The 57,671-nt window shown below is 39.6% G+C and carries 47 protein-coding genes (1 of these 47 only partly in view); 19 read left to right on the forward strand and 28 right to left on the reverse strand.

All coding sequences use genetic code 11. From position 1 onward, the window contains the following. Nucleotides 1-30 precede the first annotated feature (30 nt). The 6 genes from WJR50_RS18170 to WJR50_RS18195 all read right to left on the reverse strand — a co-directional run bounded on the left by WJR50_RS18170 (nucleotide 31) and on the right by WJR50_RS18195 (nucleotide 5,668). Nucleotides 31-792, reverse strand: a complete 762-nt coding sequence (locus WJR50_RS18170) for a pentapeptide repeat-containing protein (protein ID WP_341294731.1) — start codon at nucleotides 790-792, stop codon at nucleotides 31-33. Between the two features lie 192 nt (nucleotides 793-984). Beyond that, the gene (locus WJR50_RS18175) at nucleotides 985-2,316 is read right to left on the reverse strand and encodes a Gfo/Idh/MocA family protein (protein ID WP_341294732.1); all 1,332 of its coding nucleotides are present in this window, start codon (nucleotides 2,314-2,316) and stop codon (nucleotides 985-987) included. Nucleotides 2,317-2,343: 27 nt separating this feature from the next. Beyond that, nucleotides 2,344-3,435, reverse strand: a complete 1,092-nt coding sequence (locus tag WJR50_RS18180) for a formylglycine-generating enzyme family protein (protein WP_341294733.1) — start codon at nucleotides 3,433-3,435, stop codon at nucleotides 2,344-2,346. 96 nt (nucleotides 3,436-3,531) lie between these two features. Beyond that, the gene (locus tag WJR50_RS18185; protein WP_341294734.1) at nucleotides 3,532-3,945 is read right to left on the reverse strand and encodes a DUF2141 domain-containing protein; all 414 of its coding nucleotides are present in this window, start codon (nucleotides 3,943-3,945) and stop codon (nucleotides 3,532-3,534) included. Between the two features lie 69 nt (nucleotides 3,946-4,014). Then, nucleotides 4,015-5,079, reverse strand: a complete 1,065-nt coding sequence (locus WJR50_RS18190; RefSeq protein WP_341294735.1) for a Gfo/Idh/MocA family oxidoreductase — start codon at nucleotides 5,077-5,079, stop codon at nucleotides 4,015-4,017. Between the two features lie 121 nt (nucleotides 5,080-5,200). Beyond that, nucleotides 5,201-5,668: a nuclear transport factor 2 family protein gene (locus tag WJR50_RS18195; RefSeq protein ID WP_341294736.1), complete on the reverse strand. Its 468-nt coding sequence runs from the start codon at nucleotides 5,666-5,668 to the stop codon at nucleotides 5,201-5,203. Between the two features lie 48 nt (nucleotides 5,669-5,716). Here WJR50_RS18195 and WJR50_RS18200 point away from each other — a divergent pair, with 48 nt between their 5' ends. From WJR50_RS18200 to WJR50_RS18210, 3 genes are all read left to right on the forward strand, one after another. Continuing rightward, nucleotides 5,717-6,298, forward strand: a complete 582-nt coding sequence (locus WJR50_RS18200; protein ID WP_341294737.1) for an LOG family protein — start codon at nucleotides 5,717-5,719, stop codon at nucleotides 6,296-6,298. 574 nt (nucleotides 6,299-6,872) lie between these two features. Continuing rightward, nucleotides 6,873-7,076: a Sec-independent protein translocase subunit TatA/TatB gene (locus WJR50_RS18205; protein WP_277479773.1), complete on the forward strand. Its 204-nt coding sequence runs from the start codon at nucleotides 6,873-6,875 to the stop codon at nucleotides 7,074-7,076. 317 nt (nucleotides 7,077-7,393) lie between these two features. Beyond that, nucleotides 7,394-8,842, forward strand: a complete 1,449-nt coding sequence (locus WJR50_RS18210; RefSeq protein ID WP_341294738.1) for a M48 family metalloprotease — start codon at nucleotides 7,394-7,396, stop codon at nucleotides 8,840-8,842. 13 nt (nucleotides 8,843-8,855) lie between these two features. Here the strand turns inward: WJR50_RS18210 and WJR50_RS18215 are convergent, their stop codons facing one another. Genes WJR50_RS18215 through WJR50_RS18225 form a run of 3 tightly spaced genes read right to left on the reverse strand, consistent with a single transcriptional unit; the run spans nucleotide 8,856 to nucleotide 12,135 of the window. Next, the gene (locus WJR50_RS18215; RefSeq protein ID WP_341294739.1) at nucleotides 8,856-9,707 is read right to left on the reverse strand and encodes a transglutaminase-like domain-containing protein; all 852 of its coding nucleotides are present in this window, start codon (nucleotides 9,705-9,707) and stop codon (nucleotides 8,856-8,858) included. Further along, nucleotides 9,708-10,658: an alpha-E domain-containing protein gene (locus WJR50_RS18220; RefSeq protein WP_341294740.1), complete on the reverse strand. Its 951-nt coding sequence runs from the start codon at nucleotides 10,656-10,658 to the stop codon at nucleotides 9,708-9,710. It abuts the gene before it with no gap. A gap of 4 nt (nucleotides 10,659-10,662) precedes the next feature. Next, the gene (locus tag WJR50_RS18225) at nucleotides 10,663-12,135 is read right to left on the reverse strand and encodes a circularly permuted type 2 ATP-grasp protein (RefSeq protein ID WP_341294741.1); all 1,473 of its coding nucleotides are present in this window, start codon (nucleotides 12,133-12,135) and stop codon (nucleotides 10,663-10,665) included. Between the two features lie 310 nt (nucleotides 12,136-12,445). Between WJR50_RS18225 and WJR50_RS18230 the strand changes: the two genes are divergently transcribed. Continuing rightward, nucleotides 12,446-12,709 carry a hypothetical protein gene (locus WJR50_RS18230; RefSeq protein WP_341294742.1) on the forward strand — a complete coding sequence of 88 codons (264 nt, stop codon included), beginning with the start codon at nucleotides 12,446-12,448 and terminating at the stop codon, nucleotides 12,707-12,709. 44 nt (nucleotides 12,710-12,753) lie between these two features. Here the strand turns inward: WJR50_RS18230 and WJR50_RS18235 are convergent, their stop codons facing one another. Together WJR50_RS18235 and WJR50_RS18240 are read right to left on the reverse strand one after the other, a co-directional pair. Next, nucleotides 12,754-15,204: an ABC transporter permease gene (locus tag WJR50_RS18235; RefSeq protein WP_341294743.1), complete on the reverse strand. Its 2,451-nt coding sequence runs from the start codon at nucleotides 15,202-15,204 to the stop codon at nucleotides 12,754-12,756. Nucleotides 15,205-15,263: 59 nt separating this feature from the next. Continuing rightward, on the reverse strand, nucleotides 15,264-17,735 hold the full coding sequence (locus WJR50_RS18240) for an ABC transporter permease (RefSeq protein WP_341294744.1): 2,472 nt from the start codon (nucleotides 17,733-17,735) through the stop codon (nucleotides 15,264-15,266). 349 nt (nucleotides 17,736-18,084) lie between these two features. On the opposite strand from WJR50_RS18240, the gene WJR50_RS18245 reads away from it, so the two are divergent. Both WJR50_RS18245 and WJR50_RS18250 read left to right on the forward strand, forming a co-directional pair. After that, nucleotides 18,085-18,402, forward strand: a complete 318-nt coding sequence (locus tag WJR50_RS18245) for a hypothetical protein (RefSeq protein WP_341294745.1) — start codon at nucleotides 18,085-18,087, stop codon at nucleotides 18,400-18,402. A gap of 270 nt (nucleotides 18,403-18,672) precedes the next feature. Then, nucleotides 18,673-19,611 (forward strand): endonuclease/exonuclease/phosphatase family protein, encoded by a 939-nt coding sequence (locus tag WJR50_RS18250; RefSeq protein ID WP_341294746.1) that lies wholly within the window; start codon nucleotides 18,673-18,675, stop codon nucleotides 19,609-19,611. Here WJR50_RS18250 and WJR50_RS18255 read toward each other — a convergent pair. Beyond that, nucleotides 19,608-21,332, reverse strand: a complete 1,725-nt coding sequence (locus WJR50_RS18255; RefSeq protein WP_341294747.1) for an amidohydrolase — start codon at nucleotides 21,330-21,332, stop codon at nucleotides 19,608-19,610. The two genes, WJR50_RS18250 and WJR50_RS18255, sit on opposite strands and share 4 nt — an antisense overlap. Nucleotides 21,333-21,617: 285 nt before the next feature. Between WJR50_RS18255 and WJR50_RS18260 the strand changes: the two genes are divergently transcribed. Continuing rightward, nucleotides 21,618-22,514: a LytR/AlgR family response regulator transcription factor gene (locus tag WJR50_RS18260; RefSeq protein WP_341294748.1), complete on the forward strand. Its 897-nt coding sequence runs from the start codon at nucleotides 21,618-21,620 to the stop codon at nucleotides 22,512-22,514. Here WJR50_RS18260 and WJR50_RS18265 read toward each other — a convergent pair. The 6 genes from WJR50_RS18265 to WJR50_RS18290 form a co-directional block, all read right to left on the reverse strand. Beyond that, entirely contained in the window at nucleotides 22,511-23,179 is a 669-nt protein-coding gene (locus tag WJR50_RS18265; RefSeq protein ID WP_341294749.1) for a gluconate 2-dehydrogenase subunit 3 family protein, read from the reverse strand. The genes WJR50_RS18260 and WJR50_RS18265 overlap by 4 nt on opposite strands. Before the next feature lie 12 nt (nucleotides 23,180-23,191). After that, nucleotides 23,192-24,925 (reverse strand): GMC oxidoreductase, encoded by a 1,734-nt coding sequence (locus WJR50_RS18270; RefSeq protein WP_341294750.1) that lies wholly within the window; start codon nucleotides 24,923-24,925, stop codon nucleotides 23,192-23,194. A gap of 279 nt (nucleotides 24,926-25,204) precedes the next feature. Beyond that, nucleotides 25,205-27,646: a TonB-dependent receptor gene (locus WJR50_RS18275; protein WP_341294751.1), complete on the reverse strand. Its 2,442-nt coding sequence runs from the start codon at nucleotides 27,644-27,646 to the stop codon at nucleotides 25,205-25,207. Beyond that, the gene (locus WJR50_RS18280) at nucleotides 27,643-28,119 is read right to left on the reverse strand and encodes a Fur family transcriptional regulator (RefSeq protein ID WP_341294752.1); all 477 of its coding nucleotides are present in this window, start codon (nucleotides 28,117-28,119) and stop codon (nucleotides 27,643-27,645) included. The genes WJR50_RS18275 and WJR50_RS18280 overlap by 4 nt, the downstream gene beginning before the upstream one ends. A 132-nt stretch (nucleotides 28,120-28,251) precedes the next feature. Next, on the reverse strand, nucleotides 28,252-29,796 hold the full coding sequence (locus WJR50_RS18285; protein WP_341294753.1) for a sulfatase family protein: 1,545 nt from the start codon (nucleotides 29,794-29,796) through the stop codon (nucleotides 28,252-28,254). Nucleotides 29,797-29,869: 73 nt separating this feature from the next. Then, nucleotides 29,870-31,042, reverse strand: coding sequence for an aminotransferase class V-fold PLP-dependent enzyme (locus WJR50_RS18290; protein WP_341294754.1), 1,173 nt, complete (start codon nucleotides 31,040-31,042; stop codon nucleotides 29,870-29,872). 420 nt (nucleotides 31,043-31,462) lie between these two features. On the opposite strand from WJR50_RS18290, the gene WJR50_RS18295 reads away from it, so the two are divergent. From WJR50_RS18295 to WJR50_RS18325, 7 genes are all read left to right on the forward strand, one after another. Next, nucleotides 31,463-32,968 (forward strand): TolB family protein, encoded by a 1,506-nt coding sequence (locus WJR50_RS18295; protein WP_341294755.1) that lies wholly within the window; start codon nucleotides 31,463-31,465, stop codon nucleotides 32,966-32,968. Nucleotides 32,969-33,200: 232 nt separating this feature from the next. After that, nucleotides 33,201-33,902: a response regulator transcription factor gene (locus WJR50_RS18300; protein ID WP_341294756.1), complete on the forward strand. Its 702-nt coding sequence runs from the start codon at nucleotides 33,201-33,203 to the stop codon at nucleotides 33,900-33,902. Between the two features lies 1 nt (nucleotide 33,903). Continuing rightward, a complete protein-coding gene (locus WJR50_RS18305) occupies nucleotides 33,904-35,394 on the forward strand; it encodes a sensor histidine kinase (protein WP_341294757.1) in 1,491 nt (496 codons plus the stop codon). 152 nt (nucleotides 35,395-35,546) lie between these two features. Beyond that, on the forward strand, nucleotides 35,547-35,996 hold the full coding sequence (locus WJR50_RS18310) for a DM13 domain-containing protein (RefSeq protein ID WP_341294758.1): 450 nt from the start codon (nucleotides 35,547-35,549) through the stop codon (nucleotides 35,994-35,996). Beyond that, complete coding sequence (locus tag WJR50_RS18315; protein WP_341294759.1) at nucleotides 35,980-36,912, forward strand: transporter family protein; 933 nt, start codon at nucleotides 35,980-35,982, stop codon at nucleotides 36,910-36,912. Before WJR50_RS18310 ends, WJR50_RS18315 begins: the two co-directional genes overlap by 17 nt. A gap of 23 nt (nucleotides 36,913-36,935) precedes the next feature. Next, a complete protein-coding gene (locus tag WJR50_RS18320) occupies nucleotides 36,936-37,610 on the forward strand; it encodes a Crp/Fnr family transcriptional regulator (protein ID WP_341294760.1) in 675 nt (224 codons plus the stop codon). Between the two features lie 223 nt (nucleotides 37,611-37,833). Continuing rightward, nucleotides 37,834-38,193 carry a hypothetical protein gene (locus WJR50_RS18325; protein ID WP_341294761.1) on the forward strand — a complete coding sequence of 120 codons (360 nt, stop codon included), beginning with the start codon at nucleotides 37,834-37,836 and terminating at the stop codon, nucleotides 38,191-38,193. Between the two features lie 71 nt (nucleotides 38,194-38,264). Here WJR50_RS18325 and WJR50_RS18330 read toward each other — a convergent pair whose 3' ends face one another. Continuing rightward, nucleotides 38,265-41,699 carry a DUF7133 domain-containing protein gene (locus WJR50_RS18330; RefSeq protein ID WP_341294762.1) on the reverse strand — a complete coding sequence of 1,145 codons (3,435 nt, stop codon included), beginning with the start codon at nucleotides 41,697-41,699 and terminating at the stop codon, nucleotides 38,265-38,267. A 311-nt stretch (nucleotides 41,700-42,010) separates the two neighbouring features. Here WJR50_RS18330 and WJR50_RS18335 point away from each other — a divergent pair, with 311 nt between their 5' ends. Both WJR50_RS18335 and WJR50_RS18340 read left to right on the forward strand, forming a co-directional pair. Beyond that, nucleotides 42,011-44,056: an alginate lyase family protein gene (locus WJR50_RS18335; RefSeq protein ID WP_341294763.1), complete on the forward strand. Its 2,046-nt coding sequence runs from the start codon at nucleotides 42,011-42,013 to the stop codon at nucleotides 44,054-44,056. A 547-nt stretch (nucleotides 44,057-44,603) separates the two neighbouring features. After that, nucleotides 44,604-45,467: a 3-keto-disaccharide hydrolase gene (locus WJR50_RS18340; protein WP_341294764.1), complete on the forward strand. Its 864-nt coding sequence runs from the start codon at nucleotides 44,604-44,606 to the stop codon at nucleotides 45,465-45,467. Nucleotides 45,468-45,495: 28 nt separating this feature from the next. Here WJR50_RS18340 and WJR50_RS18345 read toward each other — a convergent pair whose 3' ends face one another. Then, the gene (locus tag WJR50_RS18345) at nucleotides 45,496-45,762 is read right to left on the reverse strand and encodes a hypothetical protein (RefSeq protein ID WP_341294765.1); all 267 of its coding nucleotides are present in this window, start codon (nucleotides 45,760-45,762) and stop codon (nucleotides 45,496-45,498) included. Between the two features lie 67 nt (nucleotides 45,763-45,829). Next, nucleotides 45,830-46,186: a SpoIIAA family protein gene (locus tag WJR50_RS18350; protein ID WP_341294766.1), complete on the reverse strand. Its 357-nt coding sequence runs from the start codon at nucleotides 46,184-46,186 to the stop codon at nucleotides 45,830-45,832. Nucleotides 46,187-46,761: 575 nt separating this feature from the next. Here WJR50_RS18350 and WJR50_RS18355 point away from each other — a divergent pair. Further along, complete coding sequence (locus tag WJR50_RS18355; protein ID WP_341294767.1) at nucleotides 46,762-47,166, forward strand: DUF6265 family protein; 405 nt, start codon at nucleotides 46,762-46,764, stop codon at nucleotides 47,164-47,166. A 54-nt stretch (nucleotides 47,167-47,220) separates the two neighbouring features. Here WJR50_RS18355 and WJR50_RS18360 read toward each other — a convergent pair whose 3' ends face one another. Beyond that, nucleotides 47,221-48,510, reverse strand: coding sequence for an Nramp family divalent metal transporter (locus WJR50_RS18360; RefSeq protein WP_341294768.1), 1,290 nt, complete (start codon nucleotides 48,508-48,510; stop codon nucleotides 47,221-47,223). A gap of 3 nt (nucleotides 48,511-48,513) precedes the next feature. After that, on the reverse strand, nucleotides 48,514-49,497 hold the full coding sequence (locus WJR50_RS18365) for a sugar phosphate isomerase/epimerase family protein (RefSeq protein ID WP_341294769.1): 984 nt from the start codon (nucleotides 49,495-49,497) through the stop codon (nucleotides 48,514-48,516). A gap of 202 nt (nucleotides 49,498-49,699) precedes the next feature. Between WJR50_RS18365 and WJR50_RS18370 the strand changes: the two genes are divergently transcribed. Then, nucleotides 49,700-51,409: an FAD-dependent oxidoreductase gene (locus WJR50_RS18370; protein ID WP_341294770.1), complete on the forward strand. Its 1,710-nt coding sequence runs from the start codon at nucleotides 49,700-49,702 to the stop codon at nucleotides 51,407-51,409. Here WJR50_RS18370 and WJR50_RS18375 read toward each other — a convergent pair whose 3' ends face one another. The 4 genes from WJR50_RS18375 to WJR50_RS18390 form a co-directional block, all read right to left on the reverse strand. Beyond that, nucleotides 51,410-52,072 carry a response regulator gene (locus tag WJR50_RS18375; protein ID WP_341294771.1) on the reverse strand — a complete coding sequence of 221 codons (663 nt, stop codon included), beginning with the start codon at nucleotides 52,070-52,072 and terminating at the stop codon, nucleotides 51,410-51,412. It lies immediately after the preceding gene. After that, nucleotides 52,053-52,850, reverse strand: a complete 798-nt coding sequence (locus tag WJR50_RS18380) for a sensor histidine kinase (protein WP_341294772.1) — start codon at nucleotides 52,848-52,850, stop codon at nucleotides 52,053-52,055. The genes WJR50_RS18375 and WJR50_RS18380 overlap by 20 nt, the downstream gene beginning before the upstream one ends. A 653-nt stretch (nucleotides 52,851-53,503) precedes the next feature. Beyond that, nucleotides 53,504-53,731 (reverse strand): hypothetical protein, encoded by a 228-nt coding sequence (locus tag WJR50_RS18385; protein WP_341294773.1) that lies wholly within the window; start codon nucleotides 53,729-53,731, stop codon nucleotides 53,504-53,506. A 441-nt stretch (nucleotides 53,732-54,172) separates the two neighbouring features. Continuing rightward, on the reverse strand, nucleotides 54,173-54,847 hold the full coding sequence (locus WJR50_RS18390) for a GDSL-type esterase/lipase family protein (RefSeq protein ID WP_341294774.1): 675 nt from the start codon (nucleotides 54,845-54,847) through the stop codon (nucleotides 54,173-54,175). A gap of 130 nt (nucleotides 54,848-54,977) precedes the next feature. On the opposite strand from WJR50_RS18390, the gene WJR50_RS18395 reads away from it, so the two are divergent. Next, a complete protein-coding gene (locus WJR50_RS18395) occupies nucleotides 54,978-56,288 on the forward strand; it encodes an enolase C-terminal domain-like protein (RefSeq protein WP_341294775.1) in 1,311 nt (436 codons plus the stop codon). 53 nt (nucleotides 56,289-56,341) lie between these two features. Here the strand turns inward: WJR50_RS18395 and WJR50_RS18400 are convergent, their stop codons facing one another. Continuing rightward, nucleotides 56,342-57,671: the 3' portion of a SulP family inorganic anion transporter gene (locus tag WJR50_RS18400; RefSeq protein ID WP_341294776.1), read on the reverse strand. The gene runs 272 nt beyond the window's last position; only the last 1,330 of its 1,602 coding nucleotides appear in the window; its start codon lies off the right edge, out of view — the gene reads right to left on this strand; it ends in the stop codon at nucleotides 56,342-56,344.

Below are 57,671 nucleotides of genomic sequence, written 5' to 3' on the forward strand. Positions count from 1 at the left end.
GTGGGTTGTTACTTGATTAGGAATATATTTTTAACGGGTTTTGATCAAATAGCTGGTGAAGTCTTTCCCATCTATCTCGGTATATTTAAAATCTTCATCTCCATTGAAAGAGACATTGTCCAGATTTAATGGAGAGGAGAATTTTGTGTATTTGAAGTTAGCCAGGTCATTAAAAACTGCGCTTTGGAAAGAAACCCCATCGGGAAATTTAGCATATTTGAAATTAGCTTCTTCTTCAAACAACACGTTGGTATACCGTGGCTGGTCTGAAAAGTCAGCGTATTTAAAATTAGCGTCATCATCAAAAACACAGGCGCTGAAGTCTGGTCCATCAGAGAATTTTGCATATTTAAAGTTGGCTTCTTCTTCAAAAACTGTATGGGCAAAACTGGCCTTTTCCTCAAATTCTGAATATTTAAACTCACTGGCCCTTTCAAAAACACATTTTTCAAAGATCACATCTTCTTCAAAATGGGCGATATAGGTGTCATCATCTTCATTGTAATAAGCTATCACATCATCCAAAAAAGCACAATTGGTAAAGCTGATGCTGCCTTCTACAGTGCTTTCGTATTGTCTGTTATTACCAAACCAGCTATCCCCTTTCTTTTTTGAAGTGCGATTATCCAGGTTAGTTAGGTCCAGTACGCCGCTGATTTTTACATTATTGTAGTTCACATCCTCACCGCGATTGATTTGTGAGAGAATCTCTTCTGCCGGTATCGTACGCTGAGCAAAAGTATTGGCTGCAAAAAATAAGCAGAAGCTAAGTGTAAGTAATGTAGTTCTCATGGTTAGTCGGTTTAGGTAAGAGAATTACTTTATTTTTTTCAATACACATGCCAGAATGAAAATATCCCTTCAATGCTCTCAATGGACATTTTATAAGATTGATGATGTTCATTATCGTCCGCTTTTGTTCGTTTTCGCACAAAAAAAAGCCTTATCTATACGATAAGGCCTTTTGATAAATTTCATGATAACTTATATGACTTTGGTTTTTCCTGGTACAGGTACAGGGTATTTACCATCGGCTCCGGGTACTACTGGAGGAGTAGCATCAAAGCTATAAGTTTGTGGCATCAGGCTGATATTAGAGTTAAGTGCCTCTTCCCAGGTAACCACTTTGCCAGAGTAGGTAGCCATTCTACCGAGCAATGCTGTCATGGTACTTTTAGCACCATTCTCTGCATCAGCAAGGAGTTCTCCACCATTTACGATAGTTGAGAATAGTCTGTCATGTTCAACCTGATACGGATTAGGATCATTTTTACCTCTGTGTTCCCAAAGCTTTTTCCCCTTAACGTCAGTAATCATAGTTGTACCATCGGTAGTAGCTCTACCTTTAGTACCCACAAAACTTTCGGATACTTTGTTCATACAACCTTCAATATGACGGCACTGGCTGTTGATCATGGTGCCATCATCGTAATGAAATTCTACAAAGTGGTGGTCAAAAATTTCTCCATGATCAGGGCCGGTACGCACTTCGCGACCACCCATACCTTGCGCCATCACAGGATAAGATTGTTTTGCCCAGTTGGCTACGTCAATATTGTGGATATGCTGCTCCATGATATGGTCACCACATAACCAAGTGAAGTAGTACCAGTTGCGCATCTGATATTCCATTTCAGTCTGTTGCGGCTGGCGCTCACGTACCCAAACCCCGCTACTGTTCCAGTATACCTGACCGCCTACAATATCTCCGATTTCTCCATTGTGCAGGCGTTTCATCAACTCCAGGTAGCTATCCTGATAGTGACGCTGTAAACCTACCACAACATTAAGCTTGTTTTGCTTGGCTTTTTGCGCTACCTCCAACACTTTACGTACTCCGGGAGCATCGGTGGCTACCGGCTTCTCCATAAATACATGCTTACCCTGATTAACCGCTTCTTCAAAATGCATAGGACGGAAGCCAGGAGGTGTAGCTAAAAGTACCACATCAGCCAATGCAATAGCATTTTTGTAAGCATCAAAACCGACGAATTTATGCTCATCAGGAACATCAACTCTACCTGATTGGCCATGCTTTTTCATGATGTTGTCATAACTTTCATCTAAGCGGTCTTTGAAGGCATCAGCCATTGCGACAAGCTTTACATCTTCTTTGACGCTGAGTGCTTGTACTGCTGCACCGGTTCCTCTACCACCACAGCCAATCACTGCTACGCGTAGGGTTTCATTTCCACCAACATAAGCGCTGGCAGCAACTGGGAGCTGACTTAAAAAGACACTACCAGCAGCGGCGGCAGCTGAGCTTTTTACGAACTTACGGCGATTGATACCTTTATTAAATTCAAAGTTTTTCATGAGATTATAGGTTTGTTGTAAAATTGGTTAAAGATCTTCTATGGGTTGGGGCCAGAAAGCCTCAATTTGTTCTTCTGAGGGTGGATTTAATGGCCTGATCACTCTGAAGCCTACAAAACGAGCATCTGTATGCCACCAGTCGCTCTTTGGGATTTGAGGGTCCTGCTGCTTCCAGCGGGGGGTGGAAGGTATCCGTGATGCTGATCGGAGCACTTCCGGATCATCATCCCATGATCCACCTCTTACAGTACGAGGATATAGTTCGGTAGGAGGATTGTAGGGCACTGCCACGCCATCTTCCAAAGAGGCATAAAATTCAGGATCATATTGGTCTAAGGTCCACTCGGATACATTACCGTGCATATCATAAAGGCCCCATGGGTTTGGTTTTTTCGTACCTATCTTTTCATACCCACCATTGGTATTTCCATAGTGCCAGCCATATTCATCAAGCTGAGCTGCGTCATCCCCAAAGGAGTAAGCAGTAGTAGTACCTGCACGACATGCATATTCCCATTCGGCCTCAGTAGGCAGCCGGTAAAACAAACCTGTTTTAGCGCTGAGCCACTTACAAAACATCTGAGCAGAATACTGTGTCATGCATATGGCAGGATATCCATACTTTCCCATACCAAAGCTCATATCCAGGTAGGGAGGAGTAGGGCGAGATACTGCGTCTACTGAAGGAATATTTGCGCTTTCCAGACCTCCACTTTCCATGGCTAGTCTTTTTTCCTGTTCCTGAAATACAAAAATTTCGTACATATCCCAGGTGGTCTCAGTACTGGCCATCCAGAATGGATCAATTTTTACATTTATTTGAGGTCCTTCATCATCCTTATGATTAGGGTCACTTTCTGCGCTCCCCATAAGATATTCTCCCCCTTCAATAGGAATCATTTCAAAGGAGACTTCACTACCGGGAATGGTTTCGGTATAAGCTTCAAAATCAGCTTTTTGCTGAGCACTATTCCATAATGATTTGATTTGATGAGAAGGCAATACAATTGCACATAAGAATAACAAAGTAATGACTTTGTTGAACAGGTTGATTTGGGAATAAAGAGGTTTTAAATATTGTACAAAAGCTAATTGAGCTTTATTTAAATAGTTTCTCATTCAATTGATAATCTTTAAAAACTGTTAATAATGTGAAGTGATGTGTGCATAATTTGCAAAATTTAACGAAATCCTTTAGTTAGGGCAAACAATTTATTAGAATTCCTCTACAGTAATATTCAGTTTTACCTGTGCCTGATTGATTTTCACTTTGGCTGATTCATAATCAGGACCGGAGAATTTGGGCCTGTGGTCATTTGAAAAACCATAAGCTTCTTTGGGAATACCCATAAAGTTGGTGTCCAACTCATCGTTGGTATTTGTATCATGATAAACGGCGACTGCATAATCTCCGTAAGGGATATTTTCAAAAATTAACTCTACCGAAGCGCTGTTATCAGCGGATATTGCTTGGGCCTTAAATGGTTTTCCATTGGGAAAAGACTTAGCATTTTCAAAAATGGCAACCCTTACATTTCCCTCATTACTTTCCAGCCCATCTACTATGATTGTAAGGGAGGCAGTATTTCCTGACTGATAAATACCATTGGAACCAATAGGATTCAGCATTATCAAGCAGGATATAAGTTTGAATAAGTATATCATGCAGTAATAACCAGAAATCAACTTTATTGATTATTATAAATTTATGGTTTTTCCTGTTTTGAAAGACTTGTCTGCAGCAAGAACGATTTTCATACTATTGATGGCATCCTGGTGGTGTTGTGATAAGTCCAGATCTTCCCTGATCGCTTTTAAAAACAGCTCCTGCTCAAGATCACACAGCCCCTGATGATCAGGTTCGTCAGCCGTGCTTACAATTTCATCAGGAATAGTAAATTTACCATTGCTGTCACGGTCAGCTTTGTGAACTTTCAGCGCATTGGTTTTGGAGTGGGCGTCTACATCATCAGAGGCACTTTGAGAATCCATAATATTAACACATCCTTTAGGCCCAACTACGTCTTTAACAAAGAATGCCGTTTCACTCATCATGGGTCCCCAGCCAGCTTCATACCAACCTACTGATCCATCATCAAAAGTAACCTGAAGCTGTCCGTAGTTATACATTCCCTCTTGTATCTCGTCTGTCAAGCGAGCTCCAATAGCACTTACGCGTACAGGCTTAGCTTCTGTCATCAGGCACATCACATCTACATAATGTACGCCACAATCCACAATAGGAGACATAGACTTCATGAGGTTTTTGTGCGTTTCCCAAGTAGTACCGCTACTCTGCTGATTCAGATTCATACGCATTACCAGGGGTTTACCTAAAGTTTTGGCAATCTCAATAAACTTTTTCCATGCAGGATGTACTCTCACAATATATCCTATCAGCAATTTTTTATTGTACTCCTTAGCAGCATTTGCAATTTGCTCACACTTTTCTACTGTCTCAGCCAATGGTTTTTCTACGAATACATGCGCGCCAGCTTTAAAGCTTTTCAATACATATTCATAGTGAGTATCAGGATAAGTATTGATAGATACTGCATCAGGTTTTGTGGATTCCAGGGCTGTATCTATATTATCAAAAAGTGCTATATCTCCACCCAACTCTTCTGCAAGTTTTTCCCGACTGGCTGCTCCACGGCTTACCAGTCCAACAATATTAAATTCAGGCATTTTGTGATAGGCTTTTGCATGAGATGCGCCCATATTTCCACATCCTACAACTAATACATTGATAGGGGTGCTCATAATAAAAAAGGTTTTGTAGTGTTAAAAATCTGTTGTGAATTGTAATATTAATAATTTTTCCTGCTCAAGCATTGGTTATGCAGGCATTTAAATGTGAGCAGACATTCTTTTTTAAAATAATTCAGGGACAATTCTCAAGACGTCGCGTGTCAGTAATTACCAGTATTTTCCATCCTTCCTCATCTTTGTATAACTGAAATGCATTCACCCCGCAATGGCTGAAGTTTTTTCCCAGGTAAAATTCGTAGGGAGTCCATGCCGAAGCCAGACGGTCATCAATTTTGATTTCATAAGAGGTGATTCTCTCATCCCATATTTCTTCGTGTGGGCTAGCTACAGCCGCCATAAATCTATCCAGCGAAACTTCCTGTAAGCTCACCTCGTCCGCTTTCTCTATGACAGTCAGTAGCTGGGCATTGGGTGCAAATAAATCCTCTAGCAGCAAGGTGTCACCTTCTCTCATGCCTTCAAAAAGTTGCTCAATGGTACTTATCACCTCTTTTTCTTCTGTGCTTTGTGCTATTAAGGGCAGAGAGCATAACTGAACGAGTAAAAACAGAATTATGCAAAATATATTTTTCTTGTACATAAGATAAGTTGTAGCTTCGCAGTGAAAAGAATTTAGAAACACTAATTAATGAAAAGTATTGCAGTTTTTTGTGCTTCCCGGATAGGAAATAAGCAGATTTATCATGAAACAGCGGTGGAGGTAGGCCGAATGCTGGCTCAGAAAAATATCAAAATCATCTACGGAGGGGGTAAAGTAGGTCTGATGGGGGCTTTAGCAGATGCTGCACTAGAAGCAGGAGGGGAGGTCGTTGGCGTGATTCCCTATTTTTTAGATGAAAAAGAAGTAGGACATAAAGGTTTGACTCAATTGATCAAAGTTGAATCCATGCATGAGCGTAAAATGAAAATGTCAGAACTTTCAGAAGGTGTCATTACCCTTTCCGGAGGATTTGGTACGCTGGAGGAACTTACTGAGATGCTGACCTGGTCACAATTAGGATTACATCAGAAGCCCATAGGTATTCTAAACACAGAAGGATACTATGATTTCATGGAAAAACTATTTGATCAGATGCTGGATGAAGGATTTCTGGCAGAAGAAACAAGAAAAATCGCTATTTTTGACAGCAATCCAGCGCATTTATTCAATAAAATGTGCAGCTTTGTACCAGAACATTTATCACAATGGCTAGATAGGGATAAAACATAAAAAAAGCTCAAGAACACTTGCTCCTGAGCTTTCTGCTAAACTAACCAAACCAAACTATGCTATGTATAAATTTGTTCAAGCTTATTTATAATTGAAGGGGTAGTCTTTACTATTCCTTCAATTAATTTTTTTCTATTTCTTAATTAGATAACACCTTTTCTTCTATAGAACGTTTCAAAACTTTTTAATTTTATTTAAAATCACTTGATTTTTTCAAGTAATTTTTGTTGAAGCGTCTAATCAAATATGTAACGCACTCAAAAAATAAATAGTGCCTTATCCGAAAAAAAATTTAAAGCTTAATATATTGACATTCAGAATCTTATGAGTGTTAATTATCAGCGTTCGTAGAACGATTTTCTCTCCTAAATAATTGTAAAGTGTTTAAAAATATGATTCTGGATAATCATCAATAAAGCTGACAGGTAAAAATTTGAGCTGATAAATCAGTTATCAATATTGTCATTAAAAATAATTTGCACTTAGCACTTTATTTTATTGAAAAAGGTTACATTAGAATATTATTTGTGATTGAATAACTCTGAGACACACAATTTAATTAACAGATACAATTATGTTAGCAACGTTATTATTCATCGGTGGATTGGGAGGATGGGAAATCATGGTCATTCTCCTTGTTGTTCTCGTATTTTTCGGTGCCAATAAAATTCCTGAAATCGCAAGAGGAATGGGTAGAGGTATTCGTGAATTTAAGGATGCAACCAAAGAAATTAAGAATGAGGTTGAAAATGGTATTAAGCTAGACGAGAAGAAATGAAAAAACTATCTTGCTTGCTTTTCAAGATTTAAAGCTGCCATAGGCAGCTTTTTTTTGTATAAGCTAAAATTATTGATTTTTAAATTTTTCTGGCTACGTCCATATTTTTCCTTTAGATAAACGGTAATTTGTATCTCCCTATCATACCTGAAGAAAGATTAACTATCTGCTGAGTTACGGTGATTTGTAGAACAAGCTCTACACTGCTCCCCAAATATGTCATTTATTTGCGTTCAATAATGCTCATTACCGGTCTGTTCAGCCTTTGCATTGATTTTGGACATCAAAAATAGGCAAAATCACAAAATTCAAAGATCATGAAAATGCAAAGGATACTCTTCACTGGTATAATAGTAATCATGCTATTGATTTTAGAGAGTTGTGCAACCAATCCAGTTACAGGTAAAAAAGAGTTGATGCTATTGTCTAAAAGTCAAGAAATTGCGATGGGTAAGCAATCTGATCCTGAAATCGTCAATTTTTTTGGCTTATATGATGACCCAGAAATGCAAAAGTTTATTCAGGAGCGTGGAGAAGAAATGGTGAAAGTATCTCATCGGGATGAATTGGATTATGAATTTAAAATTGTTGATTCACCGGTTATCAATGCATTTGCGGTGCCAGGAGGGTATGTGTATTTTACACGAGGCATCATGGCTCATTTTAATAATGAAGCGGAGTTTGCAGGTGTACTTGGCCACGAAATAGGACACATCACTGCCCGACATTCGGCCAAACAATACAGTAATTCTATGATTGCTCAGGTAGGATTAGCTGCGGGCATGGTGATATCGCCCGAATTTGCCCAGTTTGCAGATATCGCGCAGCAGGGTATAGGCTTACTTTTTCTTCAATTCAGTCGTAATCATGAAAGGCAGTCGGATAAATTGGGTGTAGAATACTCCTCCAAAATTGGTTACGATGCAAATAAAATGGCAGGTTTCTTTCAGACATTAGACAATCTAAGGCAGACAAGTGGAGGGGAAGCCACTCCTACATTTTTATCTACTCACCCTGACCCACAGGATAGAGAACAAAGAGTAATAAAACTTGCAGAAAAATGGAAAGAAAAACTTCCCGAATCTGATTTTAAGGTAGAGAGAAATGATTACCTGAAAATGATTGATGGTATGGTCTATGGAGAAGATCCGAAACAGGGTTTTGTACAAAGGGGCTCATTTTTTCATCCGGTTCTAAAGTTCAGGTTTCCTATACCCCAACAATGGACCATACAAAATACGCCTCAACAACTTCAAATGGCTGAAAAAGATGGCAATGCTTTGATGATTCTAAGGTTAGCCCAGGGTAGTGCATTAGATGAAGCCGGAAGGGCAGTATTAGAACAAAATCAACTTGAACTAATTGAGTCCAAGGAGCTTAATGTCAATGGATTACCTGCAATCGCTATGCTTGCAGATCAAAAGCAGCAAGTAGGTAAAATCAGAACTTTAACATATCTGATCAAGTATGATGGAAATATATATAATCTCATGGGAATCAGTAGAGCTGAAAGTTTTAACAGATACAGCGACATATTCCTAAAAAGCATGAGAAACTTTAGTGAACTAAAAGATCCTGAGATGTTAAATGTTGAAGCAGAAAGGATCATTATTCGTGAAGCACCTGAAAATGGAACTTTGTCCAGTGTTTTGAAGGCATTAGATGTAGATCAAAGCAGGTTAGGCGAACTGGCTATGCTGAATGGTATGAATCTAGATGATAGGGTAGAGCAAGGGACCTTAATCAAAACAATTGGTATGGAGTAGAAACAATGTAGAGTTATTGATCTACCACGCTGACAGAATATTCAGTGTAATTTATTGTACCTGGTTTGATAAAGCCGTTGATTGCACGACAATCTTCATAATCCTGACCGTCAGCAATTTTGATATAATGATGGTCAGCGAAAAGGTTGTTAGTAGGATCAAAACCTACCCATCCGTACTTGGGAAAAAGTACTTCTACCCAGGCATGCATCTGAGCTGAGCCTAGTATATCCTGTCCCTGATGCAGATAACCAGAAACATAACGGCAGGGAATATGCTGACTCCTTAATATTCCTAACATAAAGTGTGCATAATCCTGACAAACACCTTTCTGGGATACTAATGTTTCTCTGGCATTGGTAAAGGTGGTAGAACTATTAGGCGTATATCTTAAGTAGTTATGAATACTTTGGTTGAGGTGATTGATATACTCCAAAAGCGCTTGATTTTGCTTTTTTAGCATATATTCGGGAAGCTCAATTACAGAAATATCAGTCAGGTATGATTGGTTGAGAAAAGGATAGGCATCAACCTGAAATGATTCAGAATCAAGTATCTGCTGTTCTTCTTCCAGTGCCAGCATATCAAATTGGGTAGGAAAAACAGTATCTTTTTCTTTCTGCAGCAAACATTCATAACGAAAGTTGAATTTTCTGAATGGCTTCGCTAACCTCAGGCAAAGTTTGTAATAGCCAAACACATTTTGAGCATAAAAGCGAGTTCCTTCAACAGAATGAGTAATTTTATCTTTGACGATACTTTGTCCACTTGTCTCGTCAGGAGCAACCAGAAACTCAAAAAATGCTTCTAAAACTTCTTCTTCGTAGCGATTAGAACTTTCATAAGTAATTTGATATAGAATCATCTAGTATTGCAGATATTGTTTCTCTAAAGTATTCCCGATTTGGATTAACTGATTCTCAAGCTGGAATAGAAATTCTGCACCATCATCTACAATATCATCTACGGTAAGATAATCCATATAGGCAATAAGCTTGCCTGTCAGAAACTCTGCTGTATCGGGAGTAACTGCCTGATGATCACCTATGATGGTTAGGTTCTGCTGCAATTCCTTGAGATTAAAAAGCACAGACTTTGGAAACTTCTTGTTCAGGATCAAAAACTCAACTCCTCTTTCCCGATTAGGCGATTCATGATAATAATGACGGCTCATATCAAAACCTCCTGCACTGCGGAGCAATGATGCCCAATGATATCCAACAACAGCAGGGCTTAAGTCCTCAGAATCCAGTTTATTGATATCCTCTAGTTTGGTTATCAGGATTTTACATATTTGCAGCGTTCTCTCCAGGTTGATACCAGCCCTTATCAATGACCATGACTGGTTTCTGAGCAAAGTATTGTCAGCAACCCCTTTGATAATGTTCACATGATTGAGAATGTGCTTGCAGTAGTCATAAGGTCCTTTCCTCTGAAATGTTTCAACTGTGTACTTTGCCGAAGAATGATAAAAACGGTTAATGGTTTCCCATACCTCAGTGGATAAATTGTCTCTCAATCCTCGGGAATTTTCTCTCACCAGGGAGAGATAATTCTTCATAGAAAAGTGGTATTCATCATCTATTGTGAGGAAAAGGATCACCTTATCGTCTTCAATCTGTGGGTATCTCTCGTAGTATGCGTCTGTAGCTCTGGCCATACTTAGCATAGACTCTAGCGCCATTTGTTTGTTCAGTGCACGCGGGGCATCCGCCGATGAGAGATACTGTGCGTTTAAGTATCTGGACAAATGTTCTAATCTTTCAATATATCTTCCTGTCCAGAATAGGCTATTGGCTGTTCTTGATAACATCATAATATTAATCCTGATAAACCCAGGTGTCTTTAGATCCACCTCCCTGAGATGAGTTTACAATCAAATTTCCTTTTCGCAAAGCAACACGAGTAAGTCCACCTTTACATACATGCTCAATATCGTTACCTGTAAGTGAAAAAGTTCTGAGGTCTATATGTCTGGGCTCAAACAAATTGCTGTCTTCTATATAAGTTGAATGTACTGACAAAGACATAATAGGCTGAGCGATGTACTTTCTACGTTGTGTCTTTATCACTTCCTTAAATCTTGAAATCTCGTCTTTGCTTGCTTTATTACCTATGAATATACCGTACCCTCCTGATTCGTCTACCGGCTTTACCACCAGGTTCTGTATATTATCAAGTACATACGCGAGGTCTTCATCTTTCTCGCAGCGGTAGGTATGAACATTACTGAGGATCGGATCTTCGTCCAAATAATATTTGATAATATCAGGCACATAAGTATACACTGCTTTGTCATCCGCTACACCAGTTCCTATGGCATTTGCTAAGCTCACATTACCTTCTCGGTACGCTGAAATTAGCCCGGGAACCCCTAATAAAGAATCTTTACGAAAAGCCATAGGATCAAGAAAATCGTCATCCACACGGCGGTAAATGACATCTACTTTCTTTGGTCCGTATATGGTTTTCATATAGACAAAATTATTCTCCACAAAAAGGTCACGACCTTCTACCAGTTGTACGCCCATTTGTAAAGCCAGAAATGAGTGCTCGTAATAAGCAGAATTGTACATGCCGGGAGTGAGCAGAACACAAACCGGATCGTCTACTCCGTGAGGAGCAACACTCGTCAATACTTCAGATAAGACTTCAGGATAATCAACCACAGGTTGCACATCACTTTTGAAGAACAGGTTTGGGAGCGTTTTCTTGGTGGCAATGCGGTTAGACAACACATAGCTTACTCCTGAAGGGCACCTTAGGTTATCTTCTAAAACATAATAATTACCATCCGAATGTTTGATAAGATCGGTACCGGATACATGTACATACACATCCTTATTAGGGTAAAAGTCATGAACATGTTTACAATAGTGTTTGGATGAAAATATAAGTTCTTTAGGCACTACCTTGTCTTTCAGAATTTTTTTGTCATTGTACAAATCCTGTAGAAAAAAGTTTAAAGCCCTGTTTCTTTGAATAATGCCCTTTTCTATGGTTTCCCATTCTTTATTAGGTATTACTCTTGGAAATAAATCAAATGGAAAAATACGTTCAACTCCTTGTTCTTTATCAGAATAAACATTAAAAGTGATCCCCTGATCAAAGGAAGAGCTTTTAGCGTATTCATTTAGATCTTTAAAGTCTTTAAGACTAATTTGTGAGAGATATTCATGTACCTTCTGGTAGTGTGCTCTTACTTTTTTGTCCCCATCGTAGACTTCGTCTAATAGCTGAGGATCAAAAGGGTATTTTTTAAGGAGATCACCCAGGCTGTTTTCTTGCTCCATAGTATAAATATCGGTTGTGCAGTAAATTTAAAAATAGGAAAAAATAACAAAATACAACGATATTGATCGGAAAGCTTGAAAAATATTGTCATCGTAGCAAACAACAATATAAAAGAATACAAAAAATTGATTTTGTGATGTATAATAATGCTGCTATTCTTTGAAAATGAGCTGAAGTTAACAGTACTTCAAAAATACGCATTGCAAATACTGTGGAAAGAAAGGATGCGCTTGTATTTTGTAACAAAACGAATAGTGAAGCCTTACTAATAATTGACAAACAATTCAAATCCCCTATGTTTGTATCCTTATGAACAAAGAACAATTGCAACAACTCAGCGACGAAGAATTAAGATCAACCTTCAGGAAGCATAATGTAAATGGGATTGTGATCTCACTTGCCCTGCTCGGTATATTTTTACTCCTTTACTTTGTACCTCTGGGCATCAGTCCGGAACTTATGTACTACTTATTTTTAGGTCTGATTATACTTTCGGCAGGTTTCGGCTTGTGGTATAACATCAGTAAACGCAAATACTTTAAAGAGTTCAGGGAGCGAAATATTCGCTTCTAAGACTATTGTACTTGTTCTTTTTCTAATACAAAAGAATAGAGAATCTACTCATTTCTCAGACTTTCCACCGGATTGCTCCTGGCGGCAGTGAGTGACTTATAACCCACAGTAAACCAGGCGATTAACATAGATAATATAAAGGTTAAAACGAAGAACCATACTGAAAGGGAAATCCTGTATTCAAAAGTCTCCAGCCAGAATTGCATAGCGAAATAACTGAGCGGTGCAGCAACCAGAAAAGCGATAATAACCAGCAGGGTAAACTCTCTTGAGAATAGATAAATGATATGGTTGACTGTAGCACCCAAGGTTTTTCTTATGCCAATCTCTTTGCGTCTTTGTAAGGCCAGATAAGATACTAAGCCAAATAATCCCAGACAGCCGATGAAAATGGAGAGGAAAGAGAATATTTTGAATGACTGATACATCACATCTTCAATCACATAAAAAGCATTCATTTCAAAATAATCATCTAACGAAACTGCGGTATAAAAGTGATCTGGAAACTGACTTTCCCAGGCATCCTGTACAAAAGTGAGCTCATGTGCAGCCTTGGGTGTATTCAGGCTGATTGCAGCAGTATGTATTCTCTCATTACTATAATACAATAGACAAGGATGAATTTCTTCCTGGAGAGGAGCATTAAAAAAGTCTTCAACTACTCCCACGATTACAGTTTCTCTTTCACCATCAGTTTTAATGACCTGACCAATCGCATCTTCTGCCGATGAGAAACCAAGGGTTTGGACAGCTTTTTCATTGAGGAGTACATTATAAGTTTTAAGGCTATCATTGAGCGATACCAAATCACTTTCCCGAAGGTTTCTACCTGCCATCAACGCAATATCAAAAGTTTCCAGATAATTCGGATCAGTGGTTTTTCGCTCTACTCCGTATTTTTCAGCATCGCCTTGTTGTGGATTATACATTGATGTCCAACTGGTACTTCCTGATAAAGGTGGGCCTGAATTGAATGATACTTTATCAACTATACTATGAGTAATGAGCTGGTTTTTTAAAGCCTCAATCTTTTGTGCATCACTTTCCGGAATAAAAACGATGTTCACATCATTCTTTTTGAAACCAAGATCCTGTTCATGTACAAATCGCATTTGGGTAGCCACTACAATAGTCCCAAAAATGAGCACCTGAGAGATTACAAACTGCACCACGACCAGAGATTTTCTTAGAGAAAACTTACCGCCAAAACCAGTATTTTTGGCATTGATAGATTGCTTCAAGGCTTCGGCTGGGCGAAAGCTAGCCAAGACATGAGCGGGATAATATCCTGCAAGGAATGTAATGAGCAGTGATAATCCAATGAGGAAATAGATTACTGATTGTTGGATCTTGAGTCCAAAGTCAATGACTACGGATAGATACTCGTTGAAAACCTGGACGAATTCATTAGCCAGATAAAACCCGATCAAAGAAGCAGTAAGGGTAAGTAGGAGGGTCTCAAGCATGTACTGTACAATCAGTTGTATTTTAAGGCTCCCCAGCGCTTTTCTTACCCCAATTTCTTTGGCTCTCTTAACCGATTGTGCAGTTGCGAGATTGATAAAATTGATACAGGCAGTCAAGAGTACAATTAAGCCCATACTCACAAACGCAATGATCAATACACTGGGAGTAGCATATGTTGTGCCCCCATAAAGTTCGTTGGTGTGGATATCGGATAAGGCCTGGAGACTGTAAGTTTTTCTTGCCGCAGTCTCTTCATCAAAATACTTACTGACAAAGCCATCAAGCTGACTTTCAATCCTTTCTTTATTGTAACTTTCTTCCAGAGTAACAAAAGTATAGCTTCCTGAACTGGTACTATTCCATGCTGTAAACCATTCTGGGTTAAGTTTTTCAAACGCTAACATAGGCAATAGTATCCTGAAAGTAACATTTGTATTTCGGGGTGTATTTTCCAGAATAGCAGAAACCTGATATGGCTCCTTTTCAACAATTACTATTTTGCCCAGCAATTCCTGGTAATTACCTTCAAACGAATTACCAAAAAATTTATCGGCCAGCTCTTTGGTGAGGATCACTTCTCCGGGAGTACTCAGAAGATCCTCTCGCTGTCCGGCAATGAGTTGATAATCAAATGTTTTGAGGTAATACTGATCCGCATAAGCAAGGTCGTCCTCTTCAAACATCTTGTGATCACCGTTTTCCTGCGGAATTTTAACGACTACATTTAGCTGATTAAATACCTGTGTGACCATCTCCAGCTCCGGAAAATCGTTTCTTAATGCATTGGCCAGAGGAAATGTGGTATAACCCTGATAAATCATACCATTAGCGCCTCTATAATCTTCAACAATGCGATAAATACGGTCAGATTTACTGTGAAAGTCATCAAAACTGTATTCATGCTTCACAAATGCATAAATAAAAATGCAACATGCAATGCTCAGTGCTAGTCCTGAAACGTTGATCATCGTATTGAATTTGTTACGTTTCAGATTTCTTAAAGTAGTGGTCAAGTAATTTCTCAGCATTGGAATAATAGATTAAAGAAAGTGTATTACATGATGAAGCTTTATAGATAATTTAATTATCATTCTGATCTTAAAGATTCAGCAGGATTTGCGTGTGCCGCTCTTATGGATTGAAAGCTCACGGTTATCCAGGCAATGAGCAGCGCGATGATTCCTGCAAAAAGAAAGATACCTAAGCCTAAATTGATATGATAGGCAAAATCCTGAAGCCACTGATTCATGGCCAGGTAGGAGAGAGGTACTGCGGTAACAAATGATATCAGTACAAGTCGGGTAAAATCTTTGGAAAACATATAGACGAGTTGAGATTCACTTGCTCCCAATACTTTTCTGATTCCTATTTCTTTGGTTCTTTGTTCAGCGGTGAATGAAGCAAGTCCAAAGAGCCCCAGGCAGGCAATGAATAACGCAAGGCAGCAAAACACCGTGAAAATCTTTCCTACTTTCTGGTCGGCCTGATATAGGTTGTTGAAGCGCTCATCCATAAAGCTGTACTCAAAAGGTAATTCAGGTACAAACTTTTTCCACTCAGCTTCCAGGAAAGAAATGCTTTTTTTAATATCCTCAGGTTTAATCCTGAATGAAATTGCTGCAGTACTCTTGCCCATCATATGCTTTTCATTGCCGATGACCATTACCATTGGAGAGATTTTTTCTCTCATGGTTTGATAATGAAAATCCTGCACTACTCCTACTACGTGGAAGGTAAACATTTCTTCTGGTTGCTCTCCAAAAGAGCTTAACAATTTTCCTATCGGTCCTTCCTCATCACTATCCAGCTCAAACTGTTTGACGAAAGACTCATTGACAATAATCCCCATGCTATCGGTACTATATTCATGGGAAAAATTTCTGCCTTCCACGATATTCATGCCCATGGTTTCAATATAGTCATAGTCAACGCTCCACCAGGGAACAGAGGTAGTATGCTCATCATTAGGATTTCTATCCCTGAAAATAGCGCTGTTGTTATTGCTGATACTATTAGCAGGTAAATAGGAGGAAATAGTACCATTGAGGATAGTGGGGTTCCTCAACATTTCCTGCTTGAAAGCATCAATCTGATCTCCCAGATAATAAGTGTTATGCAATACCAGTATATGTTCCTTATCGTAGCCTAGTTTCATGTCACGAATAAATTCCAACTGCTGGTATACCACGGTTGTACCGACAATCAGGATTATGGAAACACCAAACTGAAATACCACCAAACCTCCTCTCAACCAGTTATTACCCATTCCTTTGGATATTTTTCCTTTTAACACTTCAATGGGTCTGAATGAAGATAAAAAGAAAGCGGGATAACTTCCTGCCATCAAGCCTACGAGGAGTATGGTAGCTAAAACAGCGAGTATTACCCACTCAGGTTTAAAGCTGGTGAAAGTAAGTTGCTTACCTGATAAGTCATTAAAATAGGGGAGTAACACTTCTGCCATCAATAATGCTAGGACCATAGAGATTGTGGAGACTACCAATGCCTCAACCAAAAACTGAATAATCAATTGCTGGCGTTGTGAGCCCAGAGTTTTACGGATTCCCACTTCTTTTGCCCTTCCTGCTGAACGGGCAGTTGATAGGTTCATAAAATTAACACAGGCAATCAGTAGGACAAAGAAAGCAATCGCTGCGAATATATATACGTATTTGATATCCCCATTTGCCTCATGTTCAACTTGTAGGTTTGAGAATAAATGTATATCCAACAATGGCTGTAAAGTGTATAAAAAAGCATTACCAGCCTCTATAAACTCATCCATACTAATATTGGCAAACTGCTTTAGTTGAGGGGCCGCGTAGGTTTTGAAAGTTTCATTTAATTTCTTTTCCAGCAGCTTGGGCTCAGCATCTTCTCGCAATAAGAGGTAAGTATGAAAATTATTGCTTAACCACATGTCATTTCTGCTTTCTTCCAGAGAAGCCATAGAAAACATCACGTCAAAATGGAAATGTGAATTACTTGGCATGTTCTCAAATATCCCGCTGATAGTATATTCATTTTTTTCTCTTCCTACCTGTATGCTTTTACCTATTGGTGGATTTTGCTCCCAATCGGATCCAAAATACTTTACAGCATTATCTGTACTGATGACGAGATGATTGGGTTCGGTGAGTGCTGTATTGGGATCACCAAATAACATAGGGATGCTAAACACTTTAAACACCGTAGAATCAGCGTAAACTACCCGGTTTTCTTTATAGACATTTTCACCATCGTATAAATTTGTACCTCCTCTTTGTCGGAAACGAACAGCAGAAATTACCTCAGGGTAATTGTCTGTTACTGCTTGGGCGAAAGGGCCCGGTACTACCGCGTAGCTACCTTCCTGTCCTCCCATTTTATAGTAGCCGTTGATCCTATATATCTGCTCAGCATTTTCATGATGTTGATCATAACTTAGTTCATCTAAAAGGTAAGCACTGATGAGCAGACAGGTTGCAAGGCCGATGGAAAGACCAAGAATATTAATTAATGCATAAAATTTTTGCTTTAGTAAGTTTCTGGTAGCGATGCGCAGGTAGTTTTTGAACATAATAATGCTGTTTAATTATTTACATAAGGTGAAAAAATGTGCCAGATACAAAATGGGCTTAATTTTAGTAGAATCAAGCTTTTGAGGGAGGGTAAGTGTACAAAGACGTACATTTTTGTTCAAGAACGAACACTAGAGCCGTAGAAATTAAATGTAGTCAGGCTTATCAAGTGAGATTGAATTTATTGAATAACAGGCCTAAGTAAGAAAGCAGAGGGAATTTATAATTCTGTATTTTTATCATTAAAATATTTTTACTATTTTGAGTGAATTGATGAAATTAATTCAATGAATGTGGAGATTCATTGAATGTAATTATGCAAAAAGAGTAAAAATTTATTTAAAAATTATGAAAACTATAGAAGTTAAAGGTCTGCATTTTTATTATTACTTGACCTGGCAATCCCATAATGATACTTCAAGTTTGAGTTTCATTCCTAATGAGGAGAGTCTTCAGTTTATTTTAGATGAGGAAGTATCAGCTGATAAAATTTTGTATGATATTTATTCTTTTATGGATGACTATTTTTTTGATCTGAGAGAACGATTTGACTTCATTCCTTTTTTTCAGAAAAACGTAGAACTGTTTGAAATCAATATTGTCAAAAAAGATATAAGTACTAAAGAGCTATCCGGTGTAATCCATGAGTATCTGAGAGCGGCTTGAGCAATTTGGTATACGCTAGAGACCAATATCCATTAATCTCATGAACACTTCTGAATTTTCCTTTCTCTGATTGGGTATCTTTTCCTCACATTGTAGTGATTAATATCTCTTACCCTGATATATGTTGATCTGTTACTTTTGTATGAATTTAATTAATGTAAGAAATAATGACATATAAGTAGGATAATTGCGCGCAAAGATGATTATGTCCACCTATTAAGCAAGTTGGTATCAGGCTTGAATTTATGCTGATAGCATAACCGAAAGCCTATGAAATTTTTAAAATTTACAATTGCTTTTTTAGTACTCACTAGTTCACTGATTTTTATCCTTCCTACAGAGAACTTCTACATAGATTTGGTGCAGTCATTTACATTCCACGCAATGTTAGGTTATGTAGGGTTAAGTGCTCTTTTTGCGATATTTCGCTGGAAATATGTGACGTTAACAGCGATTTCTGTAAGTATGCTATTAGCATTCCATTTGTTGCCGCATATCAACAATGGCATTAGCAATGAATATGTAATGAATGGAAATACCTTTAAAGTAGCTCACTTTAATGTATTAGGAAGTAACAGACATTTTGATGACATCATTAATAATTCCATCAAACTCAACGCTGATATATTGTCATTTCAGGAAGTTGAAAGAGCATGGGCTTTAAAGTTGATGGATGGCTTGGAGCATCAATATCCATATTTTGCGATTACTGAACATGAAAGGCATGGGGTAGCAATATTTTCTAAATACCCATTACAGGATCTTCATACTTATAAGTGGACCGGCGAGCCTACACTCACTGGTAATATTATCTACAATGATAAGCAAGTACATTTTGTGACTACCCATACACTTTCTCCCAGAAACCCTCAGCGCTATCAGAACAGAAATGAGCATTTGACTAAACTGGCAGAATATGTAAAAAATATAGATGGGCCGGTTTTAGCCATAGGTGATTTCAATGCAGTACCCTGGAATCAGTACATCGTAAAGATTAAGGAAAGCACTGATCTTGTTGATAGTAGAAAAAGTATTGCTTCTACTTATCCGGCAAACTATCCACTGGGCTTACCCATTGACTATATCTTTCATTCTGACGAACTGAGCTGTATTAATTTTGAAGCCATTGAAGCGAAAGGCTCAGATCATAAGGGTATAATAGGTGAATATGCTTTTAATACGCCTACTATGCTGGTAGATATGAATTAATCATCCCGCTTGTACAGGATTTTTCCACCAACGATGGTCATATCAGCAGTAGTATTTAATATCTCTTCCTCTGGGATAATCATGATATTTTGAGAGAAAACACTGAAGTCTGCCAGTTTACCTACTTCTATACTTCCTTTGATATCTTCTTCAAAAGCGCCATAAGCCGCATCCAAAGTATAGGACTTTAATGCCTCCTCTCTGCTCATTTTCTGGTCAGGCTCAAATCCTCCTTCTGGTTCACCTGCTAGAGTTTTGCGACTGACTGATGCGTAGAAGCTTGCCAAAGGATTAATTGGCTCAACTGGAGCATCTGAACCATTTACAATTCTTGCTCCGCTATCAAGTAACTTACGCCACACATAAGCTCCTTCTATGATTCTTTCTTTTCCTAATCGCTCAATTGCCCAGGGGCGATCGGATGACATATGAATGGCCTGCATAGCTGGTATTACGCCTAAAGCACCAAATCTGGGAATATCTTCAGCACTTAAATGCTGAGCGTGTTCAATTCTGAATCTATGATCCTGGGCCAGTTCCGGTTTTTCATTAAAAGCTTTTTCATATTTATCCAGCACCTCACGATTTGCACGATCTCCGATGGCATGGGAACAAACCTGAAGGCCACTTTCCAGGGCTTTCAAAGAAGTCTCATAAACATAATCAATGGGTGTAGTATTGTGTCCATACTGACCTGACATGTCTGAATATTCTTCAAGTAGCCATGCACCTCGGGAACCCAGAGCCCCATCCATGTAAAGTTTAATGCTTCTGATAGTTAAGAAATTATCACCTAATCCTATGGCTGGGCCATTTTCATAATATTTTTGCAGAAGCGTACTGTCATTACCGCTGATCATTGCCCAAAGCCTGACTTTTAATTTGCCTTCTTCGGCAAGTTTCCTGTAGAGTTGTTCAATCTCCCCGTTGATCCCGGCATCCTGAAAGGAAGTGATGCCATGCACCAGACATTCCTGCATAGCCATTTCAGCAGCGCGCGCATTTCCTTCTTCATTTATGGCAGGAATTCGTTGGGTAACCAGTCTCATTGCATTTTCATTGAAAATACCCGTAGGATTGCCTAGTTCATCTTTGATGATTTCTCCACCCTCAACTTCATTCACTTCTGGTCCTTCCTGCTGGATATTGGTAATACCGGCTATTTCCATCGCTTTGGCATTCGCCAGAGCGGCATGTCCACTAGCATGTTTCAGGTAAACAGGATTATCCGGTGCGACTTCGCTCAACCCATGATGCGTAGGAAAGCCTTGAACCATAATGGGTGCGAGCGAGTCCCATTTATCCTGATGCCAGCCTCTTCCAGTGATCCATTCTCCAGGCTCAGTATTTTTGACTGCTTCTGCTACCATTTCAAGAACTTGTTCATAGCTTTTTGCTTGTAACAGGTCAAGGTTCATCTTATTCATACCTACACCTATAAAATGAGCATGCCCTTCAATAAAACCAGGAGTCATAGTTTTGCCTTCTAAATCAACAACTTCTGTCTCTTCACCAATCCACTTTTGCACTCCCTGATTATCTCCTACATAGACAATAGTATCATTAATCACAGCTACTGCTTCTGCTTTAGGTTGATTTTCATCTACAGTATAGATCTGCCCATTGCGAATGACCAAACTCGCGGTTTCTGTTTGCTCAGTACACGAAAACACAGAAAGAATAACAAATAAAATTAGGCTGATTAGGGATAAGCGAGGCATGTTTAAAGTGTTTATGTTAATGAAAGCTGAAAAATAAGCCGAGTAGTTGTCTTTACAAAATTTTAGGCTAAACAGCGTATTATTTTATCTCACCCACTACCATCTGAGATTTTGACTGTAAAAAGTAAGGCGCTTATTAAGTGAAAAAGTTATTTCTTAAATATTGGTGAGTTAAATCTACCTAATTGATTTATTCATTCACCCGCTGATATGACTGCTTCACAGGAAATATGTTGTGGTTCACAGGTGAAAACATGAAATTAGTACGCAATCAATTGTATCATCATGAAAAAATCTAAGCGCTTCTTTCTGCTTATCTGGGGTTTGATTTTATTACTTTTTTTAGTTTTTGCCGGATTCTTTTTTTGGAATCAGAGCAGCTCTGCTTCTTATATTTCTCAGGGACAATTTGAAAAAATGCTGGGAGAAAAAGTGATTAAAGAGGTAGTTCTGGTAAGGAACGAAAACTTTGCAGAAATAACACTTAAGACGGAAGCGCTGAATAGCGGTGAATATGAAAATATTCTTCACAATCATACTTCATTCTCCAGAGTCAATGGTCCTCATTGTACGTTAAAAATTCTTAATTCTACGTTTTTTGATCAGAGATTTAATGAAGCCCAGAAAAATATTGTAGCAAATGACAGAATTGACTATCGTGTGGAGGTACGTTCGGGTATTGGAAGTTTCCTGCTGAACTGGGGAATTCTTTTTTGGCTGTTGACAGCAGTTCCAATTCTACTCTTATGGCTGGTTTTTAAAATGTTCTGGTCTACTAAGCCTGAGAATAAACCTACTCAGACAGTTAACAAACAAAATTTTAATGGTTCTGAACCTAGAGTGTTTAATCATTCAAACTTCCCAGTCAAAATTGGAGATAGAACCATCTTTCTGGATATGAATCAGATTGTTTCGTTTCAGGCGAAAGACAATTATGTCAACGTGTTGGATACTGAAGATAACACTTATCTGGTGGAGTATACATTGAATGAACTGGAAGAAAAATTGCCCAGGCAGTTTATTCGTATTCATCGCTCATATATAGTAAACAAGCTGTTGATCAAAGAAATCCGAAAGCATTCCGGTAATCGTTTTACCGTGCATTTGAAGAGTAAAAAATCACAACAGCTTGTTTCCAGTCAAAGTTATGCTCCTAAAGTGAAGGAACTAATGAAATTTTAGGCAAATTCATAACCATCAAAATCATCGTAGTTGACCCCTAGTTTATCCATTACTTCCTGGGGGCTTCCTTTCCATACATTGGCAGTGTTACCTTTATATTGAAGGTCTTCAATCCCTATCTTGCTGGTAAAGAATCCGGTTGCTACAAAATCCCTGAAATTATTAAAGAAGTTGACGCCCTGACTCATCTCGGGTTTGGCAATTTCAGGATAAGCAATCTGATCAAGGAGTTGCTTTTGTTGCTGCTCGCTCAGCTCCACAAATGCTTTTTCAAACTGATGAATACTCTCCATGTCCAGCCATCGCAGGCCTCCACGCATACCGGTCTGATGCCAAGGCTGATCTTTCATCATAAATTCAATGAATTCAGGGACACCCGCATCGGCAGCATTCCCTGAACGGTCGTCAGCAGGGATAATCAGGTTTCCCAGTACAGTAACCGTTTGCATCTCATGCTCCGAAAAGAATTGCTGATCCATCAGCCTTTGATCAGCTTCACTTAGATTCATCTCCTCATTGCCAGCATGCTGATGCTCAGGAGCTTCCGCTGTTTCTTCGGGAGTTTCGCAGCCTACCCAGGTGAGACTTGCCAGAGATGCGGCAGCTCCGCTCATATATTTAAGAGAGGTACGTCGGTTCATACCATTTTTTTTTGGCTCTTCCATAAATCAATTATTTTAGATATTACCTTTCTTTTTCTGATCAATGATGTATTCTGATGTTCTCAGCGAAAGTGCTAAGATAGTCCAGGTAGGGTTTTTATCGGCCATAGATACAAATGAAGCACCATCTGCTACAAAGAGATTTTTGCAGTCAAACGACTGGCAGTACTCATTGACAGGAGCTTTCTTTGCATCTTTACCCATACGTGCTACGCCAACTTCGTGGATGATACGTCCCGGAGCATGAAGGCCATAGTTAGAGTCAGCTCCTGCTTTATTCCACAGCAGCTTTCCACCCATACTGTCAATAATCTCCTCAAAAGTGTCCTGCATATGCTTGGCCTGTAATATTTCATGCTCACTCCATTTGTAGTTGAAGCGAAGCACTGGAATACCCCACTGGTCAACTATGCCCGGATCAATTTCACAGTAATTGCTTTCCAAAGCCACAGGTTCACCCCGACCACTGAAACCGACCATAGCTCCATAGAAGCTACGATAATCGTTTTTGAGTTGGGTGCCATAGCCACCACCACCTTTAGGGCGCTCAGCACCAAAGGAAGCATTATAATTTTGGATACCCCCCAAAAATCCATAAGAAGGCATATTTCTTCCTCCCCAGATCTCAATATGATAACCTCTGGGAAAATCAAGCTTCGCCTTTTGGTTATCTATCCACCAGGGCGTATACAGATGCATACCTCCCACACCATCCTCATTGTAAGGTATACCATCCATCATCTGAGGAAAGATACCAGCAAGATCCCCTCCGGTAGAGTCCATCAGGTATTTACCCACCATTCCGCTGGAGTTTCCTAAGCCATTGGGATGACGCGATGATTTGGAGTTGAGCATCAGACGGGCAGTCTCGCAGGCACTGGCAGCGAGCACTACTGCTTTAGCTCTAATAGTATACTCCATGTTATCATCTTTGCTTACGTAGGAAACACCGGTAGCCAGACCTTCATCATTCGTAAGTACTTCCCGGGCCATTGCATTGGTGATCAGGGTAACGTTACCGGTCTCCAGAGCAGGGGGAAGAAGTACGGATGGAGAAGAAAAATTAGAATGGGTAGAACAACCACGGTTGCACTGTGAGCAGTAGTGACAGGCTGCTCTCTTGCCCAGCGGGCGGGTGAGAATAGAAAGTCGGGATGGTACTACCGGAATTTTCAGAGGGTCGCAGCCTTTTTTTACCAGCATTTCATAAGCACGAGGCTTGGGTGGAGGAAGAAAATAGCCATCAGGTTCATTGTCTAATCCAAGACTTGGGTCATGGTTGACACCAAAAACGCCGATCATCTTATCTATTCTGTCGTAATAAGGTTTGATGTCAGCATAACTGATGGGCCAGTCATCTCCCAGGCCATCTATACTCTTCCTTTTGAAATCCTTTTCTCCAAAACGTAGTGAAATTCTTCCCCAGTGATTGGTACGACCGCCCAGCATACGCGAGCGGAACCAGTCAAATTCTGTTCCGGCTACTCTGGTGTAGGGTTCACCATCTATATCCCAGCCTCCGAAAGCCGCATCAAATTCTCCAAAAGGCCTGTGGGTATTGGCACCTCTACGCGGAGATTGGTAAGGCCATTTGAACATGTCTCCTTTTGAAGAGTCAAACATAGGCCCCGCTTCCAGCAAGGCAACTTTTGCACCGGCTTCAGACAACGTCTTGGCTGCCATACCGCCACCGGCACCAGAACCTACGATGCATACATCGTAAACCGTAGAACTTTCTTTTATCTGCATTGAGCTGTTTTTTTGTGCATAAATTAGAGAAGGAATATATGGTGCGCAACCCTATAAAACCTTCATATTTTGTTTAGAATAAAAATGAATAAAGGGGTATCTTAAATAAAAGCAATATTGGTTGAAAATTTAGCAATTATTGGTCGTTTGTGATATGAAATATATCTGAAATATTGATAATCAATCAAATTTTAACAGACCATCTATATGCTCCCTATGTACTTTTAACGGAGGAATTATTGTTAAAATATCCTAAACCGGAAATATCTGCAACGGATTTTAAAATTGATATTTGACGGAAAGCATATAGTTTCTGCCCATATCATCTGCAAAGTAACGCAGCCGGTCGGTATAGGTCCGATACGAAGTGTTCAGTACATTCCTGACCTGAAAATTGAGGTTAAAATGATTGATTTGAGCATTCCATCCCAGGTTAACCATCAGATAGCCATCAGGAGGAGGGAGGAGATCAAAAGTTGAAGTATTTTCTTCAAAGAGATTTACATCATTTTGTTCAGCTTCCAAAATTTCTTGTATTGATATTACTCGCGGAGCTAGAAACTGCGGAAATGTATAGGAGAGTGTGGCATTCCAGCTATGTTGGTCTATAAAGGCAAATTTTTGTAAATTCTGTTGGTAAGCGTATTGAAAGTTCAGAGGCGGTATACCCACAAAATATTCATCGTTTGTGATATCTTTTGCCCATACATAGCTAAGCTGAGCTGAAGAGGTGATATCTGATGAATGTAGATAATCCATACTGGCATCAATACCGGCAAACAAAGCATCATCCTGATCATAAATGAAATAAGGAAATGCTCCTCTCACAGTTTGAGTGATGCCTGCCGGTTTGGTGTAAATATAGTTCCTGATATAATTTACGTATCCGGTAAATTCAGCCCTTACCAACTCACGGCTGATTTCATAAGTGTTGATCCATTTGATTCCCAGTTCAGAAGGAGCAGCTTTGTCATTTTCAGTAAGAATGTTATCAGTACTTATTTCATTGTTTTCCTGTCTTTCATACCGCCAGAGACCGTACTCAATGGAAGCCTGATGCTTTCCAAAGCTGTAGAGTTCGGAGACATTCGGTGGACGCCAGGCTGTACCCAGATTGGTTCTGAAAAGATGTCCGTTTTCTAATTGCTTGATCAATCCCAGCGTAGCAGTTACATTCTGAAAGGACAAGTCGTTACGGTATACATCATTATCTATATCACGACCACGGATAGAGTTGTTCTGGAAATCATAACGGATGCCCCATTCAAGGCGACTTTCCAGTATATTTTTGCTTTCAATCAGGTAAACACCAATACGGGTAGAATTATAGTTAGGAATAAAAGGGATGGTATTGGTACCGGGCAGATTATTGTTATCCTGATAAATCGTCTGTACACCTAAACTCCCGTCCCAATCAAAGAATTGTGGATGTTTCCACTCCAGATCAAGCGACTGACTCATCAACTCCAGGTTAATCGCTGGCCTTTCGTTATTTGCCCCTCTTCGTACATCAAACTCCAGTCGGTGGTTTTTCTGAAAAGCGTAAATTACTTCTAAAGATTGATTTTCATCGCTGAGCACGCTTCTGAGTTTCAACACATCATGCTGTACCTGCTGCCGCGGGTTGTTGATCTGATAGGTAAAATCTGAAGTGTAGAGGGGAGGTGATGAGGAAATAGCTAAGGCAAGGTCTTCCAGGTTTCCGGTAACCGAACCCCTGAGAATACCCAGTTCCTGATCAAAATGACTATAATAAGCATAAAAATCCAGGTTCTTCCAATGGTAACGCGTGCCTAATGAATAACTGCTTTCCCGCTTACCTGTATTAGAAAGCTCATAATCAGGAGCATGAAGATCACCCTGATAAGTCTGGGAGGCCTGAGCCTGAACACTGAATTTATGGAAGCCTTTCTGCAAACGAATGTGGCCATCCCCGGAACGACCATTTGATTTACCGGTCAGGCTAACTTCCCCTTTCAAAGGTGTAAGTAAATCCAGCTTATTGGGGTTGATTACTAATACTCCTCCCAATGCATCAGGTCCGTAACGAACGGTAGCAGCACCTTTGACAACACTAATATTATTGGCCATGGAGGGATCAATCTCAGGTGCATGTTCCACGCCCCAATTTTGAAATTCATGGCGCACACCATTGTTTACAATTAATACCCGATTACTATGCAATCCGTGAATGATAGGTTTCACAACATTCTGACCGGTTTTCAGAACGGATACTCCACTGATATTGCTGGCCAGGTCACCTAAAGATTCGGACTGATTTTGTTCAAAAACTTGAGAAGATAAGCGGTCAACAGTACCAGAATAAAGCGAACCTTCCTGAATCTCACCTTCCACAATTACGCTTTCCAGGGTAACACTATCAGCGGCCATGAAAATTTTGGGTACTTCGTGATAGGTATCATGGTGATGTATTACTTTTTTATACCCCACATAAGTGACGATCAGGTCAAATTCTTTCAGACAAAGCTTATTAATACTGAAATAGCCTTGCTTATCAGTAATTGTACCTTTGGAACTTTCTTTTACCTGAACACTGGCATAGGGGAGAGGTTCCTGAGTTTGAAGGTCCAGCACATAACCCTCCACGTGATACTGGCAGCTATCAGTAAGCGCATTTTCCGACTGCCAGGCATAAGAAGTAGTAATTGTGGCTATGCAAAAAAATAGCAGGCATAAGGAAGATAAAAAAAACTGCTTCATGAAGGACTGCATGATATACAATAGCCTTTAACTACCATTTCCACTTCCTGTACCTGATATCCTTTAGGAAGATTTACTTTAGGAATGGTTTGTTCGGGTAGGCATAAGGTTTTACCACAGGCATGGCAGGAGAAATGGATATGTTCTTCATGTGCAGCTCCGGGGCTTTCCTTAATCGTCTGCTGGATATTATGCTGTTGCTCAGATTGTTCCAGTGTTTTACGGATGTTGTCTGATAGCCCATAAAGTGCAGCACCACCATCGCTCGGTATGGGGTGTAAGATATTTTTCTCAATAAATGAATTGAGTGTACGGTATATGGTAACTCTATCATATTGAGGCAGCTTCACTTCCAGGTCTTTGGCAGAAAGAGCGAATGAAGCATTCATAAAAAACGTAATGATATCTGTTCTGCACCTGGTGAAGCGCAGCTGATGTTGGTGAAATAAGCTTTCCAGAATTTGCTGATCCATGCGGCAAGTTAATTAATATGCAATCAAGTTGCGTGTATTCAACTACAAATTTAGGGAATTGATTCACTGAACTAATTCACATAGAATGTATACCTATAAATAGAGGGAGTGATAGTAAGGAGATTCCAAACACTAGTCAGTATTCATCCACCAGAGCTGCTCCCATACTGCTTCCCCATCATTTTTTTGTGGCTTACCGGATGTACTACGTCCTTCTGTGATATAGCGGGTCAGTAATTTTTTCAGATCTTCAACTTTATCAGGCTTTGCTAATGCCAGATTTTTTGTTTCACCAATATCTTCTGCCAGATTATATAACTGTAGTTCAGGAAGGTTCTTAGCTTTATCACTATCAGGTTGAGGATCACTCCATCCTCCTGAACCAGCACACATGATTAGTTTCCAATCCCCCTGACGAATGGCAAAGCTACCATTGATGGAATGGTGTACCGTAGCTTCCCTGAGTGGATTTTTGAAGCTTGCTCCTTTTAGAATAGGTAGAATACTATAGCTGTCTTCTCCTTCATCATCTTTAAGCTCGTAGCCTATGATTTCAGCACAGCTAGCTAGTAGATCGGTGGTACATATCACTTCATCGGTAGTGCTGGAGGGAGTGATAACGGAAGGCCATTTTGCGATGAAAGGCACATGATGCCCTCCTTCAAAGATGTCTGCCTTATGTCCGCGAAAATGATAAGAAGGATCATGGCCCAGAGCAAGCAGTTCATCGTATTTAGCTCGGGGTGAACAGCCGTTATCTGAAGTGATAATGATAAGTGTATTCTGTTCTATTCCCTGTGTCTTTACAGTCTGCATCAGTTTCCCTATATAATCGTCCACCATCATTACAAAATCACCATAGGGATTTAATTTGCTCTTCCCCTGCCATTTTTCAGTGGGTAAAATGGGAGTATGGGGTGAAGGTAATGCCAGGTACAAAAAGAAAGGATGCTCATTTTTACTTTGTGCTTTCACATAATTTTCGGCTTTGCTAAAAAAATGGGGGGTAACCTCTTCATGTACAAAATCCGGTGCGGTGAGCCCCTTTCTCCAGAATCCTTGAAAGTCAGTGTTTTCGGTAGAATCTATCGGTACTGCGGTAGGCATGCCATTTTCTACATATACATAAGGCGGCATGTCCAATGATCCATTGTGGCCATAGGCATAGTCAAACCCCAGATCGTTGGGAGTATGGCTGACAGCTTGAGTAAAATCAATGTCACCATTATTCATTCTGGCAAAATTCCATCCCAGATGCCACTTACCGATAAAAGCCGTGTGATATCCTGCACGCTGAAGCATGCTGGCCACTGTAGTTCTTTCTTTAGGAATTAATGCTTCAGATTCGCCCCAGAGTACACCTTCTTTTAAAGTTGAGCGCCAGTTGTAACGACCGGTCAAAATTCCGTAACGAGTAGGGGTACAAACAGCAGATGAAGTATGGGCATCGGTAAACATCATGCCTTCCGCTGCCAACTGGTCAAGATGGGGCGTTTTGATTTTACTTTCAGGATTGAATGCGCTTACATCACCATAACCCAAATCATCGGCGAGTATGTAAATGATGTTGGGATGTGGATTAATTTGTGCAGTAGCATAAAAAGAAAGCAGAAAACACAGCAGATAAGCAGTTGTGCGTTTAACGCAAATACTATTCTTCAGGATCTTAGGTTGCATAATAGCTTTAGGTCGTTTGCAGCGAATCAAGATAGCATTTTTAGATAGAAAACTAACTATTATAATCATTAGGCTACATTTTTTGGATGATGTCAGCCACTCTATCCATTTCTTCTATGGTGTTAAAATAATGAGGAGATAATCTTACTACCCAGTCAATCCCTTTTTTCTCAAAGTCTATGATGGCACTACTTTTTGCTGTGGTAGAGTAAAATACATTTTGTGCATCAAGACAGGCTTTGATCTGAGCCAATGATTTACCCTCTTTTTGGAAAGTAAGGATGTTGCAGGTTCTGCTGCCCTGATCAAACAATTTTACTCCCGCTATGCTCACGAGCCTTTCACGGAGTTGGTGCATAAGTTGCTGATTGTAAGTTTCAATATGCTCAATTCCTACTGCATTGGCATAGGCTACGGCCTCTTTCAGACCTATCAGCAGGGCATAAGGGATTTCCCAGCTTTCAAACCTTTTAGCACTTTCTATCATTTGAAACTGATCAGAAGAAGTCCACTCAGCGCCTCTCAGATCAATGAATAATGGAGCATAGTCTTGAGTAAGTACCTTGTCAGAAACATATAAGAAACCGGTGCCACGTGGTCCTCTTAGAAACTTTCTACCGGTAACACTCATAAAATCGCATTGGATTTCTTTTACATCCACCGAGAATTGCCCAACGGATTGACAGGCATCTAAAAGATAAAGTACTTGGTGCTGGGTACAAATTTTACCAATATCAGCTACATCCTGTACCAAACCTGAATTGGTAGGAACATGAGTTATGGCAACAAGCCTGGGTTGATGTATTTGGATTTTTTGTTCTAAATCTTCCAGGTCTAAGTCCCCATTACCCTTATTTTTTACTCTCACCACATCAATCTTAAACCGCTGCTTGAGTGAGATAAAATTGATCTGGTTTGATACATAATCATTATCTGAAGTGAGAATTACATCATCAACTTCAAAAGGAATAGAAGATAGTGCTTTGGCATATGCTTCGGTTGCGCTGAATGCAAAAGCAATTTGATGCGCTTCGGCGTTGATAAGCAAAGCTACTTCTTTATAAAATGATTCAATGTCCGCTTCTCTAAGTTCAGCTACCTTATAGCCGCCCAGCTTTTCTTCTTCTTTGAGATATTTCTGTACGCTTTCGGCTGCTTTATGAGGCATCAGTGAAGAACCTGCACTATTCAGAAAAATCTTATCCTGACAGGCCGGGGTATCTTTACGAATTTGCTTAATGTTCATATTTAAAATTAAAGACTACTGGTAAACGAACCAACCCAAATCAGGTATACCCTGAAATCTTTCTATACTAATAGAGGCAAATAGCATCTCAGTAAATTTTATAAAAAAGTGTTTACACTAAAGCGAACTACCGAAGCATCACCTCACAGGTGAATTTGTAGATAGCTTGATAACACGTGCAAGTTTCTTCCTAAGTAGTAGTTCAAAAACAAACCAAAATATTTATGCAAATCGCGGGAACATTACTTATATTTAGTTAACACAGTGTCAGCAGCTGTAAATAACATGATTAGGAGAAAGCGCATAGGATGAATTGAGCAGTAAATATGCTTTAGCATATAATGTATAAAACGCAGATAATCACTGTTTTCCTGTACGAAATCAGGGGAATATATTTTTTTAAATCAAACACCTAGAGCTATGAAATCTATCCTAACGATGCTTTTAAGCATATTTTTGATCAACCCCGCTTTTTCTCAGTCTTCAGTAGGAATTTTTGAAGTAAGCGAGGATATAGGGCAGCCATCAACATCTGGAAATGCCACCTTTGATGAAGCTACCCAGACTTATACATTGAGAGGCGCAGGTTATAATATTTGGTTTGAGCGAGATGAGTTTCAGTTTCTCCATAAAAAACAAAGTGGAGACTTTATCATTACTGCCAATTTTGAGTTTGAAGGAGCGGGTTTAGACCCCCTGCGTAAAGCGGGTTTGATGATCAGAGAATCATTAGATGATGATGCGGCACACATAACTGCAGCCGTTCATGGGGATGGTTCAACAGTGCTACAAAGAAGAGTACTTAAAGGTGCTTACATGAGAGACCCCGAAGATGATATATCCGCTCCCAAAAGAGGATACGAAATACTACAGCTAGAAAGAAAGGGAAATGTAATCACCATGCGAGCAGCACATTGGGGAGAGCATTTGCAGGAAATTGGCTCATATACCATGGAATCAATGCCTAATGAGATATATACGGGACTGTTTATCACTTCCCACAACGAAGATATTCTGGAAGAAGCAAAATTTTGGAATGTACGTATATCTGAAATTGTAGAGAACAATTATGATGGATTCATGGCCTGCCGTTTGGAAACCATGAATGTGATGGATGGGAAAAGAAAAGTAGTATACGAAGCTACGGCCGATGATCGTATTGAGTCACCTAGCTGGGCACCCGATGGTCAACATCTTTTAACTACCATGGATGGCTTGTTGTATACTTTTCCACTAAATGGTGGAGAGCCTAAGCAGCTAAATACAGGTGACATTGTTAGAATCAATAATGATCATGGTTACTCTTTTGACGGAGATCAGCTGGCGATTACCAGCAGTCAGAATGTTGAGATTGGTCCAAGAATTTATGTGCTTCCTGCTGAAGGTGGCTCCCCCAGATTGCTTACTGAAAAAGGACCATCGTACTGGCATGGCTGGTCGGCAAATGACAGACACATTTATTATGTAGCCCAAAGAGATACTACAATTTATAATATTTACAGAATGTCGGTGAAGGGTGGAGAAGAAGAGCAAATTACCAATAACACCAGTGGTTATGTGGATGGTCCTGAAGAATCTCCCGATGGTAAGTACATTTATTATAATGATAACCAGACCGGTACAATGCAGATATGGCGGATGAAAACGGATGGAACAGAAGCCGAACAACTTACTTTTGACGAATACAATGACTGGTTCCCGCACGTTTCACCGGATGGCAAATGGATAGCATTTCTATCTTATGAAAAAGATGTACCTCCTGATGCTCACCCTTCCTACCGACCCGTAATGATCAGGCTTATGTCTCTGTCTGGTGGCGCTCCTAAGGTAATCGCTAATATCTATGGCGGTCAGGGTACGATGAACGTTACCTCCTGGTCTCCGGATAGCAAAAACATAGCTTTTGTAAGTAATTCTAGGAGGTAATTTTTCAAGAAAAGCCGTGCAATTATTTAGATAAAGGTAGTACGGCTTTTCTTTAATTTGCTACATAGTAATTTTCATATCAGTCAAACTGTTGATATGTCTGCCTGACCGCTCTTTACTATTGCTTTCTATTGACTTGATCCTTTAAGAGAAGATGTACTACTGTATGTCATCTGTTGATCTGTGATACTTTTGTGATACTTAAAAGCTAATTTTGAGTAAAATAAGTGATATGAAAGAGGTACTCATCGTAGAAGACGATTCGGAAATCGTGGATTTGCTGGAAATTCACCTCACCGATTTGGAGTGCAACATTCAAAAAGCTCATGATGGAAATCTCGGTCTGGATAAAGCACTTCACCATAACTTTGATCTGATTATTCTGGACATTATGCTGCCCGGAATGGATGGCCTTGAAATTTGCCGGAGAATCAGAGGGCAGGAGAAGTACACCCCTATCCTGATGCTGACTGCCAAATCTGAGGAGATTGACAAAATTCTGGGTTTGGAAACAGGAGCAGATGATTATCTGACCAAGCCCTTCAGCGTAAGAGAGTTTATTTCTCGTGTCAAAGCCATTTTCAGAAGAGTAGAAATGATACAGGGCAATCATCAGGAAACTGATAAGAAAAAGATACTGGAAGTGGATGGGCTACATATGGACACTGAAAAAAGGAAAGTGCTGCTGAATGGGGAAAAACTGGCACTAACTCCTAAAGAATTTGATTTGTTATGGATCATGGCAGCGCATCCGGGAAGAAGCTATAGCCGGCAGGAGCTACTCAATCTGGTATGGGGCTATGAATTTAGCGGCTATGAGCATACAGTCAATGCACATATTAACCGTCTGCGTTCCAAAATTGAAAAAGATGTCTCTAATCCCCAATACATTTTAACTACCTGGGGTATAGGTTACCGTTTTAAAGACGATTAAAATGTCAGCTCAAAACCATACTCATTCTATTCGGCAGAGCCTCTTCTGGAGGATTGCCATCGCCTTATTTATACTTTTTCTTCTGTTGGGTTTTTCCTTTATCCTGATTACTTCATTTGCTTCCAAACGCTATTACGAAGAAACGGCGCAACGGCTCAATGCGCATGTAGCTCAGGAAATGTTGCTGGAAGTAAATCCATTTGTAGACGGTGAAGTTAATGACGAAGCCCTAGGCACCATCATGCACTCTATGATGGCAGTCAATCCCAGTATTGAAGTTTATCTTCTTGATCCTCAGGGTGAAATTCTTTCTTATGTGGTTTTAGACAAAAAGGTTAAGCTGAAAACAGTAAACATCGCTCCTGTACATGATTTTCTGGCTACGCAAGGTAAAACCTATACACTGGGGGATGATCCACGTAATCCGGGAAGAAGTACCATTTTTTCCGCAGCAGAAGTAAGGGAAAAAGAAAAACTCTTAGGCTATGTCTATATGGTATTGGCCAGTGAAGAATATGATAATGTGATGGCTTCGCTCTGGCAAAGTCATATTCTGAGAATAGGCACCTGGTCGTTTTCATTGGTATTGGTTGCTGCGCTGATCATTAGTCTTCTGGTTATATGGTGGTTTACGCGTAGCCTAAGGCGTATTCAGGATATGGTGAGAAAGTTTGAAAAAGGAGATTTATCTGCGCGTGTAGAGGTAAGACAGGATGACGAGTTGGGCCAACTTAGCCATTCTATCAATAAGATGGCTGATACCATTGTGCGTAATATTGACGAACTGAAGCAGGTGGATACATTGAGAAAAGAATTGATCGCTAATGTATCCCATGATCTCCGCACTCCACTGTCCATTATGCAGGGGTATGTGGAGACTTTAAATATCAAAAAAGATAGTCTAACTGAAGCACAGAAGGAAAAGTATATGGGAATTATCCTGAACAGCTCCAATAAACTTAAGCGCTTAGTTGACGATCTTTTTGAACTTACCAAGCTGGAAGCCAGACAGATAGAACCTAAGCTGGAAACTTTTGCCTTACAGGATCTCGTTCATGACATTGCTATGAAATACCAGTTTCTTGCCACTGAAAAAGCGCTTAAACTGGAGACCTATCTTGATCAATCCACTGCTCTGGTACATGCTGACTTGGCTATGATAGAGCGGGTGATGCAGAATCTTCTGGATAATGCGTTGAAATATACTCCTCCCGAAGGAGTAATTAGAATTAAAGCTGAGCAGTGCGAAGAACAGGTCTGTATTGAGATCAACAATAGTGGTTCTACCATCAATAAAGAAGAGCAGGAACTGATTTTTAACCGCTATTTTATGGGCAAGGAACCCCGAGCCAATGGCAGTGGGCTGGGGCTGGCGATTGTACGCAATATTTTAGAAATCCATCATTCAAGTATAGAAGTGAAAAGTAGCCCGGAAGAAGGAACCACTTTTTATTTCAGTTTGCCCCTGGAAAGTGGGCCAGTAGCAGTTTGACAAAATAGAAAGTGATGCCCCTCTAATTCAAACTTAGTCTTTGTTTTCCTCCTCAAACCCCCTTTTTTAAAACTTTATACTTTGTTCAAACTTATGTGATCTTTTCGTGACAAATGGCACTTACTTTTATGTCAAACAAATAACAAAACATCATGAAAAAGATCATTTTATTCGCAACCCTTCCTGTATTATTTCTTTTTGCCTGTGAAGATGACAGTGCAGAAACAGTGACTGTAGACAGTAGCCAGCCTACTGGAGAATTTATGTCACAACGAGGAGGTACTTTTGTAGAGCAGAATGGTACCGGAACTATGGGCATGGCTGAACTGGGTACCGATGAGGACGGAGAGCAATTTCTATACTTCGGCACCGATTTTCAAACCAATTTGGGTACAGGCACAGTAACAATTTTCCTTTCTACCAGCGAAGAATTTATGGCTGATCCAATGCAGGGAAACCCCGATCTAAAGCTGGTGGGGAGTGTAAGTATGAACGGAGCATCCTATTACAAAATATCTCCCGCAGCAGAAAGTAAATATACACATGTCATCTTGTGGTGTGCTTCTGCATCTATCCCTTTTGGTTATGCGCCATTACAGTAAATATCATGGACAGAGCCCGGGGTATCAATCCCGGGCTTTGCTTTTGCCTACACTTACACTGATGATTACGATTGCAGGTAATCTTTTGATACAACTGGAAGCTAGAGCACAAAGCGCTTGGGTAAGAAAAAAAGCTGAGACATTTACGCAGCTAAGTATATCTTCCTATCAGTCAGATCGCTATTACAATCTGGATGGTGAAATGGTAACGACCACTGATTTTGCTCAGCATAATCTGTATTTCTATTCTGAATATGGCCTCACAGAAAAGTTAACCATTATCGCTAATCTACCACTGCTCAGAGCTCATGGTTTTACCTCAACAGAAACTATCTGGGGCGTAGGGGATCTCCGGGTGGACGCAAAATATGGATTCTTACAGGAAATTCTTCCTATTTCAATAAGTGTAGGAGTTGAGGCCCCAATCGCGAAACCCAATCGTTTCGCTGAAAATCAGGATGGTTTGGGTAGTATCAATCTGCCTACCGGGGATGGTGAGTGGAATTTCTGGTCTACCCTAGCCATTTCAGGCTCCCTGCACCCTTTACCTGCTTATATAAATCTTTCAGGGAGTTACAACAAACGCACTTCATTTGAAGGACAACATTTCAAGGATCAGTGGGTAGCCAATGCACAATTTGGTTATCAGTTTTTTCAAAAGCTATGGCTTCAGCTTTCAGTTGGTGTACAAAATACGATCGGTGAACCAGAGGGCTTAGTTTCATTCGTAAGAGGGGACGGCACAGCTTTTACCCAATACGGAGCTAATCTTTCTTATCAACTGACAAATGAATGGGGGATAGGTCTGCAATATTATAATAATGCAGATTTTCTGGTAAAAAGAGTCAATGTTTATGAGTCACCTACCTTTGGGATAAGTGTTTTTTTTCAGGGACAAGTAAAAAAGTCAGAGTAGAAATATTATAAAACTCAGATACTATGATGAGCCAGGAAATATATCATAATCAAACTTTTATACCTGAAGTGATTGCAAGTATGCAAGGCCATTTACAGGAATACAATAAGTACGATTTTATTTATCTTAATAATGTCTCAGCACCAAAAATTTATTACTTGCAGGAAGGTTTAGTAAGACTAGGAACCTACACTGAGACCGGAAAAGAAGTGACTTTCTGTTTGGTTCAGGAAGGAGCGATAATTGGGAATTTTTCTTTTCAGGACCAGCAGGGAAGACCATTTGCTCAGGCTTTTTCCGATGTAAAGCTGGTAGCCTATAGTGAATGGGAAATTAAAACGCTTTTTCAAACCAATGTTAATACCAGTTTTGAAGTTTTGAAGCTGATGGGGGAACATCTCCGAACCATGGAAGAACAGTTCAAGATGTTAGCCTATTGTGACGTGCATCAAAGAATTATTCGTTTTATTCTTTACCTGGCCGATTTGTATGGCTATCGTCACCAAAGGATCACATTTATTCCTCACCAATTTACCCATGAGGATATCAGCCAGGTCATTCATACCAGCCGTCAGACAGTAACAGTATCACTTAGAGAATTACAGCGGGAAGGCTATTTAAGCTATCGCAGAGGTGAGTTTAGAATCTACCGATATGAAGAAATGATCGGCTTGGCTAATAAATGCATGAACTACTAATTTTGAGGGAGTACTGAATAAGTAAATGGCTTTTCAAAAAAACTGCCATCCATAAATGGGTTGTGGAATCTGAAAAAATTGCAGCAATTACAATTTTTTTTATCATTAAAGCTTAATCTGCCAATCTTGAATCTGCTTATGAAAGCATTTTTCTTTTTTGTATTCAAATATGTATTGGTCATACTGCTTACTTTTGCTTCTACCTGTTTTTTTATATGTAAGCTTGAGTGAAATCTATATGAGTTTTTCTGATGAGTCTGGATTAAGAGATTGGTGGCAAGATTTTTTTATCTTATTTATCCAACTATTTCAAGCAGGCGGCATTGTTTTGATATTCACTCTTATTGTATTGTTTCATCTTGTCCAGTTGCTGGCTAGGGTGGTATTCAGATTCAAAATCAACGGGCTTTTATTAGGAAGCGTATTGGGCAGTGTAATTGCAGTTCTTTTTCTTGTTATTAGCAAGGGGGATACTGTTTGGATGGTTTACCTTCCTTTACTTATCTTTTTTATGGGGTTAAGTTTCGGCCTATTTCATCAGATAATACTCAATTATAGATTAAGGATGAAAAGCAATTTCTAAAGCACAATACTAGTAGGTTTGCTAAAGTAGAAGAAGGAAATCAAAACGTTGATTTCCTTCTTCTCTTTTATTTACATGTGATCATCTTTAAGTGTAGCCAGTAAGCTGACCAGGTCACGAATTTCCTTTTTGGTAAGGAAGTTTTTCATGTCCGGCATACTGGAAGCCGCATTATTTCGCTTTACGATCTGATCTTTTACGATCGTAGTGTCTGGTTGATTGCCAATTTTTAAGGTGATTTCATCCTCGGTTTCTCCCTGGTAGATACCGCTGACGGTTTCTCCGCCTTCCATTTCAAGGGTTACTACCCCAAAGCCGGGAGCCAGACGAGCACTGGGATTGATTAAAGCTTCTAATAGCTGTTCACGACTGAGTCTTTCACCTACACCATTAAGTCTTGGACCAGCACTACCACCGTAGTCCCCATAGGCATGGCAGCGTAGACATTGAGCAGTAGGATGTCTGTATAGAAGGCTTCGGCCACGATCAGGATCACCTCCGTATAATGCGGCCTGGTAAGATGCAAGCTGCTCATTGGGAGATTTGGAGGATTGAATCTCATCAAACCTGATTTTCAGGTCCTCAGAATGAGTGCTGTCAATGGCTTCTGCCAACTCTAATTGGATTTCATACGGTAGGTTTCCTTCTTCCAGATTTGCCAGCAATCTATTGAAAGTATCTTCTGAATTTTCCAGCGCCACATTACCTAATGTTAGCAATGCTGCCTGCTTTTCTTCCGTAGTCCTTTTATCAATGACTTCAGATAAGAGTACTACTTTCAACTCATCTGAGATTTCCATATCATTCATCAGATCCAGTCCGGCTACTCTCACCATCTTTTCACTGTCAGTCAGTGCCTCTTCTATCGCCTGATCCATCTGATCGGTGTTCATGGCAGCCAGTGTTCTCAGGGCAGCTACCCTTACCTCAGGATCAGCATCATTCTGTAAGACTGCCATCAGACGATTACTACCGTTTTTAATATTGAGCTTACCTATGGCCTTAGTAGCACTCAAGCGGATAGGAGTCTCTGAGCTGGCAGTAAGGTTGATCAAAGCATCACTGGCTTTCATCCTCACCTCAGCAGGATCTCTTTGAATCTCTCCTCTGTATCTTCCGGTCACTCTGTCCAGCACAGAAGGTTTGGCCCAGGTACTCAGAGCAGCTACCGCTTCGGCCCTCATCTCAGCAGGGGCAGAATTTCGTAAAGCATAATCAATCAGGTTCTGCATGGCTTCTTCAGTACCTACTCTGAGGTTGGCATTGATCGCTCTTCTGATGAGTGCTTCATTGATGAATCTTTCTTTTTGCAGCACATCTCCCAAAGCAGGCAGGGCAGGCTCAATAGAGAAGTCATCATTGATGGCGCGGGCGGCTTCAGTGACAATAAGCTCATCCTCATCGTCCAGGAAGTTGGTGATGCCGGCATCACCCATTCTTCTCAGTGCCAGTACCGCCCCCATTCTTACCGCTCTTGAAGGATGATCGTGCAGGTCTACTACAGCTTCTACATTATTGATTCTGGCCAGTGCCAGGCTGGCAGCATGCCGGATGTAGGCATCCTCATCAGCATTGGCTTCCAGCAGGCTGATCAAAGGTTGTACGGCATCAGCATAGGCGATTCTTCCCAGGGCTTCGGCAGCAAAGAAACGGGCACGAGCATAATCATCATCCAGCAGAGGGATAAGTTCATCACCTGCTTCCTGATAACGGATATCACCCAGCCACTTGGCCGCCTGAGCTCTGATCTCGGAGTCGGAGTCCTGCAGCAGAGCAACTAAGGGTTGGGCATAGCTGAGGTCCTGCATGCGAGCCAGTTGGGCCAGTCCCCAGATGCTGTTGACTCTGGCAAGTTGGTTATCGGTTTGAGCGATATTCTCTTCAAAGACAGCAGCCCCGTCATCACCACGCTTGGCCAGTTCAAACTGTGCTTTCTGACGTACCCTCAGATCAGGGTTTTTAAGTAATTCGCTCAGGCGATTTTCAGGGTATTCAGTAAAGTCTGCTGGTAAAATCTCAGCAGTTTGTTGCCGCTCAGCCCAGCTATCTCCACCGGGAGCATCCAATTTCCAGACTCTACCGTAGTCCTTGGTACCCCATCCGTCAATCCAGTCAGCTACATACATACTGCCATCAGGACCAAAGTCAAGACCAGTAGCTAATACATTACCTAAAATTTTCTCGGATTCCGCTAATTCAAAAGTTGCTCCCTTGGGCTTGAGTTTGAAGGCGTGGACACCCGAACGGGCTGGGTTACCGACAAATTCAGCTACGAAAAAAGTGTTTTTCCATTTGGGACTAAGCGCAGTTCCTGGATTGTACAGCATTCCCGTAGGTCCGTTTACGAAATTTTTGATCGTAGGCGTGATGTAAGCCGCCTGGCCTTCAAAACGAGGTTTGTACAATTCCTCATCCATCCAAACTTTGTATTCGTTATTATCAGGATCGCGATATTTTCCAAACTGCCAGTTGGTACGCCAGCCCGTATCAGAACCGTTTACCAGATAAACCAGTCTTTCGCTTTCACCGGGATGGTCACCATCATTATCCTGGCTGATCAGGTTACCATATTCATCAAAGACAAACTCATGGGTATTGCGAACTCCCATGGCGAAAACTTCAAAGTCGGAGCCATCGGGATTGGCTCTTACAATCACCCCACGGTTAGGGTACTTCCATTCTTTACCATCTGGGCCAACACCATTGAAACCAATATCACCAATTCCCCAATATATCCTGCCATCGGGTCCCATCTCCAGGCCTGACATGCCGTGTCCACCAAACCCAATGTGGATACCAAATCCATGAGCAATAGAGGTTTTATCATCGGCTATACCATCACCATTCGTATCCATCACTCTCCACATATCGGGCCCAACCCCAACAAAGACGTCATCTCCGTAAGCCATCACAGCTCCGGCAACATCTGTTACTTCATCATGAAAATCTTCAACCATGAGCTGAGAAAAATCAGCCAGACCATCACCATCTTTATCTTCTAGCCTGAAAATATTTTCTTTCTCTACAGTCATATCTCTCCAGTCGTGTGAACCATCTCCATTAAGGTCTGCCAGCCACTCATTTTTGGCACTATTTTCAGGAGAAAGGGTCTTGCGAAGAAATGCTCTTTTGTCTTCAATGGTTTGCAAGGAAATAGATTCAATCTCCCAATCCTGATGACCACGAATGTCAAACTCAGAGTTTTTCTGACGATTAGTTCTGGAATAAAATAAGCGACCTTTATCATCCACATCTATAGAGATAGGGTCAGCAACCAATGAATCTACCGCCCAAAGCTTAAGTGTGAGGCCTTCCGAAAGTTCGGGAGTTACCAGTGACTCAATTTTGCTGGCCATTTGAGAAGCTTCCTGAGCGCTCATTTCTTTGATTCTCAAATCAGTGGGCTCTTCATTATTACAACCTGTTACACTTAAGAACAGGAAAGTTGAAGTAGCCATTATGAAGAATGAAGTCCTTGATAGAAAAGGTAAATTTGTCTGTTTCATCTAGATTGTCTTGTAAATTAATTTAAGGATTACTGAATAATAAACATCGTATTAATCAGTGCATTACAATCAAATTAAGTTAGAATATTAAAGCTTAAATAAGTCATTTCCCAGACAATTTCCTTTTTTATCACCCTCAGTATCTTTTGTAAATAAAATGTGGGTAAGTTAATATATGCCTGACAGAAAAAGAGGATTCAATCCATTGAAATTATTTTTCTATTTGAAAGTTTGATCCGCAGACTGTGATCAGTTTATATTTTAATTATTATAGCTTTATCCTAAAACGCTCAAAAACACACAGTAAAATCATGTACTTCATTAGCAGAACTATTTTTTTGATTGTCATCACAGTTACAGTTTCAGGAAAAGTACTCGCCCAGAAAAGTTGGCAGGAGATTATCACCGTAGAAGACCTTTATATATCTTATTCCGAAACGTTAGAAGAAATGCTCAACCAACTTATTCTTGACTACCCTGGTCTGGAAAAGGTAAAAGCGGCTAAGGAGAAGGGAAAGATGGTTGATGCCAGTAAATATCTGCTGGAATATTATCAAAGCAACAATAGAGCAGAAGAATACAGAAGAACACAGCCTTCAGTATCTGATAAAACAATTGCAGAAGCAGATACTATTTTAAAGAATGTTTTTATCGTGCAAAATGTGAGAGGGCAGGTGCCTTATGGAGATGATGGTCATCGTGACTGGTACTACAAAGGACCAAATAATGATAGAGAATGGGCATGGCTTTCCAACCGACACAGTCAGATCGTCAGCGTACTTGACACCTACTTTGAGACAGGCAACCCGAAGTACGCGGAATACATAGACATGTTCCTGAGAGATTTTATCATCAAAAGCATGCCTTATCCCGCTGAAAAAAGTAGTACTTCTGTGTGGAGAGGTCTTGAAGTGGCTGCCCGGGCCAAAGTTTGGACACGTATTTTTTATAGCATGATTAACAGCGATTATTTGTCACCCGCTACCAAATTACTGATATTAAGCAGCTTGCCAGATCATGCCCATTACAACAGAAATTTTCATGGAGGCAATAATTGGCTAACGATGGAGATATCGGCGTTAGCAACAGTAGCTGCATACTTTCCGGAATACCAAAAGTCTGATGAATGGATGGATTATGCCATTGCACAAATGACAGCAAGCATGAAAGATCAGGTGTATCCTGATGGCGTACAGACGGAGTTAACTTCTCACTATCACAATGTCTCATTACGTAATTTTGAGCTCTTTCAGGATATCTGCCAAAAAGCTGATAAACAGCTCCCTCAATTTTTCAATCAGACCATTGAAGCGATGTACAGTTACATTGCGCATGCCGTTCGGCCCAGTGGATTTCGTATTTTGAATAATGATGGAGACCGGGGAAGTGACAGAGAAATTATTTTAAGCGGTGCAGAAACATACAATCATCCCGAGTGGGAATATATCATTACGAATGGAAAATCAGGTAAAGCCCCTACCGATGGACCTTCGTACTTTTTTCCCTGGGCGGGTCAACTCATCTCAAGAAGTGGGTACGATGCTGATGCCCATTGGTCTTTTTTTGACATAGGTCCCTGGGGAAGTGGGCACCAGCACAATGATAAACTGCATATCTCAATTTCTGCATATGGTAGAGATCTGCTGGTTGATGCAGGGAGGTTTGCCTATACCGGTGAAGTAGCAGAGAAATTCAGATCTTATGCCAGAGGAAGTGAGGGGCACAATATCATTTTGATAGATGATGAAGGACAGGAGGGAGGTCCAACGCATGCTCAGAAGCCTCTAAGTGATAGATACTACAAAATTAGCGAAGACTTTGATTACGCTTCCGGCTCATTTGATGAATTTGAAGACACAGAAGAAGTAAAACATAGTAGGGCTATCTTATATGTAAGAGGAGAGTTCTGGGTGGTAGTAGACAAAATTAATACGAACAAGCCAAGAAAAGTTGATGCACTGTGGCACTGGCACCCTGAAAGTATCCCCATTCAGGAAGATTCCATTGTTAAAACTGAGAATACCAGAGGAAATCTGGCAGTGATTCCGATTAGCGGTCATAAGTTTGACATTAATTTTGTAAAAGGACAGGAACAACCTGAAATTCAGGGATGGTACAGTCCGGAGTACAATCTTTATGAGCCAAATATTACCAGCTTCTACACAACCAATATTAAAGAAAGTAGCACTTTGGTGTGGTTGCTATTACCCACAGAAAATGAGCTTCCTAATTATAAAGCTAGCGTCATATCAGAAGAGGACAATGTAGTAAATGTAGAAGTACAAATTGAAGAGCATAAATGGCAGCTTTCAATCCCATTTGAAAATAGCGTTGGCGCAAAATTGGTAATGGAGTAACACTGAAATATTATTTAAGCCAAATTTATAAAAATTGAAGGTTTTTTTTTAAAAGTGACTGATTGAAAAAATACAATTTATATGCTGTTAAAAGCATTATATGCGAAAATAAATTTGAATAATGATAATTTATAGAATTCAATAATTGCAAATAAAAATAAAATTTAATAAAATATTTTTATATTTTGAACCAATTTGATAGGTTTGATGTAATTAAGTTGATAATACGTTATCAATATTAAAAATGTAGGGTGATGAAACAGGCAGACATGCCCTCCCGTCTCGAGGGTGGAGACAACGGTATAAATACTGACCTACATCAGTACTAACCGCTCCGTGGAGGTTCGACCCCTTCCCCTACAGCAATTAAACCATAGGCAAGCTGAAAAGCTTGCCTTTTTTTTGCTCCCTATTACTTATATTTTTTCTTGTTTAATAGATACGTAATGGAGAAATTACTGGCTTGTAAGTACACAACTGTATTCTGACTATGCCAATCACCCAAAAACGCTCAACTAAATTTTTCTCCAAAATTTATAGTTATTTTTTGCTATACCTTGTCCTGTCCCTGGTTTGGGGATGTAATCAAAGACCGGAAAAAGAAAATGGAATAAACAATACAGCACATCAGGAAAATTGGATACCAATTTTTAATGGAAAAGATATAGATGACTGGATTGTAAAAATACACCATCATGAAACAGGAGCGAATTACGCCAATACTTTTAGGGTAGAAGATGGAATTTTAAAAGTCAGATATGATGATTATGAAGGTGATTTTAATGATCAGTTTGGTCATCTGTATTACAAACAACCCTATTCCTATTATAAACTCAGAATGGAATACCGCTTTGTCGGCGAATTACATCCCGGTGCACCTGAATATACGCTTAGAAACAGTGGCGTCATGTTTCATTCACAGGATCCTCGCACTATGCCCAAAGAACAAAACTGGCCTATCTCAGTAGAAATGCAGTTTCTAGGAGGTTTGGGTGATGGAAATCCCCGGCCTACCGGAAACATGTGTTCTCCCGGAACAGAGGTTATCTATCAGGGTGAGATGGATCCTCGGCATTGTATTAATTCTAGTTCTGAAACTTACGAAGGTGATCAGTGGGTGAAAGCTGAACTTATCGTCTTGGGCGATTCATTGATTACTCATTTGATCAATGGAGATACAGTATTGCAGTACACCAAGCCTCAAATAGGAGGGGGCGTAGTGGAAGGATTTGATGAAGAAATTAAGCAGGATGGCAAATTTCTGAAAGAAGGCTTTATCGCCATGCAAAGCGAAGGTCAGCCGATAGATTTCAGAAATATAGAGTTGCTGAATCTGGAAGGTTGTATGAACTCCCAATCAGCAAACTACAAAGCTTATTATGTCAAATCCAGTCCGGATAAATGTGAGTAGGGCAACCATAGATTGGTATGATCAATAGTTAACAATCGCAGCTGAAATCATCAATGTGGGCATATTTAGGAGCGTAGATAGCATCTATTTTCACCACATTTTCCAGCGGCACTTCTTCACCTGAAGAAGTTGAAATAGAATTACCATGATCATTTTTCCATTTTTCTATAATAATGGTCATTACTGTAATGAACTCATGAATATCAGTAAAGTACTGAAGCTTGACGTACTTTTTTTGCTGAATTGATTCTTCCAGGTATTGCTCAAAAGCAGTGGTACTTGTTATATAACTCATCGTTAAAAAATCAAACCTGTTTTAAATGTATACGTTTAAAACAGGTTTAGAAAATGAATAATTCACACTAATTTTCAATCCAGTCTAATGCTTTGTATTTTTCAGAGAAGTGAAACACTTTAAGATTGATAGACTTTGAATGTTCAGCTAGTTTGGAGGCTTCGGCCAACCAGTCTTTAGAAGTAACCACTGCTACTTTACTAAAATCATCCATGGTACCAAGATTTACCTCTAAAAAGTCAAACAAGGTATCAACTGTAAAATCATTCATTTCAACATGTTCAACGAATAAATTTAATTTTTTGAATGCCTTGAGTTTTTCTTTCATACCTGGAAGCATTGGGATGATGTCACCCTCACTAAAATTTTCATCAAGGCGTAAACCGACAACATTGCCTCGCTGGGTTTTAATTGATTCAACCATTCTTTTCTGGGTTTAAATAATTTACTGGTGCTGCAGTTCAAAAAAATATTTTGATAAATTTAACTTAAAGTACCATAAATATTTAAATTTTTTTAAAAAAAGAATGATTTGAGTCATTTTTATGAATGATTTTTATCACTGTCAATATTTGCCCTCTTTTTTTGCTAAAGAATAACTTGATAATGATCGTTTTAAATGTTCAAACATCAAAATATTTGGTTAGTGAAAATCACAACTTGCAAATCTATATGAAAGTGGAGAATAAGTAATTAATAATAAAATTCTTGAACAACAGGAATTACAGAATAACTGAAAATTTGACAACACGATTTATCAAACGCTTACAGTATGTTTGATATGAAAAAGTATTTTTAGAAAATTAGCGATCATTTTTTTCAACGTATATGATATTGTGATATATAAACATTGCTATTCTTATAAATTCACTATGTTTGGTTTTTCTAAATATTATTAAGACATACACTCAAATGAAAAGATTCTCTTTCCTAAGCTTATGCTTATTGATTATTACTTCAACCACCTTATGCGCTCAGAACGCTGGTAGGCTGTCTGACATGGAATTTATAGCAGGACACTGGCAAACCACCAAAGATGGTAGAATGATAGAGGCATTCTGGACCGAAGCGGAAGGAGACAATATGGTGGGAGTAGTTCGCATGATCCACGAAGGTAAAGCCACACTCTACGAAATGTTTGCTATTGAAATGACCGATTCAGGTCTGGAATTAAAGGTTAAGCATTTCAAACCAGGACTGGTGGGTTTGGAAGAGAAAGATAAATTTGATCACTACACTTTTCTGGAAAGCAGAAAGGATAGTGCAATATTTGAAAAACAGGGGGCTGATGTGAGGGTATTGTACGAAAAGCGACCCGGGAAAAAGTTTGCTATTGCCATTGGTAAGGAGGAAAATGGAGCATGGAAGTATGAGGATTTCTGGGTATTTAGTAAGATGAATTAAAAGGCAGAATTTGAACTTGTACATAGGCACCATTCATAAGATTGTGCCTATGTTTTATATTAGCTCTCCCAAAGCCACTATTCCAGTATAAGAAATAACACAGGCGAAGATCAGGGCAGTGAGCAACCCGATATTCAGACCTATTCCAGCTTTGTGTTCGCCCATCAGTTCTTTGCGGTTGACTAGGTAAAAGATACAGGCAATTACCAGAGGTAACACAAATACCCCTGCTACCTGAGTTACAATTTGCGCCGCAATTGGATTGGCGCCTAGAATGGGAACTGTAAGCCCCATCAGGCAGGCTATTCCAGTTAATACTCTGAACCTGGTAGAGGCAGTGTCGAGCTCGCCGTCACGATAGTCAGCAACCAATAGCGGTGCTACCATCAAAATAGGGAAAATTGAAGATAGACCTGCACTTAGAGCTCCTACCATGAATACCACTACAGCAAATTTACCGGCCACTGGTTCCAACGTATTGACCATATCCAAAACTTTCTCAATAGTTTTTCCTTCATAAAACATAGCTCCGGTTGCAGCTGCCATGATGGAGATGTTGATGACAAACATAAGAATTGCCGAAGTTAAAGCATCTTTAGATTGCTCGCGGGTATGCTCACTGTTCCAGCCTTTTCCTTTCATCAGAAGTGGACGGACTACAAAAGTAGGAGCAGCCATAGTGGTTCCTACAAAAGCAGCAACAAGTAGTTTGCCACCTGTCACTTCGGGGATGCTGGGTACCAGCCCTTTAACGATATCGGTAGGCTGAGGGAAAACCACAAAAAGAGAAATCATAAAAGAGAGTCCCATCAGCGTTACAAAGACTATCAGTACTTTTTCAAAGAAAGAATACCTGCCTACCCATAACAAAGCATACATGATCAGAATAATGGCAATGGCGATTCCTAGCACTACCCAGTAATTTTCTGCTGGTAAGCCAGGAAAAAAGAGGTGGACTGTTTCATAAATGGCGTTAGAGCTCAATCCCAGTATCCCGGAAAGCGAATTCCACTGGGCGATGATAATCCCAATTACAACCAGCATTGCTATAAGTTTCCCAGCTTTGAGTTTCGTTTTGAAGCTATAAATAGAAGTTAGGCCGGTAACAACCGCAAAACGTCCGTACGCTTCCATCAGTACCCAGGAAAATATACAGCTAAGCAAAAGCACCCAAACCAGCTGCATACCGAACTGGCTACCAGCTTTTGCCATAGAAGTTACACTGCCTGTACCAATAGTATAGCCAATACAGAAAATGCCCGGTCCGATACTGAGCAAGGCAAGCCATATTTTCTGAAGGAAAGAAGGCCTGCTTTCTTGAGGTATTGTTTTTTTGGTAGACATGGATTAAGGCTTGGTAATGAAACCCTGCGCTCTAAGATAATCAAGACTCTTCTGCATATTGTCAAAGGCCTGCTCCTCGTTATCCACTGCCTGTAACTCAATGGCTATGTAAGGTACGTCATGAGCTGACATGATGCTAAATACCTCAGCAAAAGGAAGCGGGTTTTCCATGAGGGTTGTTTGCGCCTGACCGTTTTGGGCTGATTTTAAATGAATGTAATACAGATTATTGGCATGCTCTTCCAAAAAAAGTTTTACACTTTCGGCAGATGGATGTACACGGGACACACTGAAAGGGTTAGCGGTATCAAACTGCCAGCCAACATTTTCGTTGGTACGGCTAAATAGGTCAGCAATGCCCTTATACTCACCATCTTTTCCAAAAAAAGACTCGGAAGCATTTTCAATAACATACTGAAGTCCGTTTTCCTGAGCAACAGCAGCAGCGCTATCTGCGAAAAGTACAAGCTGATCAAGCTCTTCCTGTGTCCATCCTTCTTTAGCAGTATCAGCAGTAAATTCAGCGAAACTCCCAAGAGAACGGAAAAAGCCTGGCCCTTCAAATACGGCAGCATTTTTCACCCCTTTGTCAAAAGTTGACCAAAAGTCTGCATCCAGAATACCTTTCTGAATGGCATAGCTTACTTCTATCTCTTTTTGGATGGCATAATCTGCGATTTCCTGAGCTTCTTCCAGGCTTAAGACTGCATCAGGATCTCTAAGCTCTATCCAGGAATAGCCTTCCGCTGCCGCATAATCAATTAGCTTTTTTGAATTTTCCAGGTTGACTGGCATGACCGGCAAAAAATTCTGGGTAGTGAAGCCCAATTTTAAATTCTGATAGTCAGTAAACTGTAGTTTATCAGAAACGGTATTATCATTCTCACCAGAAGTGGTACTCGTTTGACAGGAAATGAGGAAAACAATAAGGTTGAAACATAAGAAATTGAGTAAGTAATGCTTGTTGAAGTTAGGTTGGTTGTTCATAGGTAGTGTAATCTTTTCAAAAAAGAAATATACATTAGATTTAGCTAAATAACTTTTTTATGGTTCATAATTTCAGCATACTCAGGCTTAGTGCTATCGTAATAGCTAAAATTAGCAGTATATTAAATAGTACCTATGGAATTTAGTTGAAAGCAACTATTTTAGCTTCCTGAATTTCATTTGTATGTCAATATTTTAATCCATGAATAGAAGAAATTTTTTAGGCCTGGTAGGAATCGGTAGTGGAATGGCTATATATAATCCACTGAGTAGTGAACCAAATGTATATCATCAAAATATAAACGCATTTCAAAATGCTAAAGAATTAAAAGCAGATGTGGTCATTGCTGGCGGAGGCTTAGGAGGATGCGCTGCTGCTTTGAGTGCACTTCGGGATGGTCTGAAAGTAATAATGACAGAGGAAACGGATTGGATTGGTGGGCAGATGACACAGCAGGGGGTACCGCCTGACGAACATCAGTGGATTGAATCTCATGGAGCCACGCAGCTTTATCGTGATTATCGTACTGCAATCAGAGATTATTACAAACAGTATTACCCTCTGACGAAAGAGGCCAAACAACGTGAATATCTTAACCCTGGAGACGGGGCTGTATCTCGTTTGTGTCACGAGCCAAAAGTAGCACTTGCAGTATTGGAAAATATTCTCGCACCTTATTTAAGCTCAAGACAGCTGATACTTTTATTAGATTATAAAGCAGTAGAAGCTGATGTAAGCGGAGATCATGTAGAAAGTTTAACTGTTAAGCACCTCCCTTCATCCAATCAAGTAGTATTGACAGCTCCTTATTTTGTGGATGCCACTGAACTAGGCGACTTACTGCCTTTGAGTGGAACCGAGTATGTAACTGGTGCTGAATCCAAAACTCAGACACAGGAACTGCATGCAGCTGAGAAGGCTGAACCTAACAATCAACAGGCCTTTACCATGTGCTTTGCCATGGATCATGTGCCAGGTGAAAATCACATGATTGAGCAACCTAAAGATTATAATTTCTGGAAAAACCATGTCCCCAAGCTAAGTCCACCATGGTCGGGTAAACTACTTTCTCTAAGCTATTCTAATCCATCAACGCTGGAACCTAAAGAACTCGGCTTTCATCCCCTAGGAGTACCCACCGGAGATAAGCTAAATCTCTGGAATTACAGGAGAATCATCAATAAGAATAATTTTGTAAAAGGAATGTACCCTGGCGACATTACGATTGTCAACTGGCCACAAAATGATTACATGCTGGGAAGTTTGATAGATGTCAGTGATACAGAATTTAATAAACATGTAGAAGCGAGTAAGCAGCTTAGTCTATCTCTGTTTTACTGGTTACAAACTGAGGTCCCTAGACCAGATGGCGGTCAGGGATGGCCTGGCTTAAGATTAAGAGGGGATGTAATGGGCACTGAGGATGGTATGGCAAAATATCCTTATGTCAGAGAATCAAGAAGGATAAAAGCAGAATTCACAGTTTTGGAAGAACATGTGGGAGCCGCTAACCGAGCTTTGGTAACCGGAAAAACTGATGGAAATACCGCTGCCTCATTTGATGATAGCGTTGGTATCGGATATTATCATATTGATTTGCATCCCAGTACCGGAGGAGATAATTATATTGATTTTGGCTCATTACCATTTCAAATACCACTGGGTTCTCTCATTCCTCAGAGAATGAAAAATCTATTACCAGCAAACAAAAATATTGGTACAACTCACATTACGAATGGCTGTTATCGTTTACACCCGGTTGAATGGAGTATTGGTGAAGCTGTAGGCTTATTGGTGAGTTATTCATTAGATAAGAATATTCCGCCAACAGCAGTTAGAAAAAATCAACTTATTGATTTTCAAAACAAAGTTAGGAAACATGGTATTGAAACTTATTGGCCGGATGCGTAGTCAGTCTATCTTTATGATTCCGTTTTTTAAGGCATATATCACAAGGCCTACGCGGTTTTTTACCTGTAGCTTCTCAAATAAGGACTCACGGTATCCATCTATGGTACGGGGAGATAAGCACATTTTGTCAGCAATCTCCCGGTAGGTGAGTTCTGTAGCGATGTACTGCATAAACTCAAGTTCTCTTTCATTCAGGTTTATTTTGCTTTCTTTTAGCTTTGATTCATTATGAATATTATTAATCAAAACCTGGCTTACAAAAGCAGAGTGATAGAAACCGTTATCTGAAAGTTGAGTTAGCGCAGCATGTAGCTCTTTTGGTTCTGCATCCTTTAGAATATACCCTTTTGCTCCTGATTTAAGCATTTGAATGATGGATAACTCGTCATCATTCATAGATAAAGCCAATACTTTAATGTTGGGAAAATGATTTTTTAACCATTCAGCAGTTTCATATCCGTCCATCACTGGCATGCTGATATCCAGTAATACTATGTCAGGAACCTGAACTTGCTGTATCTTTTCAATAAGATGCTTACCATTATCGGCTTCGTAACATACATGGAAGCCTGAAAAACCATTGATCAATTCCACGATACCTTTCCTAAAAAGGGTATGGTCATCTACAAGGGCTACTGAAATATTATTGTTCTTGGCTTGCATAGGGCAATGTAATAATTATTAACGTTCCCTGCTGATGGGAGGGGGTGGTAAAATTAATATTAGCACCAATCAGCCTGGCTCTGTGAATTATGTTTCCCAGGCCAGTACCAGCTTTTTCTTTGGCTAAGATAAAGTCAAAGCCAATTCCATCATCCTGAAAATAAATTAATAATTCTTCTTCCTTGAAATCAAATCGGACAGTTATCTTTTTTGCTGCAGCATGTTTGATGATATTACTAAGAATCTCCTGAGATATTCTAAAAAGAATTAATTTTTTTTGGTCATCAAGTACTTTCAAATCTCCTTCCGTGGTGATTTCAGTGGTGTAAAGGCCAGTTTTATTGATATAATCAAGTTCACGCTCAATTGCTTGTGGAAGATTTTGCTTCAGTATGAATTCTGAGTTTAGACTTTTTGACAAGCTTCTAAGATCCTGTATAGATTTGCTGATCAGTTCTTTAGTAGTCTTTATTTTTTCTTCAAACTGTTCATTGCCCTGCTGCTGTAGCGTGCTCAGATTGAGCTTAGCCAATGACAAGACCTGACCTATGTTATCGTGTATTTCCTGAGAGAGTGTATTGAGTGTTTGCTCCTTCATTTCAAGTTGTGCTTTGAGGATTTCCTGCTTATAGTTATTTTCTATTTCTTTCTTATCACGGACGTATTTGTGGTGCTGATTCTGGTGAATGAAGATGAAAGCAATAATAAAAGAAGTAACGAGCAATAAGAAAGTAGTTGCAGCAATTACAATCTGTATCTCTCCGGCAATGGCTTGCATAAAAGTCCTATAAATAAATAAATGCACATGAGGAGGAAAATGAAATTATGAAGTTGCCACAGAAGGCTTATTCTTTCAATTTTTTGAAGCGTTAAATAACTATAAGTAATAAAGATAAAAAAGCTTCCTGAGTAATATGTGAAAATACCAGTTACGTACCAAAAAATTCTTGATTTTGCTATGTTAGAAGTCACTGGATTTTTTAGTTTCTTCAAATAATAGAACAAGCAGTACATTACAAGAATAAAACTTGCAACGCCATAAGTAATACTGTTGAAAGTATTAATGCCATCTCCCCAGTATAGGTTTGCCAGAAAGAAAACAATGAAAAAAACTAGAATGAGTTTAGTAACGTCCCTGACACGTTCTGCAGAAAAAACGGAGTGAAAAAATAAAGATAAAATAATAAAGGAAAGTATGCAGTTGAGATCGTATATGAATAAATTGTTTTTGGTCAATATCTGATCATATACAATTGCTACGGTATTCAGTACTGCCTGGATTAGGATATACCACAAAATATAATCTCTCCTCCAGGCCTCATTTTTTTTGAATAAGCTAAAAAAGAGAAGAAGAAGAGGAGAGATAGTGTCTAGGTAAACGAAGATCTCACTAATTTTCATACACACATTTCTTACAACGATTACACTAAATCAAGGGCATCCGGGAGGGCGTGGGCAACCGAGCATGCTTACGCTACTTACTTTTTCTCGTGTACTGTTTACTACTTCAGCCTTCACCTCAGATTTGAAAACTTTTTCTCCATCCTGAGTGAAGTTAAGTGTAATTGAAACAGACAAATCCGAACCCTGAATTTTTGGATCGTTTACCAAATCCTTAATGTCTTGTAAGGAAAAGACATATTCTGAATGAACTGCCATTTTGTACTTAGTTTTAGTGGATTGATGCTGTAATAAAGTTTAAAAAATTAAAAGATTAAAGCTGGTAAGAAATACGCAAATACTTCTGTAGGTTCTAACTATTTGGTTCTCAATTTACAAGAGTAAGTAGGTAATTACTGTTAAGGTTTTTTTCTTTAAAAAAAGGGTAAAACAATCACAATGCGAGGTTATTTTTACCCTTTTAATACAGTTGAATTCCCCCTTGATTAAGCAGTTTTAATAATTGAAATTTATGAAAAGCTTCATTCAAGCTTAATAGATTGTTAAGTTGTTGAGCAGTTCAATAAAGATATTTCAAGTTGATACATTTTGAATATCTGAATTTGCTTTGAAATATCACTGAAGTTTAAGAACATCCTTAAATAGGATAGAGGCCACCGTCAGCAGGTGCAGGGGCTTGCTGCTTGGTGGCCTTTGATTTTATTTGTTTACATAGGGAGCCAACACTTCGTGCCAGATCTGATACCCCTTCTCATTCATATGAAGGTTATCTTCTACAAAAATATCGGTGAATACTTTCCCATTTTCGTCTAAAGCAGGATTCCATACATCGGCAAACTCGGTATTTTCCTGTTCAGCCGCATAATCCTTCAGCAAAGCATTCAATTCTTCATATTGTTCCTTAAGCTCCCAGCGTGCTACACTAGGTTTGGGAGAAATAAAAACGACAGGAGTTTCTCCCAGATTTTTTCTAATTTTTTTCCGCAGTTTTTTGGCTCTTTTCAAAACTGTCATTGGTTTTTCTCCTTTAGCTAAATCATTATCTCCTTCATAGATGAATATTTTAGAGGGTTGATAAGGATAAATTACACGATCTGAATAATATAAAAGGTCTATAAAGTCAGAACCACCAAAGCCTCTGTTTAGAACTCGTTTAGAGGGAAAGTATTCACCCACATCCTGCCACTTTGCAATAGAGGAACTCCCTACAAAGAGAATGGCACCAGGTTCTACCTTAGATTTTGCATCCTGTTCTTCAAATTTTTGTATAGTTGATTCCCATCTTTCAGGACCTTCTTCCTGAGCATATGTATTGAATGAACATAAAGTCAATGCAATGAGGAAAGCCAAAGTTTTGATTAGATTGTTTTGCATGTGCATAATGATAAAGATTAGAATTACATATCTGCAATTTAGTTTTACTTGTCCATATTATTAATTTTGAACATACACGATTTTAAGATAAAGCACAAACCTAGAACAATACTCAATCTACCCAATGAATATGACTGATCGGCTCAATAAATTACAAGTTCAGAATACAGATTCTAACTTTGAAAGAGAAGCATTAATCCGCCCTTTTGGGTTTAAAGGAGGATATTTAACGGAATTGTGGCAAACTATTGCAGGGCTGGAAAGTGCTTCAGGTAAACAGAGTTATGGACTGGCTACTCAGAGTGTACTTTACGGAGATGCAGATTTATTTGCAGCGCACTCCGAATCCAGCGGAAATGCCCTGATGTATATTCTTACTGAAAAAGCACTTCAACTCATTAAAGAAACTCCATTTAGTGATCCGGTTGACTTGCAGGATAAAATTATACCACAACTCATGAATGAAGGGCGTGAGATTACCCGAAAAGAAAATCTCAATATGAATTTCCTTTATAATGCATTGGTAAGTGTGGATAATGCTGCCTGGTTACTTTATGCTGCTGAACATGAGATTAATGATTTTGCTCAGATGATTCCTCCTGCATACCGTGAAGCACTAGCTGGAAAAAACGATAAAATAGCAATCATGTATCAAGTGCCTTACGGAATGCCTCTTAAAGAAGTGGAAGAAGCTGTGGACTCAGGTTATTTTGTCATTAAAATCAAAACGGGACAGCCAGGAAATGAAGCTGAAATGTTAGAGAAGGACATGAATCGTTTTACCGAAATTCATGAACTTTTAAAAAACAAACGTACCGAGCAGACTGATGATGGTAAACTCATTTATACACTTGATGCAAACGGACGATATCATCAAAAAGAAAGTATTGAGCGATTTGTAGCGCATGCAAAAAAGTTAGGCGCGCTGGATCAGATATTGGTTTATGAAGAACCCTTCCATGAGTCCAATGCTGACAATGTTAGTGATCTTGGAATAAGAATAGCTGCTGACGAAAGCATACATGATGAAAACGATGCGATAAAAAAAATTGATCAGGGTTATTCTGCTTTCGTACTGAAAGGTATTGCCAAAACACTCAGTCAATCTTTAAAGATGGCTAAGCTGGCAAAAGAAAGAAATGTTCCCTGTTTATGCGCTGACCTTACCGTAAATCCTATTCTGGTGAATTGGCATAAAAACCTGGCAGCGCATCTTCCTCCTTTTCCAGGATTGAATAAGATGGGTATGATGGAAACAAATGGCGATGTGAATTATACCAATTGGGAACAGATGTTTAACGCACAGCCTTATGCTAATGCTTCATGGAATGAAAGAAAAGAGGGAGTTTTTAAACTGAATGATGATTTTTATCAGAAAAGTGGGGGAATTTTTGAGCCCTCTCCTCATTATCAAAATTTACTGACTTTAAACAAAAGATAAAAAAATCCTCATCATATTAGTTGATGAGGATTTTGAATTTTTAGTGTTAATGATTAGCCTCTTTTTTCAGCATTGGCCATGACTTGAGAAGGAATCTTTTCTGCTTTGGGGGCATAAAGTCCTTTGACTGTCAAATCAATGTTTCGCTCAATTGCATTGATTTTGAAGTCTTCTATTATTTCATATACATCATAATGCATATAGTGTGTATTGCTTGCATCAATTTCCACAATTGAGTCATTCGGGATTTTTGCAAGGTACTGCAAAATACTTGCTTTGTTCAGAAATGTTACTTCCTGAGCCAACTCCAACCTGATAACTGGTTTGTCATCCTTATTCAGAGTTTTCATGATATAAGGAATACGGAAGTTGTTGTAGATAATAAACATGATGGCCACTACCAACCCAATACATAATCCAACAAGAAGATCAGTAAACACAATACCAACTATAGTCACTAAAAAAGGAATGAACTGACCTCTTCCTTGCTTAGACATTTTCTTAAATAATGAAGGCTTGGCAAGTTTGTACCCCACTACAAATAAGATGGCAGCAAGTGTAGCAAGCGGAATCAAATTCAATAAATTAGGTATAAGAATAATACTTCCCAAGAGGAAGAAACCATGAATAACAGCCGATGCTTTGGTTTTACCCCCAGACTGAATATTGGCAGAGCTACGCACAATCACCTGAGTAATAGGTAATCCGCCTATCATTCCAGAAATGATATTTCCAACACCCTGTGCTTTTAATTCGCGATTGGTAGGAGTTACTCTTTTGTACGTATCCAGTTTGTCAGTAGCTTCCACACACAATAGGGTTTCAAGACTTGCTACCACAGCAATCACTATAGCAGTGATATATATTTGAGGGTTGGTCAGTGCACTGAAGTCGGGAAATGAAAAGTTACCAATAAAACCACTAAAGCTTTCAGCCAATGGCACATTTACTACCTGCTCACTAGTGAGACGTAATGAAGGAAATGAATCAAAACACAATGTCAGAAGTACCCCAGTAATCACAGCAATAAGGGGGCCGGGTAGGAGTTGAAAAACTTTCTGCTTTTTCATAAAACTCGTTTCCCATAGCAGCAATATAGCTAGTGATACTACAGTAATAATGATAGCGCCGGGCGATATATAATTGAGCATATTGATAAGCTCAGAGAACGTGTTTTCACCATCTGGCTGTTGAAAAGCCAAATCACCTTCGTAGTCAGCATCATAACCAAAAGCATGCGGTATTTGCTTAAAGAAAATGATAATACCTATAGCCGCCAGCATTCCCATGATGACAGAAGATGGAAAATAGTAAGCTATAATTCCTCCACGGGCAAAACCCATCAAAATCTGTATAACACCTGCTATTACTACTGAGACAAGG

Origin of the sequence: Catalinimonas locisalis (assembly GCF_038039535.1) — a bacterium.
In the GTDB taxonomy this organism is placed as follows: domain Bacteria; phylum Bacteroidota; class Bacteroidia; order Cytophagales; family Cyclobacteriaceae; genus Catalinimonas.

What these genes read in the sequence shown, in the direction of transcription:
- WJR50_RS18180 (WP_341294733.1), bottom strand. Translation starts at nt 3,435, where the DNA reads ATGAGAAACTATTTAAATAAAGCTCAATTAGCTTTTGTACAATATTTA.
- WJR50_RS18200 (WP_341294737.1), top strand. Translation starts at nt 5,717, where the DNA reads ATGAAAAGTATTGCAGTTTTTTGTGCTTCCCGGATAGGAAATAAGCAG.
- WJR50_RS18370 (WP_341294770.1), top strand. Translation starts at nt 49,700, where the DNA reads ATGAATAGAAGAAATTTTTTAGGCCTGGTAGGAATCGGTAGTGGAATG.
- WJR50_RS18240 (WP_341294744.1), bottom strand. Translation starts at nt 17,735, where the DNA reads ATGTTCAAAAACTACCTGCGCATCGCTACCAGAAACTTACTAAAGCAA.
- WJR50_RS18245 (WP_341294745.1), top strand. Translation starts at nt 18,085, where the DNA reads ATGAAAACTATAGAAGTTAAAGGTCTGCATTTTTATTATTACTTGACC.
- WJR50_RS18235 (WP_341294743.1), bottom strand. Translation starts at nt 15,204, where the DNA reads ATGCTGAGAAATTACTTGACCACTACTTTAAGAAATCTGAAACGTAAC.
- WJR50_RS18365 (WP_341294769.1), bottom strand. Translation starts at nt 49,497, where the DNA reads ATGAACAACCAACCTAACTTCAACAAGCATTACTTACTCAATTTCTTA.
- WJR50_RS18275 (WP_341294751.1), bottom strand. Translation starts at nt 27,646, where the DNA reads ATGAAGCAGTTTTTTTTATCTTCCTTATGCCTGCTATTTTTTTGCATA.
- WJR50_RS18295 (WP_341294755.1), top strand. Translation starts at nt 31,463, where the DNA reads ATGAAATCTATCCTAACGATGCTTTTAAGCATATTTTTGATCAACCCC.
- WJR50_RS18305 (WP_341294757.1), top strand. Translation starts at nt 33,904, where the DNA reads ATGTCAGCTCAAAACCATACTCATTCTATTCGGCAGAGCCTCTTCTGG.
- WJR50_RS18255 (WP_341294747.1), bottom strand. Translation starts at nt 21,332, where the DNA reads ATGCCTCGCTTATCCCTAATCAGCCTAATTTTATTTGTTATTCTTTCT.
- WJR50_RS18215 (WP_341294739.1), bottom strand. Translation starts at nt 9,707, where the DNA reads ATGATTCTATATCAAATTACTTATGAAAGTTCTAATCGCTACGAAGAA.
- WJR50_RS18290 (WP_341294754.1), bottom strand. Translation starts at nt 31,042, where the DNA reads ATGAACATTAAGCAAATTCGTAAAGATACCCCGGCCTGTCAGGATAAG.
- WJR50_RS18335 (WP_341294763.1), top strand. Translation starts at nt 42,011, where the DNA reads ATGTACTTCATTAGCAGAACTATTTTTTTGATTGTCATCACAGTTACA.
- WJR50_RS18225 (WP_341294741.1), bottom strand. Translation starts at nt 12,135, where the DNA reads ATGGAGCAAGAAAACAGCCTGGGTGATCTCCTTAAAAAATACCCTTTT.
- WJR50_RS18170 (WP_341294731.1), bottom strand. Translation starts at nt 792, where the DNA reads ATGAGAACTACATTACTTACACTTAGCTTCTGCTTATTTTTTGCAGCC.
- WJR50_RS18315 (WP_341294759.1), top strand. Translation starts at nt 35,980, where the DNA reads ATGCGCCATTACAGTAAATATCATGGACAGAGCCCGGGGTATCAATCC.
- WJR50_RS18320 (WP_341294760.1), top strand. Translation starts at nt 36,936, where the DNA reads ATGATGAGCCAGGAAATATATCATAATCAAACTTTTATACCTGAAGTG.
- WJR50_RS18375 (WP_341294771.1), bottom strand. Translation starts at nt 52,072, where the DNA reads ATGCAAGCCAAGAACAATAATATTTCAGTAGCCCTTGTAGATGACCAT.
- WJR50_RS18190 (WP_341294735.1), bottom strand. Translation starts at nt 5,079, where the DNA reads ATGAGCACCCCTATCAATGTATTAGTTGTAGGATGTGGAAATATGGGC.
- WJR50_RS18355 (WP_341294767.1), top strand. Translation starts at nt 46,762, where the DNA reads ATGGAATTTATAGCAGGACACTGGCAAACCACCAAAGATGGTAGAATG.
- WJR50_RS18310 (WP_341294758.1), top strand. Translation starts at nt 35,547, where the DNA reads ATGAAAAAGATCATTTTATTCGCAACCCTTCCTGTATTATTTCTTTTT.
- WJR50_RS18385 (WP_341294773.1), bottom strand. Translation starts at nt 53,731, where the DNA reads ATGGCAGTTCATTCAGAATATGTCTTTTCCTTACAAGACATTAAGGAT.
- WJR50_RS18330 (WP_341294762.1), bottom strand. Translation starts at nt 41,699, where the DNA reads ATGAAACAGACAAATTTACCTTTTCTATCAAGGACTTCATTCTTCATA.
- WJR50_RS18350 (WP_341294766.1), bottom strand. Translation starts at nt 46,186, where the DNA reads ATGGTTGAATCAATTAAAACCCAGCGAGGCAATGTTGTCGGTTTACGC.
- WJR50_RS18260 (WP_341294748.1), top strand. Translation starts at nt 21,618, where the DNA reads ATGAAAAAATCTAAGCGCTTCTTTCTGCTTATCTGGGGTTTGATTTTA.
- WJR50_RS18220 (WP_341294740.1), bottom strand. Translation starts at nt 10,658, where the DNA reads ATGATGTTATCAAGAACAGCCAATAGCCTATTCTGGACAGGAAGATAT.
- WJR50_RS18230 (WP_341294742.1), top strand. Translation starts at nt 12,446, where the DNA reads ATGAACAAAGAACAATTGCAACAACTCAGCGACGAAGAATTAAGATCA.
- WJR50_RS18345 (WP_341294765.1), bottom strand. Translation starts at nt 45,762, where the DNA reads ATGAGTTATATAACAAGTACCACTGCTTTTGAGCAATACCTGGAAGAA.
- WJR50_RS18250 (WP_341294746.1), top strand. Translation starts at nt 18,673, where the DNA reads ATGAAATTTTTAAAATTTACAATTGCTTTTTTAGTACTCACTAGTTCA.
- WJR50_RS18395 (WP_341294775.1), top strand. Translation starts at nt 54,978, where the DNA reads ATGACTGATCGGCTCAATAAATTACAAGTTCAGAATACAGATTCTAAC.
- WJR50_RS18360 (WP_341294768.1), bottom strand. Translation starts at nt 48,510, where the DNA reads ATGTCTACCAAAAAAACAATACCTCAAGAAAGCAGGCCTTCTTTCCTT.
- WJR50_RS18265 (WP_341294749.1), bottom strand. Translation starts at nt 23,179, where the DNA reads ATGGAAGAGCCAAAAAAAAATGGTATGAACCGACGTACCTCTCTTAAA.
- WJR50_RS18185 (WP_341294734.1), bottom strand. Translation starts at nt 3,945, where the DNA reads ATGCTGAATCCTATTGGTTCCAATGGTATTTATCAGTCAGGAAATACT.
- WJR50_RS18300 (WP_341294756.1), top strand. Translation starts at nt 33,201, where the DNA reads ATGAAAGAGGTACTCATCGTAGAAGACGATTCGGAAATCGTGGATTTG.
- WJR50_RS18205 (WP_277479773.1), top strand. Translation starts at nt 6,873, where the DNA reads ATGTTAGCAACGTTATTATTCATCGGTGGATTGGGAGGATGGGAAATC.
- WJR50_RS18210 (WP_341294738.1), top strand. Translation starts at nt 7,394, where the DNA reads ATGAAAATGCAAAGGATACTCTTCACTGGTATAATAGTAATCATGCTA.
- WJR50_RS18280 (WP_341294752.1), bottom strand. Translation starts at nt 28,119, where the DNA reads ATGGATCAGCAAATTCTGGAAAGCTTATTTCACCAACATCAGCTGCGC.
- WJR50_RS18390 (WP_341294774.1), bottom strand. Translation starts at nt 54,847, where the DNA reads ATGCAAAACAATCTAATCAAAACTTTGGCTTTCCTCATTGCATTGACT.
- WJR50_RS18285 (WP_341294753.1), bottom strand. Translation starts at nt 29,796, where the DNA reads ATGCAACCTAAGATCCTGAAGAATAGTATTTGCGTTAAACGCACAACT.
- WJR50_RS18380 (WP_341294772.1), bottom strand. Translation starts at nt 52,850, where the DNA reads ATGCAAGCCATTGCCGGAGAGATACAGATTGTAATTGCTGCAACTACT.
- WJR50_RS18175 (WP_341294732.1), bottom strand. Translation starts at nt 2,316, where the DNA reads ATGAAAAACTTTGAATTTAATAAAGGTATCAATCGCCGTAAGTTCGTA.
- WJR50_RS18270 (WP_341294750.1), bottom strand. Translation starts at nt 24,925, where the DNA reads ATGCAGATAAAAGAAAGTTCTACGGTTTACGATGTATGCATCGTAGGT.
- WJR50_RS18195 (WP_341294736.1), bottom strand. Translation starts at nt 5,668, where the DNA reads ATGTACAAGAAAAATATATTTTGCATAATTCTGTTTTTACTCGTTCAG.